This is a genomic window from Embleya sp. NPDC001921, assembly GCF_053594475.1.
In genome coordinates this window covers 1-57,671 of record NZ_JBSFEO010000049.1, presented here as the reverse complement: position 1 = coordinate 57,671, position 57,671 = coordinate 1, and the positions used below count along the sequence as shown (strand labels likewise).

General features: G+C 69.8%; 48 protein-coding genes and 1 pseudogene (1 of these 49 running past the window's edge). 32 read left to right on the top strand and 17 right to left on the bottom strand.

Annotated elements, in window-relative coordinates; translation table 11 throughout:
* A protein-coding gene (locus ACWCPW_RS40850) for a protein kinase domain-containing protein (protein ID WP_449766679.1) crosses the window boundary here: on the bottom strand, window positions 1–2,079 show its 5' portion. It extends 183 nt beyond the left edge of the window; only the first 2,079 of its 2,262 coding nucleotides appear in the window; it begins with the start codon at window positions 2,077–2,079; the stop codon falls past the left edge of the window.
* A 227-nt stretch (window positions 2,080–2,306) separates the two neighbouring features.
* On the opposite strand from ACWCPW_RS40850, the pseudogene ACWCPW_RS40845 reads away from it, so the two are divergent.
* The 3 genes and pseudogenes from ACWCPW_RS40845 (at window position 2,307) to ACWCPW_RS40835 (ending at window position 4,687) form a co-directional block, all read left to right on the top strand.
* Window positions 2,307–2,760 (top strand): annotated as a pseudogene (locus tag ACWCPW_RS40845) (NUDIX domain-containing protein).
* A 569-nt stretch (window positions 2,761–3,329) separates the two neighbouring features.
* Window positions 3,330–3,860, top strand: a complete 531-nt coding sequence (locus tag ACWCPW_RS40840) for a hypothetical protein (protein WP_449766678.1) — start codon at window positions 3,330–3,332, stop codon at window positions 3,858–3,860.
* A 422-nt stretch (window positions 3,861–4,282) separates the two neighbouring features.
* Window positions 4,283–4,687 carry an ATP/GTP-binding protein gene (locus ACWCPW_RS40835; RefSeq protein WP_449766677.1) on the top strand — a complete coding sequence of 135 codons (405 nt, stop codon included), beginning with the start codon at window positions 4,283–4,285 and terminating at the stop codon, window positions 4,685–4,687.
* Between the two features lie 393 nt (window positions 4,688–5,080).
* Here the strand turns inward: ACWCPW_RS40835 and ACWCPW_RS40830 are convergent, their stop codons facing one another.
* Window positions 5,081–6,307 (bottom strand): serine/threonine-protein kinase, encoded by a 1,227-nt coding sequence (locus tag ACWCPW_RS40830; RefSeq protein ID WP_449766706.1) that lies wholly within the window; start codon window positions 6,305–6,307, stop codon window positions 5,081–5,083.
* A gap of 515 nt (window positions 6,308–6,822) precedes the next feature.
* A complete protein-coding gene (locus tag ACWCPW_RS40825; protein WP_449766676.1) occupies window positions 6,823–7,197 on the bottom strand; it encodes a hypothetical protein in 375 nt (124 codons plus the stop codon).
* Between the two features lie 436 nt (window positions 7,198–7,633).
* On the opposite strand from ACWCPW_RS40825, the gene ACWCPW_RS40820 reads away from it, so the two are divergent.
* The gene (locus ACWCPW_RS40820) at window positions 7,634–8,341 is read left to right on the top strand and encodes a tectonin domain-containing protein (protein WP_449766675.1); all 708 of its coding nucleotides are present in this window, start codon (window positions 7,634–7,636) and stop codon (window positions 8,339–8,341) included.
* A 54-nt stretch (window positions 8,342–8,395) separates the two neighbouring features.
* Here the strand turns inward: ACWCPW_RS40820 and ACWCPW_RS40815 are convergent, their stop codons facing one another.
* Window positions 8,396–8,980 carry a hypothetical protein gene (locus tag ACWCPW_RS40815; protein ID WP_449766674.1) on the bottom strand — a complete coding sequence of 195 codons (585 nt, stop codon included), beginning with the start codon at window positions 8,978–8,980 and terminating at the stop codon, window positions 8,396–8,398.
* A gap of 1,132 nt (window positions 8,981–10,112) precedes the next feature.
* Between ACWCPW_RS40815 and ACWCPW_RS40810 the strand changes: the two genes are divergently transcribed.
* Entirely contained in the window at window positions 10,113–11,246 is a 1,134-nt protein-coding gene (locus tag ACWCPW_RS40810) for a methyltransferase (protein ID WP_449766673.1), read from the top strand.
* 1,196 nt (window positions 11,247–12,442) lie between these two features.
* Here ACWCPW_RS40810 and ACWCPW_RS40805 read toward each other — a convergent pair.
* Entirely contained in the window at window positions 12,443–12,916 is a 474-nt protein-coding gene (locus ACWCPW_RS40805) for a MarR family winged helix-turn-helix transcriptional regulator (RefSeq protein WP_449766672.1), read from the bottom strand.
* A gap of 306 nt (window positions 12,917–13,222) precedes the next feature.
* On the opposite strand from ACWCPW_RS40805, the gene ACWCPW_RS40800 reads away from it, so the two are divergent.
* From ACWCPW_RS40800 to ACWCPW_RS40725, 16 genes are all read left to right on the top strand, one after another.
* Window positions 13,223–13,972, top strand: coding sequence for a DODA-type extradiol aromatic ring-opening family dioxygenase (locus tag ACWCPW_RS40800; protein WP_449766705.1), 750 nt, complete (start codon window positions 13,223–13,225; stop codon window positions 13,970–13,972).
* Window positions 13,973–14,061: 89 nt separating this feature from the next.
* A complete protein-coding gene (locus ACWCPW_RS40795) occupies window positions 14,062–14,997 on the top strand; it encodes an NADP-dependent oxidoreductase (protein ID WP_449766671.1) in 936 nt (311 codons plus the stop codon).
* A gap of 559 nt (window positions 14,998–15,556) precedes the next feature.
* Window positions 15,557–15,988 (top strand): hypothetical protein, encoded by a 432-nt coding sequence (locus ACWCPW_RS40790; RefSeq protein ID WP_449766670.1) that lies wholly within the window; start codon window positions 15,557–15,559, stop codon window positions 15,986–15,988.
* Window positions 15,989–16,479: 491 nt separating this feature from the next.
* Window positions 16,480–17,502: a hypothetical protein gene (locus ACWCPW_RS40785; RefSeq protein ID WP_449766669.1), complete on the top strand. Its 1,023-nt coding sequence runs from the start codon at window positions 16,480–16,482 to the stop codon at window positions 17,500–17,502.
* 130 nt (window positions 17,503–17,632) lie between these two features.
* Window positions 17,633–18,088, top strand: coding sequence for a hypothetical protein (locus ACWCPW_RS40780; RefSeq protein ID WP_449766668.1), 456 nt, complete (start codon window positions 17,633–17,635; stop codon window positions 18,086–18,088).
* Window positions 18,085–19,152, top strand: a complete 1,068-nt coding sequence (locus ACWCPW_RS40775; protein WP_449766667.1) for a MinD/ParA family ATP-binding protein — start codon at window positions 18,085–18,087, stop codon at window positions 19,150–19,152. Before ACWCPW_RS40780 ends, ACWCPW_RS40775 begins: the two co-directional genes overlap by 4 nt.
* The gene (locus ACWCPW_RS40770; RefSeq protein ID WP_449766666.1) at window positions 19,149–19,535 is read left to right on the top strand and encodes a hypothetical protein; all 387 of its coding nucleotides are present in this window, start codon (window positions 19,149–19,151) and stop codon (window positions 19,533–19,535) included. Before ACWCPW_RS40775 ends, ACWCPW_RS40770 begins: the two co-directional genes overlap by 4 nt.
* Window positions 19,532–20,275, top strand: a complete 744-nt coding sequence (locus tag ACWCPW_RS40765) for a hypothetical protein (protein ID WP_449766665.1) — start codon at window positions 19,532–19,534, stop codon at window positions 20,273–20,275. The genes ACWCPW_RS40770 and ACWCPW_RS40765 overlap by 4 nt, the downstream gene beginning before the upstream one ends.
* Window positions 20,265–22,865, top strand: coding sequence for a hypothetical protein (locus tag ACWCPW_RS40760; RefSeq protein WP_449766664.1), 2,601 nt, complete (start codon window positions 20,265–20,267; stop codon window positions 22,863–22,865). The genes ACWCPW_RS40765 and ACWCPW_RS40760 overlap by 11 nt, the downstream gene beginning before the upstream one ends.
* Window positions 22,862–24,343, top strand: a complete 1,482-nt coding sequence (locus ACWCPW_RS40755; protein WP_449766663.1) for an SCO6880 family protein — start codon at window positions 22,862–22,864, stop codon at window positions 24,341–24,343. Before ACWCPW_RS40760 ends, ACWCPW_RS40755 begins: the two co-directional genes overlap by 4 nt.
* Complete coding sequence (locus ACWCPW_RS40750; protein ID WP_449766662.1) at window positions 24,344–25,948, top strand: hypothetical protein; 1,605 nt, start codon at window positions 24,344–24,346, stop codon at window positions 25,946–25,948. It abuts the gene before it with no gap.
* Entirely contained in the window at window positions 25,945–27,771 is a 1,827-nt protein-coding gene (locus ACWCPW_RS40745; RefSeq protein ID WP_449766661.1) for a type IV secretory system conjugative DNA transfer family protein, read from the top strand. The genes ACWCPW_RS40750 and ACWCPW_RS40745 overlap by 4 nt, the downstream gene beginning before the upstream one ends.
* Window positions 27,768–28,529: a hypothetical protein gene (locus ACWCPW_RS40740; RefSeq protein WP_449766660.1), complete on the top strand. Its 762-nt coding sequence runs from the start codon at window positions 27,768–27,770 to the stop codon at window positions 28,527–28,529. Before ACWCPW_RS40745 ends, ACWCPW_RS40740 begins: the two co-directional genes overlap by 4 nt.
* A 236-nt stretch (window positions 28,530–28,765) precedes the next feature.
* Entirely contained in the window at window positions 28,766–29,179 is a 414-nt protein-coding gene (locus tag ACWCPW_RS40735) for a hypothetical protein (protein ID WP_449766659.1), read from the top strand.
* A gap of 200 nt (window positions 29,180–29,379) precedes the next feature.
* Entirely contained in the window at window positions 29,380–30,801 is a 1,422-nt protein-coding gene (locus tag ACWCPW_RS40730) for a peptidoglycan DD-metalloendopeptidase family protein (protein WP_449766658.1), read from the top strand.
* Between the two features lie 26 nt (window positions 30,802–30,827).
* Window positions 30,828–31,079 (top strand): hypothetical protein, encoded by a 252-nt coding sequence (locus tag ACWCPW_RS40725; protein ID WP_449766657.1) that lies wholly within the window; start codon window positions 30,828–30,830, stop codon window positions 31,077–31,079.
* A gap of 73 nt (window positions 31,080–31,152) precedes the next feature.
* On the opposite strand, the gene ACWCPW_RS40720 is transcribed toward ACWCPW_RS40725, so the two are convergent.
* A complete protein-coding gene (locus ACWCPW_RS40720; RefSeq protein ID WP_449766656.1) occupies window positions 31,153–32,655 on the bottom strand; it encodes an MFS transporter in 1,503 nt (500 codons plus the stop codon).
* 128 nt (window positions 32,656–32,783) lie between these two features.
* On the opposite strand from ACWCPW_RS40720, the gene ACWCPW_RS40715 reads away from it, so the two are divergent.
* Complete coding sequence (locus ACWCPW_RS40715; RefSeq protein ID WP_449766655.1) at window positions 32,784–33,308, top strand: MarR family winged helix-turn-helix transcriptional regulator; 525 nt, start codon at window positions 32,784–32,786, stop codon at window positions 33,306–33,308.
* Between the two features lie 431 nt (window positions 33,309–33,739).
* On the opposite strand, the gene ACWCPW_RS40710 is transcribed toward ACWCPW_RS40715, so the two are convergent.
* A complete protein-coding gene (locus ACWCPW_RS40710; protein ID WP_449766654.1) occupies window positions 33,740–33,937 on the bottom strand; it encodes a hypothetical protein in 198 nt (65 codons plus the stop codon).
* A 605-nt stretch (window positions 33,938–34,542) separates the two neighbouring features.
* On the opposite strand from ACWCPW_RS40710, the gene ACWCPW_RS40705 reads away from it, so the two are divergent.
* Window positions 34,543–34,782, top strand: coding sequence for a hypothetical protein (locus ACWCPW_RS40705; RefSeq protein ID WP_449766653.1), 240 nt, complete (start codon window positions 34,543–34,545; stop codon window positions 34,780–34,782).
* A 379-nt stretch (window positions 34,783–35,161) separates the two neighbouring features.
* Window positions 35,162–35,425 (top strand): hypothetical protein, encoded by a 264-nt coding sequence (locus ACWCPW_RS40700; protein WP_449766652.1) that lies wholly within the window; start codon window positions 35,162–35,164, stop codon window positions 35,423–35,425.
* Between the two features lie 3 nt (window positions 35,426–35,428).
* Here the strand turns inward: ACWCPW_RS40700 and ACWCPW_RS40695 are convergent, their stop codons facing one another.
* Window positions 35,429–35,623: a hypothetical protein gene (locus tag ACWCPW_RS40695; RefSeq protein ID WP_449766651.1), complete on the bottom strand. Its 195-nt coding sequence runs from the start codon at window positions 35,621–35,623 to the stop codon at window positions 35,429–35,431.
* Here ACWCPW_RS40695 and ACWCPW_RS40690 point away from each other — a divergent pair.
* Window positions 35,622–36,029 (top strand): hypothetical protein, encoded by a 408-nt coding sequence (locus tag ACWCPW_RS40690; protein ID WP_449766650.1) that lies wholly within the window; start codon window positions 35,622–35,624, stop codon window positions 36,027–36,029. The two genes, ACWCPW_RS40695 and ACWCPW_RS40690, sit on opposite strands and share 2 nt — an antisense overlap.
* A gap of 292 nt (window positions 36,030–36,321) precedes the next feature.
* Here ACWCPW_RS40690 and ACWCPW_RS40685 read toward each other — a convergent pair whose 3' ends face one another.
* Window positions 36,322–37,797 carry an AAA family ATPase gene (locus ACWCPW_RS40685; RefSeq protein ID WP_449766649.1) on the bottom strand — a complete coding sequence of 492 codons (1,476 nt, stop codon included), beginning with the start codon at window positions 37,795–37,797 and terminating at the stop codon, window positions 36,322–36,324.
* Between the two features lie 1,638 nt (window positions 37,798–39,435).
* Between ACWCPW_RS40685 and ACWCPW_RS40680 the strand changes: the two genes are divergently transcribed.
* Window positions 39,436–40,986, top strand: a complete 1,551-nt coding sequence (locus ACWCPW_RS40680) for a DNA sulfur modification protein DndB (RefSeq protein WP_449766648.1) — start codon at window positions 39,436–39,438, stop codon at window positions 40,984–40,986.
* 269 nt (window positions 40,987–41,255) lie between these two features.
* Window positions 41,256–42,359 (top strand): MrcB family domain-containing protein, encoded by a 1,104-nt coding sequence (locus ACWCPW_RS40675; RefSeq protein WP_449766647.1) that lies wholly within the window; start codon window positions 41,256–41,258, stop codon window positions 42,357–42,359.
* Between the two features lie 1,397 nt (window positions 42,360–43,756).
* On the opposite strand, the gene ACWCPW_RS40670 is transcribed toward ACWCPW_RS40675, so the two are convergent.
* Entirely contained in the window at window positions 43,757–44,419 is a 663-nt protein-coding gene (locus tag ACWCPW_RS40670; RefSeq protein ID WP_449766646.1) for a hypothetical protein, read from the bottom strand.
* A 1,185-nt stretch (window positions 44,420–45,604) separates the two neighbouring features.
* Here ACWCPW_RS40670 and ACWCPW_RS40665 point away from each other — a divergent pair.
* Window positions 45,605–45,991 (top strand): hypothetical protein, encoded by a 387-nt coding sequence (locus tag ACWCPW_RS40665; protein WP_449766645.1) that lies wholly within the window; start codon window positions 45,605–45,607, stop codon window positions 45,989–45,991.
* A 132-nt stretch (window positions 45,992–46,123) separates the two neighbouring features.
* On the opposite strand, the gene ACWCPW_RS40660 is transcribed toward ACWCPW_RS40665, so the two are convergent.
* From ACWCPW_RS40660 to ACWCPW_RS40650, 3 genes are all read right to left on the bottom strand, one after another.
* Window positions 46,124–46,429, bottom strand: a complete 306-nt coding sequence (locus ACWCPW_RS40660; RefSeq protein ID WP_449766644.1) for a hypothetical protein — start codon at window positions 46,427–46,429, stop codon at window positions 46,124–46,126.
* The gene (locus tag ACWCPW_RS40655) at window positions 46,408–46,698 is read right to left on the bottom strand and encodes a hypothetical protein (RefSeq protein WP_449766643.1); all 291 of its coding nucleotides are present in this window, start codon (window positions 46,696–46,698) and stop codon (window positions 46,408–46,410) included. Before ACWCPW_RS40655 ends, ACWCPW_RS40660 begins: the two co-directional genes overlap by 22 nt.
* A gap of 288 nt (window positions 46,699–46,986) precedes the next feature.
* Window positions 46,987–48,108, bottom strand: coding sequence for a sulfite oxidase (locus ACWCPW_RS40650; protein ID WP_449766642.1), 1,122 nt, complete (start codon window positions 48,106–48,108; stop codon window positions 46,987–46,989).
* A gap of 358 nt (window positions 48,109–48,466) precedes the next feature.
* Here ACWCPW_RS40650 and ACWCPW_RS40645 point away from each other — a divergent pair, with 358 nt between their 5' ends.
* On the top strand, window positions 48,467–48,949 hold the full coding sequence (locus ACWCPW_RS40645; RefSeq protein ID WP_449766641.1) for a carboxymuconolactone decarboxylase family protein: 483 nt from the start codon (window positions 48,467–48,469) through the stop codon (window positions 48,947–48,949).
* Window positions 48,950–49,391: 442 nt separating this feature from the next.
* Here ACWCPW_RS40645 and argG read toward each other — a convergent pair whose 3' ends face one another.
* Window positions 49,392–50,843, bottom strand: a complete 1,452-nt coding sequence (gene argG / locus ACWCPW_RS40640; RefSeq protein ID WP_449766640.1) for an argininosuccinate synthase — start codon at window positions 50,841–50,843, stop codon at window positions 49,392–49,394.
* Window positions 50,844–51,286: 443 nt separating this feature from the next.
* Here argG and ACWCPW_RS40635 point away from each other — a divergent pair, with 443 nt between their 5' ends.
* Complete coding sequence (locus tag ACWCPW_RS40635; protein ID WP_449766639.1) at window positions 51,287–51,739, top strand: hypothetical protein; 453 nt, start codon at window positions 51,287–51,289, stop codon at window positions 51,737–51,739.
* 387 nt (window positions 51,740–52,126) lie between these two features.
* Here the strand turns inward: ACWCPW_RS40635 and ACWCPW_RS40630 are convergent, their stop codons facing one another.
* The 3 genes from ACWCPW_RS40630 to ACWCPW_RS40620 are packed head-to-tail and all read right to left on the bottom strand — an operon-like array spanning window position 52,127 to window position 55,021.
* Complete coding sequence (locus tag ACWCPW_RS40630) at window positions 52,127–53,302, bottom strand: DSD1 family PLP-dependent enzyme (RefSeq protein ID WP_449766638.1); 1,176 nt, start codon at window positions 53,300–53,302, stop codon at window positions 52,127–52,129.
* On the bottom strand, window positions 53,299–54,327 hold the full coding sequence (locus ACWCPW_RS40625; RefSeq protein ID WP_449766637.1) for an ornithine cyclodeaminase family protein: 1,029 nt from the start codon (window positions 54,325–54,327) through the stop codon (window positions 53,299–53,301). Before ACWCPW_RS40625 ends, ACWCPW_RS40630 begins: the two co-directional genes overlap by 4 nt.
* Before the next feature lie 10 nt (window positions 54,328–54,337).
* Complete coding sequence (locus ACWCPW_RS40620) at window positions 54,338–55,021, bottom strand: helix-turn-helix transcriptional regulator (RefSeq protein ID WP_449766636.1); 684 nt, start codon at window positions 55,019–55,021, stop codon at window positions 54,338–54,340.
* 69 nt (window positions 55,022–55,090) lie between these two features.
* Between ACWCPW_RS40620 and ACWCPW_RS40615 the strand changes: the two genes are divergently transcribed.
* Together ACWCPW_RS40615 and ACWCPW_RS40610 are read left to right on the top strand one after the other, a co-directional pair.
* Window positions 55,091–56,800, top strand: coding sequence for an RHS repeat domain-containing protein (locus tag ACWCPW_RS40615; protein WP_449766635.1), 1,710 nt, complete (start codon window positions 55,091–55,093; stop codon window positions 56,798–56,800).
* Window positions 56,801–57,186: 386 nt separating this feature from the next.
* Window positions 57,187–57,576, top strand: a complete 390-nt coding sequence (locus ACWCPW_RS40610) for a hypothetical protein (RefSeq protein WP_449766634.1) — start codon at window positions 57,187–57,189, stop codon at window positions 57,574–57,576.
* Window positions 57,577–57,671: the final 95 nt, after the last annotated feature.

The following is a 57,671-nucleotide window of genomic DNA, read 5'->3' as shown; positions in this document are numbered from 1 at the left end:
CGTGTCGTCGGCGATCCGAAGCGCGCCGGTACCGACCCCGGACAGGGAACCCGTCTCCGGCGTGGTGTTCCACTTCAGCGCCCCGGTTGCCGCGTCCAGGGCGTACAGGCCGGACATCCCGGTGACGTACACCGTGCCGCCGTCCGAACTCGCCACCGGCGAACCGAACTTCTCGGTCCGCGTGGCCGATTTGTAGACCCAGACCTCCTGCCCGGTTGCCGGGTCCGCCGCGGTGACCTGGTTTCCGGCGTACACGAACCTGCCGCCCGCGAAGCAGGCACTCTCCAGTCCCGAATACGTCTTGGAGAATGTCGCGCCCGGCACCGGATGCCGCCAACCGGCCTTCCCCGTCGCGGCATCGAGCACCGTCACCTGGCCGTCCCCGGTGCCCGGAATGATCGGAGAACTGCCGACCAGGAGTTGCTTGCCGGTCGCGGGCACGGCCAGCAGCATGCCCGCGTCCGCCCCGGCGTTCGCCCAGACGGGTTTGCGCGTACCGGTGTCGATGGCCCAGACGGCGTCCTCCGTGCTCGACATGCCGCCGGTGTTGCCGATGCGCGCGCCGCCGACGTACATCCGGTCGCCCAGCACACCGACGACGGCTCGCCCCGTCCAGGTGAGTGCCGGAGGGGGAGCGACCCACAGCACGTTCCCGGTACCGACGTCGATCGCGACGCAGCCGCTCTTGAGGTCCACCGTGCCGCAGACGTACAGCGTCCCCCCGACGACCAGGCCCGAGGCGATCAGCCCCTGACGCACCGGCGACAGCGAGACCGGTCCCCACCGCCGCGCCCCGTCCATGTCCAGTCCGGAGATCGATTGCGCGCTGAACGCCACGAGCACGCCGTCGCCGAGGACCAGGCCGATGATCGAATCCTCGACGACCGTGTCGAACCGGACGCTCGCGTCCGGCGCGGCGAGCGCCTTCGGCCCGCTCACCGCGCCGCCGGCTTCCTTCGATGGGCTGGGGCGTCGCGGGGATCCGTTGTCGTGGAGGAACACGGCCGCCGCCGTACCGATCCCGGCCGCGGCGACGGCACCGCCGGTGCCGAGGAGGAGATTGCGGCGACTGATCCCGCGATCCCGCCCGGTCGTCGATCCGGGCCCGAGTTCGGTGACCGGCTCGTCCAAGCGGGTCGTGTCGACTCCCGGGCCGACCCGGTCGCCGGACGACACCGGGGGCAGGGCCGACATCGCCGCGCGGGTGGCCGCGATGTCGGCGGTGAGCGCGTCGGGCAGCCAACCGCCCGCGGGCACCTCCAGGCCCAGCCGTTCGATCGCCTCGACCACCTGCGTCGGAGTCGGCCGGTGCGCCGGATCCTTGGCCAGGCAGCTCGCGATCAGGGGACGGAGCACATCCGGCACGGGGTGCAGATCCGGCTCGGTGCCGACCACCCGGTACAGCAGTGCGTGCCCCGGCCCCTCACCGAACGCCGGCCGACCGGTCGCCGCGTAATAGGCCGTCGCGCCCAGCGAGAAGATGTCGCTGACCGCGGTGAGCGGGTTCCCGAGCGCCTGTTCCGGCGACATGTATCCGGGCGACCCGATGATCGCCCCGGTCCGGGTGTACGAAGTCCCCTCCGCAGCCCAGGTGATGCCGAAGTCGATGACGTGCGGACCGTCCAGCGCGAGAAGCACATTGGACGGCTTGAGGTCGCGATGGATCAACGCGGCGGCGTGCACGCTCTTCAACGCCTCGGCGAGCCCGGCGACCAGCATGCACAGCGCGTCGTCGGGCAGCGGCCCATGTGTCGTGATGGCATCGCTCAGCGGTACGCCCGCCACGAACGCCGTTGCCATCCACGGCACTTCGGCATCCGGATCGGCGTCCACGACGGCCGCGGTGAACGCTCCGGACACATTTCGGGCCGCCGCCACTTCCTGGTGAAACCGGGCCCGAAAGCCCGCGTCGCCCGCAAACTCGGGCCGCACCACCTTGACCGCGACCGTGCGGCCGCCCACGGACCTGCCGAGATAGACCCTTCCCATTCCGCCGGCACCGAGCCGGCCGAGCAGAACGTACGGCCCGATCCGTCGCGGATCGGATGCGTCGAGCGCGTCCACGATTCCCCCGTTCATCGCGGTGACTGGGCAGCATACGACACCCGACACGCGAGCCGAGGACGGACAGCGCGGGGCCGGCCGACCGGTCGGCGCCAGGCCAACTGCCGTGGCAGCGCGGCTCCATCGCGGCGCGGGCCCGTGTGAGCCTGGTGCGCCTCCGATGAGGTACGCCGTCCGCCGACGAAGGGATAGTCGTGGCCCAATCCAACCGGACTTCCCACCTGGCGCCCGCCACCGACGCCATGACGCTCCTCGTGGCCGCCGTCATCGTCCACGACCGCGACAACGATCGCGCTCTCCTCCTACGGCGCGGCCCTCAGGCGAAGTTCGCGGCCGGATCGTGGGACCTACCCGTCGGCAAGAGCGAGCCCGGAGAACCCGTCACCGTCACCGCGGTTCGCGAACTCCGGGAGGAGACTGTTGTGATCGTCGACCCCGGAGATCTGAGGGTCGCACACGTCATCCACGGGGCATGGGGTGTGGAGAGCCGGGCGGCTTCATCACCGTCGTCTTCGCCACACACATGTGGACCGGCGAACCCGTCAACGCCGAACCCGCGAAACACGACCGGGTCTGCTGGGTCGATACGAGCGACACCCCCAGGACTTTGTCGCCACCACGGACAGTGCCCTCGACGGATACCTCCGGCACGGCTCCGGCACCACCCTCCACGGTTGGGACGAACGCGGCTGGTGATCTCCGGCTACAGGAATGCCCACCGTGGCGAGTGGGCGTCCGCCTGTCGGCGGGCGTCGTGGGGTCGGCGAGCGCGGCGGTCACGGGATGCGGACCTGGTGCGCCGTCATGAACCTCGGTTCGTGGGCAGGCCTCCCGGTAGTGCGTGTGAGCCGAGTGGACGGGCGAGCTCGATGGCTGAGCAACCACCGTGAAGTTGGTTGCGGCGTAGTCGAACTCGATGTTTCGCGCGCCTGCCAGAAACGCGGCCCGCTGGAAGTCCCCGCGTAGGTGGGGTGATCCGGTCGCTCGCCGCGAGGGGTCGGAGGCGGATTTGAAGTCCCCACGCGAGTGGGCGTCGTCCGGGCGCGCTCGTCGCGACGGTTGACGACGACCCGATCGATGTCCATCGGGGCTGCAGGGGAGGGGACTTCCTGGGCTTGCCCGATCCAGCCGTCCATTTCCAGAAGGTGAAGAATGATCCCGTGGCCGAGATGGTCACTGGTGTGGGCGGTGGGGCACCTCCTCGGTACGGTGTGTAGTCAGCCGATGGGGGAGGGCGTGTGAGGCGTAGTACGGGAGTGGCCGCGATGGCAGCGTTGGCCACCGCACTGGTCGTGAGTGGCTGTAGCGACGAGGAGAAGGACAAGCCCCGGGCGGGTCCGACGTCCGTTCCGCCGTCGAGCCAGGCACCCGCACCGCGTCCCGAGGACACCGCGCGTATCCAGGCCCTGGACGTCTACAAACAGTGGCGCGCTTATCAGTTGGAGATAGATGGGGGGACGCCCATCGACGAGGCCACTGTGACTCGCCTGGCGACGGGTCGGGCGGCCGACCTCCTGCGGCGTGCCGCGGAGCAGACGGCTGCCGAGGGGATCACCACGCATGGTCCGGACGGCCCGCTGAACCCCACCGTTACGGTCTCGTTGAGTGCGAGCACCCCTTCGGTGACGATCGTCGACTGTATGGACGTCAGCCGGCGATACGTCACCAATCGAGACGGCAGCCCCTTCACTGCTCCTCCACAGTCGCCGCGCTACGTCAAGACCTTCACGCTTACGACCACGAACGACGGGTGGAAGATCGCGGATATGCGGTCGGAGAGGGATCGAACATGTTGAAGGCCTTGGGCCTGAGCATCTGCCTTCTTCTCATCGGGACCGTGACTGCCGTCGCCGAGGAAACGCCGAAGCCGAACCCTCCGAGTGATACGGAGGTGGATACGGATGTTCGCGGCGTCTCCATACATGTACAGACTCCGGGCAACGCCGCAAAGCCCGGTGCGGGCTCAAGCGGAGGCGGTTCGACGGTGCCGGCGGGGACTGGTACCGGTACTGGTACCGGTACGGGTCCGGTGGAGGTGGATCCCAGGGATCCGGACGACACGCAGTGTCCGGGGGCTGCGCGCGTTTTGAATGCGGCCCAGTGCATGGGCAGTGTCGATCCCGATCCGGGGGGTGGTGGTGGTGTCGCGGCTCCGCCGCCTACTCCTGCGGAGCTGGGTGCCCGGGCCTCTGCCCTGATCCCTTTGGACGCGCCTGCGGTGCATCTCACTCCGGGGCCGGGGAAGACCGGGTTGGTCGGGCTGCCGACGTGGTTGTGGGTGGATGCGACTCCGGCGGCGTGGGGTCCGGCGACGGCGACCGCGGCGGTTCCCGGGTTGTCGGTGACCGCGACGGCCCGGGTCGACCACATCACCTGGACGATGGGCGACGGCGCCACGGTCACCTGCACCACCCCGGGAACGCCGTACAGTCCGGCGCGGGGTGGGCAACCGAGCCCGGACTGCGGACACACGTACGTTCGGCCCGGCATCCACACCGTCACCGCCACCACCCACTGGACCATCACTTGGACCGGCGGCGGACAGACCGGCACCCTGGCCGCCACCCGCACCACCACCGTCGGCGACATCCGCGCGGGCGAGATGCAGGCACTGACATCCTGACCCGCACTCCAACCACATCCCCGGCCCAGCGCGAGCTATTTGTCCGCCGGTGTCGTGCGCGCCTGTCGACCCGACACACTCATCCATACGACCGATGCCTCGAACAGGATGAACCATTCGATAATGCTGCCCTCTACGAGGAGTCGCTCGCCCGGAGCGAATTCAGGCAGGGATCTTGCCGCAATAGCCCGATTGACATCACGAATCGGCAAAGCCTCCAAGAACCCGCAGGTCAGGAAGTGAAGTCCCCACGCAGGTGGGGGTGAGCCCGGGACGCTGACGGCGGTCAGTGTCCTGCGGTAGAAGTCCCCACGCAGGTGGGGGTGGGCCGGAACTCTGTGACAGTGAGTCGTTCAGGTCGGTGAAGTCCCCACGCACGGCCGGACATGGGCTTCACGGTGCTTCCTCGTCGAGAATCGCCGGGGGCCCGGGGCGCACCTTGGTCGGGTCTCGCAGGTACACGGTCCGTCCGTGCGGCGTCCTCAGGCGCACCCCGCTGCGGCGCGAGCCGCCTCCCAAGTCGGTGTAGCCCAAGGCCAGATACCACTTTTGCGGGACCAGATGGATGCTGTTGTCAGCTTCGTAGGTGGATTTGATCCCCTGTCCCCGCCGTTTGAGAACGAGGATGTTCTGCGGTGCATCGACGGTGAACCAGAAGGGAAACGGTGGAAGTTCCCCCGCGGGCGCGTCGAGGGTCGTGTCCTCGACCAGCCCCAAGTACACCGCCAACCGGCGAGGCTGTCGCGGTGGCGTGGGAGGGGCCGGCAACTGGCCGCGTCGGAGCCCGCCGGCGGGGGCCGAGTCGTCACGTCGGCGCGGTGGTCGGCGGACGGACTGCGGCGGGCCGGAAAGGCATGTGCGAAGCCGCTCGTGGACGACGGCCGCGTTGGCCGGCCGGTGGTCGGGATCCTTGGCGAGGAGATCGACGACCAGATGTTCGAGACCCGGGGGAACGTCCGCGCGTACCAGGGCATCGCTCCCCGACCCGGGCGTCGGCCGCCGGCCGGTGAGGAGTTCGTGGAGGACGCACCCGAGGGAGTACAGGTCGCCGCGATGGTCGCCGACGCGGCCGTTCAATATCTCCGGCGCCATGTAGGCCAGAGTGCCGATGGCCCTGCTCACGGTGTCGGACGCCGAGTCGATGTAGCGGGCGATCCCGAAGTCGAGGACCTTCACCCGCCCGTCGGTGGTGAGGAACAGGTTCGCGGGCTTGAGGTCGCGGTGGACCATGCCTTCCGCGTGCGCGGCGTCCAGAGCGGCGCAGACCTGCTCCGCCCACTCGACGACCAGGTCGACGTCGAGGGAACGCCCGTTGTCCGACAGGACGGTGGCCAGGTCGCGACCATGGAGGCGCTCCATGACCAGGAACAGGGTGCCGTCCGCGTCCTGGCCGAGATCGTGCACGGTGACGATTCCGGGATGGTTGACCCCGCCTGCCGTACGGGCCTCCCGATGAAACATCGCCACCGCCGCCGCGTCGCCCGGATCACGCAGCAACTTGACCGCCACGGTACGCCCGATGACCCGGTCGCGCGCGGTCCACACTTCCCCAAAGCCACCCTTACCCAACAATTCCGACAACCGATATCGCCCGGCGAGAACCCACCCCTGGCGCCCCACGGATCCCCCGTCTTCCGCCACCTGGACTCCCGATGGTCCACCGGGCGGCGGGTAATCGCATCAGGGCTTTCCCTCCTTCGCCGCCAATACCAACCCGCGACGCCCGCCCGCCATCTCTGGATCGGCGGAACGCCATACCGACGACACGGGTTCGACGGGGAGGCGCGAACGACTCTTTGAGCCGCTGCGATGCAGAGGTGGCCTGTCTACTCCGACCGAAGTCCCATGGCGGTTGCCAGGTGCGGCGGTGATCACGGCAACACGACTGCGGCACGCACCAGTTCGCCGCAGGCTCCAGTGTCCAGTCAGGCCGGCCGCGAGCCCTGAGGAGGCTGCCCGGACAGCCGTGCTCGAGGTGTACGGGCGGTACGGGGATCTCCAGATCCGGGTCACCGGTGGGGCCGTGCTGGACATCGCTGAGCTGGATCGCATCACAACCGGCCGGGCGGCCGCGGCAATTCGGAGGCCCGCCTCGGCCACCTCCGACGCTGGGATCACGGTCCGGGGGCCATCGTTCACTCTTCGCGCGACGTGAGTGTCTCGCCGGCCGCGACGTACTCCCATTCGTGGGCCGCGCGTGCTGCCCAGCCGAGCGGGGCGCCGTCGAGGCTGCGGCGCCACACGTCGGCGAACGCCGCCGTACACGGATCCTGTTCGCGACCGGGTGAGGCCCGGGGTGTCCTGGACGAGGTCGACGAGGCTCTGGCAGGCGCGAGCCACGCGGGCAGGGTCCTGGCCCAGCGGGTCGTCGAACTGGTCGTCGAAGACGAAGAAGAACGCCATCGTGTCCGCGCACAGGTCCAGCGCGGCCCACTTGCGTGGGGGAAGCCCAACGCGGCCAACAACGGCATGTCCCAAGAGGCGTACCAGTCCAGGGCGGGGCCCGTCACCGACCAGGTCCAGGCGGCGCGCCCATTCCAGGTTGCGGCGCCTGGCGCCATCGAGGTCCGGGCTGATCCGGGTGGGGGCGGGAAAGTCGAACTCGACGTCCTGGGGCATGCGTTCCTCCGGGGGGATCGGCGGTCGGTCATCGCTGACCGAACCGTGCCCGGCCGGACGGCGATGGGGAAGCCCACGCAAGGTGTCGGCGGAAGCACGCCCGGGCCCGGGGTGTCCAGTCCCTCGTTCGTGCGACGAGGCTTTCGGACAGGCCGCACCCGGCCGGTGCCGCCGCCTTGGACCGCGTACCTGGGCGATCGGGAGCAATGGCCGCGGGGGCGAAGCCGATCGATCCGGCCATTAGACGATCCGTCCGTTTGGTCGAGGTGCGCGCGCCGTAGGTATCCGGTGCAACGTTTGTCGTCATGGGGATGGGGAGGATTCGGCATGGCCGATTGGAAGACGATCACGGGCAGCCTCACGGCGATCTCGGTGGGGTCGCGAACGATCGTGTGGGGCTTGGACTCGGCCGGGAGTGTCTACCGGTTCACGAACGACGACAACAATCCCTGGGTGAAGATCCCGGGCGTCCTCAGTGACATCGGCGCCGCCGCCGACGGCACGGTGTGGGGGGTCAACGCCGGGAACGAGATCTTCCGCTACATCGGCGACCGGGACTCGACGAACCACTGGGTCAAGATCCCCGGCAGCCTGGTGCGCATCTCCGCGGGATCGCGAACGATCGTGTGGGGCCTGGACTCCGCCGGAAGCATCTACCGCTACACCAACGACGACAAGAACCCCTGGGTGAAGATCCCCGGGGTCCTCAGCGACATCGGCGTCGCCGCCGACGGCACCGTGTGGGGGGTCAACAAGGGCAACGAGATCTTCCGCTACATCGGCGACCAGGACGCCTCGGCGAACCACTGGGTCAAGATCACCGGAAGCCTGGTGCGGATCTCCGCCGGATCCCGCAGCAACGTGTGGGGCCTGGACTCCGCCGGGAGTGTCTACCGGTTCACCAACCACGATGCCAACCCCTGGGTCAAGATCCCCGGCACCCTGAGCGACATCGGCGCAGGCATCGACGGGAACGTCTGGGGAGTCGACGCCGGCAACGTGATCTTCCGCTACACCGGCGACCAACTCGGCTGAACCCTGTTCCGCGGATTACGTGCTGAGCCGGACGTGGGGGCCGCAAAGGCACGACTACGTCGCCGCGTCGGCTGCCGTACGGGAAGCGGGTCGGGGTCGCGGTGACCCGATGCCGTGTCGGAGGATCCGGCCCGGGAAGGCGAGCGGCCCGCCCGGTGGGCGGGCCGCGTCCGTCAGGCTTGGGTGTTCGTCGCCCACAAAGGCTTGCCGAAGAGCGTGTATCACGATGTTGCCGTCGGTCTGGACGGCGGGGTAGTTGTGCTGCCCCTGGGTGGCCGAGGGCCACAGCGGTGTGCCGTTCCAGGCGTAGACGACGAGGTTTCCGTCGGTCTGAGGTCGGGCGTAACTGTGGCCGGTGGTGTGTGTCGCCCAGATCGCGGTGGGGCCGAACTTCTCGTACAGGACGAGGTTTCCGTCGTCCTGTGTGATCAGCTCGACGGTGTTCTCGAGATCCGGTATCACCGTGCCCGGCCAGAACCAGCAGTCGCCGGTGAGGATTTCGTCATGATTCGAATTCGACGTGCGTCTGCAGTCGTCCGCGGACGCCCGGGCGGGCGCGATGGGCGAGAATCCGAAGGCAAGACTGGCGGCCAGGGCCAGGGCCAGGACGGCGCCGCGCATGGACTTTCGACGAACCACGAGATTCCCCCGGTGCGATCGACGTCGTGGCCCCACCGATCGTTGCGCAAGGCAACTCCCGGGCCAACAGTGTGAGTACGCTTCGGAAATCCCCTCGGCCCGTCGACATCGATGGGTGGTCTCGTCACGAATGGGCGGCCGGGCGTATCGTCTCCCCAGCGATAGGGCGCGGCCGAACACGCCGCAGGAGTAGGGGGCGGCGCATGTACTGGTTGTTCTGAACATATGGGGCATCGGCTTTCATATCTCCTCCGGCGTTGCCCGGCAAAGCCGACACGAAGGCTCGGAAGGGTGCATCGCAGACGCTTCCCGAGGAGCGCATGCGGTTGGAGGTTCGCGCTACGGTCCGGAATTCGCGATGCATTTCTGCCTTGTTGTTTCTCATGCTGCTGCTCCCGGCAGCTTGGTCCATGGGATGCGGAAACAGGAATTCCGGAAGAGCGAGGCGGCGGGTGTTGCCCGTGCGGCTGCGCTCGACATCGGCGCGTTGCAGCACTACCCGGCCCGGTACGCCAGCCGGCTGAACGAGGGCGACGCATCGAAACCGGCCAAATATCTCGGGGAATCCGAACAGCAGGAAAGACGCCGAGTATCGAATCGAGAAGTACGGCCGTCGTGCGTGGCACGACGCCTCGTTCGCCTGTGAGAGCGACGGCATTTCGTCGGAACATCCGCGTCGTTCGCATCACGGCCACCATCGGGATGACTGCGGTTCCGATTCGAATCGACGAACAGGCCCATCGGTTCGGAGACGGAGAGATGGCTCCTGATCGGCTCGACCGGAACCGACCCCGACGTACGGACGCGGCCCGGCCTGCCCGGTGGGCCTCGCCTGCTGCGTGACAAGGATCGCCGCCGGCGAGTGACGAGTCGGTGGGGCTGGGGAAGGCCCGCCCCACCCGGGCCGGTTGCCTGCGGCGAGAGGACTGTGCGAGCCTCGTACGTCATCTCGGAAAGGGCTGGTCATGACGCTCGGCATGGTTCTCGGCGACTCCTCCTCTCGCGCTTCGACGCGGGAGCGGTAGCCCGACCGCCCTGACATGCGCACCCGTGCTGCGGCACGGGCCGTTTGCCCTGCTCCTCGTCGAAGTGCTCTTTGTGCCCCCGCACGTTCGATTACGAGGAGTACGTGATGTCCACCATCCACTGGACCGAGACGAACACCGCCCGTTCCGCCAACTGGCATTCCGAGAGCGCGACATCGGCTCCCGGCCGGGTGGTCGGCGCGGACGATCGTATGACGGCCGACGCCGCCTACCGACTGGCCTGCGAAGGAACCGCCCTGCTGTGGCGGGGCGACTTCCACAACGCACGTCGACTCCTGCAGGCGATGAGCCGCCGCGTCGACCGGAAACCCTCCCGGCAAGGCGACAGTCCAGCGGAGTCCTTCCGGCTGCATCGCAGGGCCCGCGGCCACCGTGCCCGCGTGCTGGGCAGACTCCTCGTCCTGCTGGACGACGGCCACCGCCTGAACCTGCGCAGAGCCCCCGACGTGCGTCAAGCATGCGCGGAGGCGTACGGTCCGCCGTCCGAGCCGACGGCCGTCTCCCTCACGGAACTGCTGGGCGTGATCGGAGCGCACCAGTGGCGCACGCAGGGAGTGGAGGTATCCGCCCTCGACGCCCGCATCCACCCGCACTACGGAGTGTTCTCACCGGTCAGGGGCGAATACGTCGACCTTGTTGCCCATGCGCCACTTCCCACACCGGCGGACCGTGGCGCGGGTCGCCGTACCGCCTTCGACCTCGGCACGGGCACGGGAGTGCTCGCCGCCGTCCTGGCCCACCGGGGGATCGACCACGTCGTGGCCACCGACATCAGCCCGCGTGCCCTGGCCTGCGCACGCGAGAACATCCGCCGACTGCACTTCACCGGGCGAATCGACGTCGTCGGCCCCGGCCTCTTCCCGGACGGGAGTGCGGACCTCGTGGTGTGTAACCCGCCCTGGATTCCGGCCCGGCCCACCTCCGAAGTGGAGCGGGGTGTCTACGACCCGGACGGCAGCATGCTCCGCACCTTCCTGGACGGACTCACCGCACATCTCGAACCGGGCGGCGAAGGATGGCTCGTCCTGTCGGACCTGGCCGAGCATCTCGGACTCAGGACGCGCGGCGAACTCCTGGCCGACATCAAGGCGGCGGGCCTGCACGTGGTGGACAGGATCGACACCCGGCCCCGGCACCCACGCGCGAGGGACACCGCCGATCCCCTTCACGCCGCCCGCGCCGCGGAAGTCACTTCGCTGTGGCGTCTCGCCGGCGATTGACGTTCGGCGGTGGACGTCCCCGGGGGCGAGCGGATCGGTGATTTCGGCGATCGCCTCCGGGGAGGGTGGAAGTAGTTCCGCCGGTTCTTCGGCTTCTTGTGCCGCGACTTGGTCATCAGCATGAGCATGCTTGCCCTGGCCTCGCCGAGGTGGGTCGGGCTCGAATGCTGCTGCTGCTCGGGTCCGGGCGAGGTCACCCGCTCGGTGCCGGGCGTGCCGCCGATGGTGGTGTGTTCGTCCGGCGGGGCGCGGGCCTGCCCGTACGAGAGCCGCGCGGACCCGGTGGCCGGACAAGTATCACGCGGGCTGGCGACCTTGCCTGGACCGGGGCGGCGGTGGGTGGCGAACGTCGGTCCTGCGTACGGCCCTTGAGTAGCCGGGGTGCAGGACGGGCGGTGCCGGTGTCCCGGTACGCGGGGATCAACACGGAGATCGGCGCGGAGTCCTCGCGGGCCCGGGCCGGGCCGCAGTGCGGCGGCGGGTGCGGGGCGGGCGCTGTTGGTCTTGACCGAGCAGCGGCGGCCGGCGAGGTGCAACTCCTTGCGGTCGGCGCCGAGGATCTTCTCCGCCCGCGCGCAGGTTTGGTGCGTACGGCATGCGCCACAGTGTTCTCTCTTGCGAGTGCACATCCCGCCGCGTGATCAGCCGGTCCGTCTCCGTCTCCGAACGGGGTTGGGTCTCCGAGTCCGGCGCAGTCATCCGCTTTGCCCAAGTCGTGACCGAGACCGGGACGGGGGCCGTGTGGCCGACGGGCCGTCGTACCCGCGCTCACCGCACCAGCCGAGTCGGGACAGGACAGAGGCCCGGCAGGCATTCCAGGTGTCGACCGTGGCCTCGCCCGGAACAGTTCGCGGGTTTCGCCGATCTCGTCGGCAGCGGCGGCCGCCGGCGGCCGGCCCTCGCCGGTCCGCTTGACGGTCTTGCCCACCCGATTCCGTGGTTGCGGATCGTATTCGCGTTGCCGAGCGAGCCTGGAGGAACGCGTCGGCCGCCGCGCGGACGGTGGGCGCTTTCCCGATGGGCGGTCTCGCAACGGCGGGCACCGCTTCCCCCTTGCCACACAGGTGACCGGGGCCGCTTTACGGCGCGGTTTCGTTACGGCGTACGGCAAAACCGCAGACGAGGTCTGCACCTTCTCCGCGCACCGCACCACCGGCGTCGCGGCGCCGATGGAAGGCCCCGCCCGAGGACGGTGCTCAGCCTCCTTCGAGTTCCCGGCGCACGGTGGCGGCGATGCGGGTGAGTGCGGTCTCGAGGTGGCGGCGCTGCGCGGCGCTGAGCGGGTCGAATACGAGCCGCTTCACCTGGGCGACGTGTTCCGGTGCGCTCTCGACGAGTTTTTGCCGGCCGGCGTCGGTCAGGGTGGCGAGGGTGTAGCGGCCGTCGCCGGGGTCGGGGCGCCGGGCGACCCAGTCGCGGGCCTCGAAGCGGTCCATCGCCTTCGACAGGCGGGGCTGGGTGCTGTCGCAGACGCGGGCCAGGTCGCTGAGCCGCATCGTGGCCTCGTCGGCCGTGGACAGTCGGGCCAGGACCCCGTACTCGAAGTTGGAGATGCCCGCGTCTCGCTGCAGTTGGCGGTCGAGGGCCGCAGGGAGGGCGATGACGACCGTGAGGAGCGCCTGCCACAGGTCCTGCTGGTCGTCGTCGAGCCAGGGCGACTGAGTGTCCATGGGCCTCATCATACTTGCCCGGGCAACTCGCATCACTTGCCTGGGCAACCTTTGGTGAGTTAGCTTTCAACTTGCCCAGGCAAGTCAAAATACTTGCCGAGGCAAGTGAAGGAGCTGAGTCCGATGACCTCCACGAGCAGCCTGACCACCACGAGCAGCCTGACCTCCCCGAACGGCCCGACTTCCCCGAACGGCCTGACTTCCGCCTTCCCGTCGCGCACACCGGCCGCGGCGTACGACGACCTCCTTGCCCGGGTTTTGCCACAGGCGCGCGAGCAGCGGGTGTGGAATCCCTCCGACGGGCCCATGCCCAGCCTCTTCGTCGGCCACGGCGCCCCGTTCACTCTCGACGATCCGCAGTGGCTCGGTGACCTCTTCGACTGGGCCCGGTCGATGCCCAAACCCCGGGCCATCGTCGTCGTCTCGGCCCACTGGGAACGGGCACCGGTCGCGATATCCGGAGCCGCGGCCGGTACCCCGCTCCACTACGACTTCAGCGGCTTCCACCCCCGCTACAAGACCCTTCCCTACGCGACTCCGGACGCCACCGACCTGGCTCGGCGGCTCACCGGCCTGCTGGGCCGGACGCCGGTGCACGAGTTCGCCGACCGCGGCCTCGACCACGGCGCCTTCATCCCGCTCATGGCCATGTACCCGGCGGCCGACGTCCCGGTCGTGCAGCTGTCGATGCCCAGCCTCGACCCCGTCGCCCTGCTCGAACTCGGGCTACACCTGCGGCCGTTGCGCGAGGAAGGCATCCTCGTTCTCGGCTCGGGCTTCATGACGCACAGCTTCGCCGTCTTCCACCGCCCGGAACTCGCCGCCGATACCGCGGCCTTCGACGAATGGGCCGTCGACGCCCTTGCCCGGGGCGACGCCGACGCCCTCACCGACTACCGCAACAAGGCCCCCGGCGCCGCGGTTGCCCATCCGACGGCCGACCACTTCGTACCGCTGCTGCTCACCGTCGGCGCCGCCGACGACCCCGGCAGCGCCGTGAGCGCCATCGACCGCATGGTGATGGGCAACTCCACCCGGTCGGTCCAGCTGACCTGAGCGCCTCGACGCGCTCCACCTTCCCGCCGATCGCCTCATCCGTCCGGCGACGACGACAGACACATCGATACATCCTGGAGGAAAGTGCCATGAAGGCAATACGTTTCCACGAGTTCGGCAGCAGCCAAGTCCTGCGCTACGAGGACGTCGACCGTCCGGTTCCCGGCAGCGGGCAGGTGCTGGTGCGCGTGGCGGCCACGTCGTTCAACCCGGTCGACGATCACATCCGCGCCGGTGTCCTGGCCGAGATGATCCCGATCACTCTCCCGTACGTGCCGGGGATCGACCTGGCGGGCACCGTCGCTGAACTCGGCGCGGACGTGACCGGCCTGGAAGTCGGCGACCGGGTCGTGGCGATGCTGCCCCTCGACTCCGCCGGCGCCGCCGCCGAGTACGTGCTCACTCCGGCCGAATCCCTGGCCCCGGCACCCCGGACCATCGAGCTGGTCGACGCCGCGGCGCTCCCGCTGACCGGCCTGGCGGCCTGGCAGACGGCGTTCGAGCTCGCCGAACTCAAGCCCGGCCACACCGTCCTGATCAACGGGGCGGGCGGCGCGGTGGGCAGCCTCGTGGTGCAACTCGCCGTCGACGCCGGAGCGCACGTGACCGCGGTGGACGCACCGCAACACGCCGACCGCCTCCGGGGCTACGGCGCGGACCGGGTCGTCGGCCCCCTCGCCCTCGCCTCGGGCCCGGCCGCCGTGGGCGGTCCGTTCCAGGTCGTGGTCAACCATGTGCGCGTCTCCCCGGAGGAACTCGCGCAGCTGACGAACTACGTCGCCGACGGCGGGGTCGCCGCCAGCACGGCCGGCCCTATCCCCGAGGACCCCGCCCGGGGAGTGCGCAGCGCGAGCCTGTGGGTCCGCAGCGACGGAGCCCAACTCGCCGAGCTGGTCACCAAGTTGGACGCGGGCAAGCTCCGACTCCACGTCACCGCCCACCGCCCGGCGGCCGACTTGGCCGCCGTGCACGAGGACGCCGGCACCGGACGGCTGCCCGGCAAGACGGTCGTACTCGCCCCCTGATCACACCCCGACCGCACCCGATCGGGCCGCCCGCCGTTCGCTCTCGCGCGAGGTGGGCGGCCCGAAGTCGGCGACTCCCCAGGCCCGGGAACAACCAAAGCGGCGTCGACGACAAGGAGTTGCCTCGCCCCAAAGTCGAACATCGGTGTGAGTAAAGTAAATTGGGCTCTCACGCCAGAGAAATGCTTTCACTTCGACCACCCCGACCACATCGCCCCGGTCGGGGTTTCGGCTTTCCCGAAGGGGGTTCTTGCCGTGGTCGACACGTCCGGGGCCGGCGGAGGGCGCTCGGCAGGTGTCCGTGGCCAACAGAATCCGGCGCTGATCCGGGCGATGGTGCCGCCCCCGACCTCGTCATGCGTGGACCGAGGGGGACATCAGATCGACGAGTACGCGGGTGGCGACGGCGGTCTTGCCGGCGCAGGGGCTTCCCGTGACCACGATGACCGAGCCGTTCGGTCGGAGCGGGTCGTGGTCAGACAGACGTATGATGCTTCGTCGCGTGACATCCTGATTGTCGACGAGTCGGAAATGGTCGTGCTTGTCGATCGAGCCGCATATGCGGTTCAGGAGCGTGTGGGTGGGCTGGTGCCGCCGCTACATAAACCGCGTCAGCAGGGCCTCGGATATCGGAAGTGTCGCGCAGGGGAGCCGGGCGGGGCGGATCTGCTGCGGCCAGGTCGCTGCTGCCCAGCAGCGAAAAATCGGCGCTGGGGCCGTCGGCGACGAGGCGGCGAAGCCTGTCGACGAGGTCGTCGGGCTGTCGTGGGCCATCCGGGAAAGGGAAGGCGAGGGCTGGCCATTGGCGTCGGGCCGGCTCATCGCGATGAAGGGAAACAAGGCGGAAGACAGAGGCGTGACTGATCAGGCAAGGCATTGCCTGATTACCTCGATATTTGATCACGAAACAGTAACGCTGCTGCTAGTGTGCAGGTCAGGAACGGGAGTCCCCACGCAGGTGGGGGTGAACCGGACAACGTGGTACACCTGATCACCCAAAAATGGGAGTCCCCACGCAGGCGGGGGTGAGTCGTAGGGCCTTCGCGCGGTCGCTGGTGGCGATGCGAAGTCCCCACGCAGGGGTGGGTCGGATCCGAAGTTCATTCGAGGTCGGCGCGGATGTGCCCACGCGAGTAGGTGCGCCGTTTTACACGTGGCCGTCATCGGTTGGGCTCTCGAGGCACCACCTCTCGTAACAGCGCCGCATGGTGGCTTTCGAAGGCAAGGCCGATCGTTCCGGCCGCCGATCTGCCCGTGGTCTTTACCCACCTCGCGCCCGCGATTGTCCGGCGCGCGAATCGGTCCCCTCCGCTGCGACTCGCGCCCGTCTGGGATGCCCTCGCCCGTCCCTCGCCTCGGCGTTGCCTGCGCGTTGCCCGGCGGCCTTTCCCTTTTCTGACCTGGGTTGATGCCGGGTCGGGCCAGACAACGGGCAAGGGGGCGCGGCGAACCTTCTCGGCATCGGCTACGGGAGGAGCAGCGGTGATCGAGACGCGGAGCCAGGTGGGAAGTCGGGCCCAGGACCAGGCCAAGGATCGAGCGCAGGGCCGGGTGCGGTACCGGGTGTGGCCTCAGGCGCAGGGGCGTGCCGAGGGCCCGGTGCGGAGCGGGATCCGGGGTGTGTCGGCGGAGTCCGGTGGCAGGTTGCGCACCGGGGTGATTGGGCGGCTGAACGACGAGTGGGACGAGATCGCGGACGGGCTTCGGGGTGGGGACGCGTTGGCGTCGTGGTCGCGGGACTTCGCGGAGTTGGGGGCGTACGGCACGCTCGCGGAGTTGCAGCGGGGGATCAGTGCGGCGGCGCCGGCCGAGCAGGACGCGTTGTTGATCGCGTTGTTGACGCTGGCGGACTCCGGAGTGGAGTTGGCGGGGCGGGTGTTGTTGCAGCAGATGTTGCCGCACGCGGTGCGTTTGGCGTCGGCGCGGCGGGGGCTTGGGCAGAGTTTCGACGATGCGGCCGGGCACGTACTGGGGTGTCTGTACGAGGTGATTCGCGCCTATCCGTATCGGCGGCGTACGGGGCGGGTCGCGGCGAATCTGGCCTGCGACACGTTGCACCGGGTCGTGTACGGGACGGGGGCGGGCCGTCGGCGGGGGCGCGTGACGCTCGTGTTGACGCCTGATCCGGTCGGCGACACCGGGGTGTCGGCTCCGTTTCCGGCGTTGGAGAGGCGTCTGGACACCGGGGCGGCGCTGGTGCGCGGGGTGCGCTTGGGGGTGATCGACGCCTCGGATCCGGCGTTGTGCGACTGGCGGGTGGTGGGGGCGCACACCGTCGACTCCGCGCGGGGGGATCTGATCGCGTTGTTGGTGGGCGCGGTGGAGGAAGGGGTCCTCACCGTGGAGCAGGCGCGGATGTTGGCGCAGGACTATCGCGAGTCGGCGCCGCCGGCGGCGGAGATCGCCGCGTCGCGGGGGATTTCGTACGCGTCGTTGCGGCAGCGGCACAGTCGCGCGGTGCGGCGGTTGCGGGAGGCCGGGCATGGCGCGCTGCGTGCCGCCTGAGGTTGGCGGCCGCGGGTCGCCCGAGGTTGGCGGGCGCGTGCCGCCTGAGGTTGGCGGCCGCATGTCGGTCACAGCGTGGCGGGTGGGCGCACCTTCGTCGGTGTCCGTCCAGCGCAGCGGGGGAGTGGTGATGACCGAGCCGACGTGGTCGGTGTCCGGGGGGTTCGAACCGGATGGGTTCGAACCGGGCCGGTTCGAGCCGGACTTCGGGATTGCCGGGGCGGCCGCGGAGGGCCTGGACCCGGACGAGCTGTGTCTGGCGCGGGCCCGGCAGCAGGCGTACCGGGTCGCGTATCGCCTGGTCACCGATCCGTTCGCGCCGGAGACGTTGAACGTGATGGAGGACTTCCTCGACGACGCGGCCGAGGTTCAGGTCGCGTACATGACGGTCGCGGCCCGCGACGAACGCCAGTTGCGGGCGCGGCTGGACGACCTGACCGCGAGCCGGCGGGCCCGGCGACAGGAACAGGGACCGGGACAGGAACAGGGACTGGGGCCGGAACAGAGACCGGGACCGGAACAGGGACCCGGACGCGATGAGGGACTGGGAGAGGGACCCGAAGAGGGAGAAGGGGAGGAGTCGTGAGCGAGACGGTGTCCCTGGCGGGGCGGCGGACCGCGCCCTCCGCCACCGGGGCCGCGGGGACGAGTCCGGGAGCCCTCGAAGCCCCGGAAGCCCTCCACGCGCCCGGAGCGCCAGGAGCGCCCGGCGCACCCGAATCCCCCATGGCGATGGCGACTTCGCCGCCGCCGCAGACCACGCAAGGCGCCCGTCAGGTCCCCAAGGGACTGCCGATGTCGGAGCACACCCGCGCGGTGTGGACCGCGATGGCGCGCCTGCCCACCCGCTCCCCGGTGGTGGCCGTGACGGCGCCGGGCGGAGGTGTCGGGGCGTCGACGGTCACCGCGGCGCTGGGGTCCCTGCTGGCGCTGGCCGCGCCCGAGGGCGCCCCGCCGTTGGCGATCGACGCCGGTACCCGGGCGTGGAGCGGGCTGCCCGCGCGGGTGGGTTCGCCGTGCGAGGCGACGTTCAACGATCTGCTCGCGTTCCAGGGCCCGGAGGCGATGTCGCGTCGGGACGCGCATGCCTGCATGCATGTGGGCCCCACGGGCCTGGAGATGCTCGCCGGCGAGTCCCGGCCGGGGCGCGACACGGTCAGGCCGCCGATGACGGCCGGGGCGCTGTACCGGGTGCTGGCCCGGCTGCGCGGCGCGTATCCGCTGGTGCTGGTGGACGCCCCGGCCGCGGGCGACGCGGTGTGTGAGCAGGCGCTGCGCCGGTCGACGACTGCGGTGTTGGTGGTGCGGGCCAGCAGTGACGGCCCGGAGTACGCGTTGGCGTGCCTGGCGTGGTGGCGCTCGCTGGGCCACGAACGGCTGGTGGACGGCGCGGTGGTGGTGGTCAACGAGGTCGCGCCGAACCCGCCGCGCGAGGTGCGGGCGGGGGAGCGCACGCTCGCGCGGCAGGTCCGCGCGGTGGTGCGGCTGCCCTACGACCGCGAGTTGGCCAAGCCGGAGCCGGTGCGTCCGATGGCGCTGGGCAAGGCCGCCCGCGGCGCCCTGTTGGAGATCGCCGCCGCGGTGGCGGCGGGTTGGGACTCGACCGCGTCCGCCCAGGCGGACTCCACGACTTCGAAGGACATGACATGAGTTCTCTCACGCACGCGTTGGTCCGGGCCCACGCCCGGGTGATGTTCCCGGCCGACACCCCGGTGTCCAGCCCGCCCCCCAGCGGCGGCACGGGCACCGGCTCGACCTTCAACTACGAAAGGTTCAAGCCCGACCCGGGCGCCGTCCCGCAGGGCGGGGTGCTGGACACCATCGGCAACGGCATGTTGTGGATCGGATTCTCGATGGCCATCGCGGCCCTGGCGGGCGGCGCGATCATGTGGATGGTCGGGCCGATCTTCGGCAGCCACCACGTGTCCGCGCAGGGCAAGACGTTCATGTGGAAGGCGCTGGGCGGCGTCGCGATCCTGGGGTCCTCCGGCGCGATCCTCAAGTTCTTCATCGACAAGGTGATCGCGGGATGAGTGCGCGTCGGGTGGGTGTGGGCTACACGTCCGCGCACGCGGGACGGCCGCGCGCCCTGGTGGTGCTGTTGGTCCTGGCGATTCTCGCGGGGGCGGCGGGCGGGGCCTGGTACTGGGGGCGCAGTTCGGCGCCCGCGAGCGCGGCCTCGGACACCGCCGCGCGGTCGGGCACGGGCGGAGTCGGCGGCGGGGCCGCGAGTGGTCCCGCCGGAACGCCGTGGGTGCCGGTGCGTACGAGTCAGGCGCCGTCGTATCCGAACACGACGGAGGGCGCGGGGCAGGCCCTGGCCGCGTACCTGCGCAACGTCTTCGCGCTGAGTACGGGGCCGCGTGCGGCCGGGCTGGAGTACGCGCGACGGATCGTGTTGGCGGGCACTCCGCAGGAGCAGATCGACCGGCTCGCGGGGTCGACGTTCTCCGCCGATCGCCCGGGCGCGGTCAACCAGTTCGTGCCGATGCGGGTGATCACCCAGTCCGAGCCGGACGGGCAGGTCAGGGCATTGGTGTGGGCGATCAACCTGATCGGGATGAAGACCGACGGCCGCACGCCGGAGGCCACGCCGACGCTGTCGTGGGTGACGATGGGTGCCCGGCTTCGGTGGGTGGACGACGGGTGGCGGATCGTCCTGTTGAACGAGCCGCAGCCCGGACCGATACCGGCGACGCTGGGACAGTCGGACACCCCGGATCGGTTCACGGTGGTGTTGGCGGCGCCGGGGGCGGCGGCCGATGGCCCGTGACGGTGTGTGGCGGCGCGCGGGTCTGCTCGTGGTGTTCGCCCTCGTGGCCTGTCTGCTGGGGACGGGGAGTTCATCCGCCGACAATGCGCCGCCGCAGCCCAACCCCCTTGAACACCCCAACCGGGGATCCGCGTGGCCGGACGTGGGCTGGCTGCAGTTCGATCCCATCGACTGCTCTCTGATGGCGGACAAGAAGACGCGGCAGCAGTGCGAGAAGTACGGCGAGAAGACGAAAGGGACCAATTTCATCGGCCTGGACGGCAAGATCCACTGCGATGCGAAAAACCCGAATACCGGCAAGCCGTTCTTCGAGAAATGCGACGAGAAAGAGATCCGCAAGGAGATCACCGGAGGCCGCGATTTCGACCCGCCGCCGCCGGCCCCGCCCAAGCCCCCGCCGGACCCCAACGCCCCGGTCACCGCCGGGCAGCTCAAGACGGCCTGGCCGGACGTGCCGTGGATCAAGGACAACAGCATCGACTGCGCGGGTTCCTCGCCCGAGGTCTACAACCTGTGCCGCACGTACGGCCTGCTCACGCCCGCGGGCTTCCTGGGCTGGGACGGCAAGGTCCACTGCGAGAAGCTGCCCGAGGGCCACGCGTTGTCGGGCAACTGTGATCCGGCGGCGATCAGGGCGCGGATCACCGGCGGGCGCACGACCGACCTCAACGTGCTGGCGCCGAGCACGCAGCCCAGGCTGCGGAAGGTCTTCGAGGGGCTGAGCAAGGCGTGGCCGACGGTCACCTGGATCAAGAACGACTCCGTGATGGAGTGCGGCGAGCGCATGCCGGTGCCGACGCCGGACTGGACCACGTGCACGTACTTCGGCACGTTCCCGGGGCTCCTGGGGGCCGACGGGGAGATCCACTGCGACATGATCCCCAAGGGCGATCCCATGTCGCGGACGTGCGATCCGGTCAAGATCAAGGAAGCGCTGCTCGACAGGAGCGGCAAGGCGGTCAACCTCTTCGGCCTCGACGACATCGTCCCGGCGGTTGTGGACGGCTTCAATACGATCGTCTCGGGTGTCAAGACGGTGTTGAAGTTCCCCGCGACGCTCATGGGGTGGGTGGCGAAGAAGGGCCTGGAGCAACTGGTCAAGGCGGCCGCGGAGAGCGCCACGACGCTGTTCGCGAAGGCGGCCGAGTTCATCTTCGAGAAGACCGCCCCGGATCTGCACGGCACCGCTTTCACCTCGGTGTACGACGCGGTGGCGACGGTGATGCTGGCGTTGGTGTTCATCTTCTTCGTCGCGGCGATCCTCTTGAACATCGTCTCCGACAAGTTCGGGCACGTGCCCGCGTCGGTGGGCGGCCTGATCCGGGCGGTGCTGGGGATCTGCCTCGCGGCCAAGGTCGCCGACCTGATGGTCAAGCTCTCCGATCAGTGCACGACAAAACTCCTGGAGTCCAACGAGGCCAAACCCCAGTGGAGTGCCCAGGCGTTCGCCGACCAGATGGGCAGCCTGATGGGCGACAGCGGCATGGTCATCGTGGTGCTGCTGGCCGCGATCTTCGCGATCATCGGGCTGATCGCCCTGATGGTGATCATGTTCGTCCGGGGCATCGAGCTGTACGCGGCCGCCCTGTTCGGGGCGATCGCGATGGTGGGTCAGGCGCATCCGCACACCCGTACCTGGGCGCGCAAGTGGTTCTGGAACTTCACGGCGTTGGCGTGGAGCAAGTTCGTGATCGCGGCCCTGTGGCTGCTGGCGGGGAGCCTGATCGGCGAGGGCGACTCGTTGGTGGCGGTCCTCAGCGGCCTCGGGATGATCTGGATGATGGTCTACGCGCCGTTCGCGTTGATGAAGATGTTCTCCTTCCTCGACGCGCAGGCCACCGGCATCGGCAACGACCTCGGCGCCAAGATGCTGAACAAGGCCAAGGACGCCGCGATGCCCGGCGGCGGGTCCGATGACGACGCCGACGCCGAGAGCGGCTCCGACTCGGGTGGCCAAAACTCCCCGGGCGGTTCGCCCGCGTCGCAGATGGACGCCAACGTCGCGGACGTGGAGTCGGGCATGGCAGACGAGACCGGCGGCGACGACGCGACCGACATGGACGCGGACGACATGGACGCGGACGACGGGGATTCGGCGCCGGGCGGCGGACCCGCCGACAACACCGCCGACGGGGCGGACGACCCGACGGGCACCGCGCCCGACGCGGGCGAGGACGGCCCCGACGACGGCGGCACGGCCGGCGTGCCCGAGGACGGGGGCGATCCCGGTGCCCTGAACCCGGGAGGCGCGCCGGCGGGCGAGACCACGGGTTCGCCCACCGGCGGCTCGGGCCCGGGCTCGCCCGGTTCCCCCTCGGGCGACGAGCAGATCGCCGCCGAGGTAGCGCTGGCCGGAGCCGGAGCCGGAGCCGGCAGCGGAGCAGGGTCGGTCGGCTCACGGAGTTCGGGTGGGTCGGCCGCTTCGCCCGGCGCCGCCTTCTCCGGTGGATCCGCTCCCACCTCCATGGTGGGCCCGCCGTCCACGTCCGCCCCCTCGGACACGTCCGGTGCGGACGGACCCGTGGAGACGGACCTGGGCGTCGGCCACAACATTCACAGCGGCGAAGAGGCGTGGGGGGGAGTGCGATGAGGTTCAAGTTCTCGCCGTTGGAGTCGCGTGGTGTCCTGATGGGCTTCACACTCGGGCGGCTCGGCGCGCTGGTCGCGGCGCTGCTGTGCGGGGTCGCGATGCTCAGGGCCGACGTCTGGCCTGTGAGAATCGTCTGGATCGTCGTCATGGCGCTGTTACTGGTGATCGCCCTGGCGCGTTGGAGCGGCCGTGCGTTGACCGCCTGGGTGCCGGTGATCTGGGCGTACGCAGCCCAGCGCGGCATGCGCCAAAACCTGTACCGGGGCGGCCCGTTCGCCCGCAACGCCGTCCAGGAGCACATGGAGCTGCCCGGTGCCCTGGCCGGGTGCGTGTGGCTGCCGGCCCGCGCCCCCGACGGGCAGCGCGAGGTCGGGCTGATCCACGACCGGCACGCCCGCCAGGTGGTGGCCGTGCTGCGCTGCCAGGGGACCAACACCATCCTGGAGGACTCCTCGCTGCAGGAGCGCCGGGTGGTGGACTGGGGCTCGGTGATGCGCTCGTTCGGCGACGACGAGTCGTTGGCGTCGTGGTCGGTGATGGAACGCACCGTCCCCGACGGCGCCAACCGCGCGCAGCGCTTCATCCGCACCCGGATGGTGCGCCCGGACACCCTGGCCGCGCAGTCGCTCAAGCAACTCGTCGCGGCCTCGGCCCCCTCGACGCTGCGGCACGAGGTGTACCTGGCCGTGCGGTTCGACCTGTCGCGGTTGTCCGCCCAGGTCAAGGAGGCCGGCGGGACGGACGCGGCGATCGCGGCGGTGGTGGTGGACGCGCTGGGCGCGCTCGAACAGGGCGTGCTGGACGCGGGCGTGGGCACCGAGGGCTGGTTGTCCCCGCGCGGCCTGGCCGGTGTGCTGCGCACCCAGTTCGACCCCGCGGACCTGACCACGCTGGAAGCGCGCGGCGTGGACGGCGAGGGCGCCGCCGAGGGGGTGGACCCGCGGCTGGCGGGGCCGGCGGCGACCGAGTCGCACTGGGCGTACTACCGGCACGACTCGGGCTGGTCCCAGACGGTGTGGGTGCACCAGTTGCCGGTGCGCGAGGTGGGCCGGAACTGGCTGACGCCGGTGCTGAACCAGACCTCGTGCCGGCGGTCGGTGACGCTGGTCGCGCAACCCCTGTCGACGGCCAAGGCCGAGGCGATGTCCAGGCGGCAGATGGTCGCGCACGAGGGCGACCGGCGTACCCGGCAGAAGCTCAAGCTGGTCGAGGGCGCCCGGCAGCGCCAGGAGGCGCGGGCCGCCTCGCGCGAGGACGAGGAGGTCGCCGCGGGGTTCACCCGGGTCCGGTACTCGATGTTCGTCACGGTCACCGCGGTCGACATCGCCGCGCTGGAGAAGGAGATGCGGGTGGTGCGACGCAAGTTGTCCCAGTCGGGCTGCGAGTCGGTCGTGCTGTACGGCGAACAGGACCAGGCGTTCCTGGCGGGCGCGTTGCCGCTGGCGTACGGACTGGCCCCGATGCGAGGGGTGATCTGAGTGGCACGTCGTGACGACGGTCTGGTCCGCGAGGGCAACCGGGGCGAGGAACTGCGCCGTCTGGCCGAGACCCGGGACGAGGAACGCGCGCGCAGACGGCTGGAACGGCGGCGCTCGCGCGCCGAGTCGGCCTGGGGGAAGCTGACCGGCCCGCCGCCGGCCGACGGCCGGGGCACCCACGGCCGGGCCGCGGGCCGGGTGGCCCGAAGGATGCGGGTCCAGCCGCACACCACCACCACGGCGCACCTGCGCTCGTGGTTCCCGTTCACCAACGACGCCGGGCTGGCGGTGGACGGACCCCTGATCGGGTTCGATGTGTTCTCCCGGACCGCGTTCACCTTCTCGGTCCACGAGCTGTACCGGGCCGGGCTGTTGACCGCCCCCAACGTGGTGGTCATCGGCGAGATCGGCTCGGGCAAGTCGTCGCTGCTCAAGTGCCTGGTGTTCCGCAACGTGCCGTTCGGGGTGAAGTTCTCGATCAGCGCCGACATCAAGGGCGAGTACGGGCCGCTGGCCGAGGCGACCGGGGTCACCCCGCTGCGGGTGGGCCCCGGACTGGCCGCGCGGATGAACCCGCTCCAGGGGGTACGGCGCGCGCCGGGCCAGACCGAGGAGGCGTGGCTGGCCCACCAGCGCACCCGCCGACTGCTGCTGGTCGAGGGCCTGTTGGAGATCGAGAAGGGCCAACGCCTCACCGACGCCGAACGCACCGCGGTCACCTTCGGGATGGACGCGCTCACCCGCGAACACGACGGCACCAGCGCCGACCGACGCGGCGAACCGACCCTCGGCCAACTCCTGGAGGGCATGAGCGACCCGCACCGCTGGCGCACCGACGCGGCCCGCATCAGCGTCGACCCGCAGCGGCTCCTGGAGAGCGCCTCCAACGCGCGCATGGCGCTGTACCGGATCGTGCACGGCCCCCTGTCGGGGATCTTCGACGGCGCGTCCACCTCCAACCTGGACTTCACCGCCGACGGCACCGTGCTGGACCTGTCGGCGATGCGCTCCTCCGACGAGATGACCGCGATGGCGATGACCTGCGCGCAGTCCTGGCTGGAGGCGGAGCTGTCGCGGCCCGACGGGGAGCAACGCATCGTCGTCTACGACGAGTTCGCGCTGATCGCGCGCTACCTGCCGTTGGTGCGACGGCTGCGCGAACAGTTCAAGATCGCCCGGGCGTACGGGATGTCGAACGTGATCGGGTTCCACCGCTTCTCCGACCTGGCGGCCGTCGGCGACGGCGACAGCGAGATCGTGCGAATGGCGCGCGGACTGATCGAGGACACCGGCGTGCGGATCTCCTACCGCCAGTCCGAGGGCAGCCTGGCCCAGGCACGCGAGTTCCTGGGCACCTCCGACGTGGTCACCGACCTGCTCAAGCGGCTCAAGCAGGGCGTCGCGGTGTGGAACATCGGCACGCAATACCACGTGGTCAAGCACCGGTTGAGCCGGATCGAGAAGGAGATGGTGCAGACGGACAGCCGGATGAACCACGTCGGCGACACCCCGGACGCGCCCGAAGCGTCACCGCCTTCCCCCGCGCCGGCGCCGACCGCCATGAGGACCGACGCCGTCTCGACGGCCTCGGGGGTGGGCGTGTGAACCGCGACGGCGGTCGGAACCGCGACAAGGGCAAGATCACCGCCGGCGAACCCGAGGAGGTCCGCGCCCGCGTCCTGCTGGGCCTGTGCACGCTCACGCTCTTCGCGCTGGTGGTGTGGACGGCGTGGCTGGCCGGACAACTGGCGGGCGTCCTCAGCCAAGGGAGTTGGCCGGACGCGGGCCCCGGGGACGCCCCCGGGGTCGCCGTGCGCTGGATCGCGCACGGCGGCGACCCCGCCGGGGCCTGGCCGGAGCCGGCCCGCGCCGACGTCGGCGGCCCGGTGGCGGTGTACGCGGTCCTGACCGTCCTGCTCGGCGCGCTCGTGGGCATGCTGGGCTGGGGCGTGTGGCGACTGCGGGGTCGAACGCGCGGACGACGCCCGGGATTCGCGAGCCCCGCCGACATCGAGGGCCTGCTGTCGGAGGAGGCCGTGCTGGCCAAGGCCGCCGTGGTGCGACCGTCCCTGGCGGGCCGCAAGGGCGTCGAGCCGGGGCAGGTGGCCTATTCGCTGGGCCGCGAGGCGGGCACCCGGCGCCGGTTGTGGGGACTGTACGAGTGGTCCGGGCTGCTGGTGGCCGCCGAACGCATGGGCAAGACGATGTTCTACATCGTCGACCGCATCCTGGGCGCCCCCGGCGCGGTGATCACCACCAGCACCCGCCTGGACACCCTGCCGGTCACCTACGCCGCCCGCGCCCGCCTGGGCCCGGTGTACGTCTTCGACCCGCAGCACATCACCTCCGGGATGGACCGACTGCGCTGGTCCCCGGTGGCCGGCTGCGCCGACCCCCTGGTCGCGATCCAGCGCTCCGCCGGGTTCGTCGCCGGCTCCGGCGTCGGCGGCAAGAACGTCGAGAACGGCGAGTTCTTCGCCGGCATGGCCACCGCCGTGCTCCGCGCCTACCTGCACGCCGCCGACCTGGGCGGCTACACCGTACGCACGGTGCTGGAGTGGTCGATGAACCCCGACGACCGCACCCCGGTGGGCATCCTGCGCTCGCACCCGGACGCGGCGCCGATGTGGGCCGACCAACTCGCCGAACTCCAGGCCGCGGACCCGCGCCTGCGCGGCAGCGTGTGGGCGGTGGTGCAACGCGCCTTCGACGCGTTCGCCGACCCGCGCGTACTGGCCGGCTGCGACGTCGAATCCAACGACGCGTTCGACGCCGCCGACTTCCTGACACGCAAGGGCACCCTGTACATCCTGGGCTCGCGCAGTTCGCAGATCTCGGTCGCGCCGCTGATCTGCGCGTTCATCGAGGACATCGTGCGCGTCGCCCAGGACCTGGCCCAACGCTCGGTCGGCTCGCGCCTGGACCCGCCGCTGTCGCTGGTCCTGGACGAGTGCACGAACATCGCGCCGATCCCCTCGCTGCCGAACCTGATGTCCGACGGCGGCGGCAAGGGCATCACCACCATCGCCGCGATGCAGTCGCGCTGGCAGGCCAGGGCCCGCTGGGACGAGGCGGGCGCCGCGGCGATGTGGGAGACCTGCTCGGTCAAACTGATCCTGGGCGGCCTCTCCGACCCCGCCGACCTCGGCAACCTGGCGGACATGTCCGGCCAGGTGGACGAGTACACCCCCGGGGACAGCTACAGCGAGGGCCGGATGACGTTCAGCCGCTCGGTCCGCCGGATCCCGGTGCTGGAGAAGTCCGACATCCGCCAACTCCCGGTCGGGCACGCGCTCTTGTTCACCCGCAACCTGCCGCCGATCGAAACCGTGCTCACGCCTTGGTGGGAGCGCGAGGACGCGAAGGAGCTGGCGGAGTCGCGGGACGCGCTGTACGCCCGGATGGGGATCGAGGGTGGTGCGGGATGAGCGGGGTGGTGGTCGATCGGGGTGACGGGAACCGGGGCGATGCGAACCGAGGTAGCGAGAAGCGGGGTGGTGAGAGCTGGGGTAGCGAGAACCGGGGCAACGGGAACCGGGGCGATGCGAACCGGGGTGGCGAGAACCGGGGTGACGAGGAGTACCTGGCGGAACTCGAGGAGCTGTTGCTGCGGTTGGCGGAGCAACAGCAGAGCGTAGTGGCCCGCCTGCAGGCACTGGAGGCGGGTGGTGGGCGGGGAGGTACGGGTGCATCGAGGGAGGAGGAGGGGCCGGCCACCGCGGACTACGACTGGCGGGTGCTGGACGCGGACGCGACGCGGGCGGCGTGGGAACGCCTGATCGGGTGGGTGGAGTGGCTGGTCTCGGTCTTCCCGGTGGCCGACGTGCTTCCCGGGTGCTGGTTCGAACATCCGGTGCTGGTGTGGGAGTTGGCCGCGTTGCACCTCGCCTTCGCGGAGGCCTACGAGGTCCCGGACGCGCCGCGCGGCGGAGCGTTGGGGTGGATGGAGGCGCTCCAGCGGGCGCACGGGCGCTGGCGGATGTGGGACCAGCACAAGTGCGCGGGGGCGGGCCGCCACAAGTCCGGGCACGCGCAGGCGGTCTGGTCGGCGGGGTGGGCGGAGAACGCGCGGGCGTGGGGGGTTGCGGACGCGGACGAGCGGCCGGCGTCGACACCGGCGTCGGCGTCGTTGCCGGGCATGGACGTCGACGAGGAGGGTGGCCGGCCGGTGGGGGTGGGCGCGTGAGGGGCGCGAGGGGCCTGCGCGCTGCGGCGGCGATCGTGGTGGCGGGGGTGTGCGTGACGGCGGCCGGGTGTGCGTTCCCGGGTGGGCCGCCGGGCGCCGGCTCCGCGGCTGCGCCCACGGGGGCGACGCGGACGGCCGCTTCCGGGGTGTCCCGGCCGCCGACCCTCGCCGGGACGGGTGCGCCGTCGGCGTCGGTCCCGTTCGAGCGCCCGCCCGCGCGTACGGTGGCGCCCCCGGTGGCGGCGCGGTCCGGGGTGGACTTCGCGGACCCGGCGGCGGTGGCGGCGGCGTTCGCCGAGGTGTACCTGTCCTATCGCTGGGACCAGGACCAGGCCTGGTGGCGCCGGGAGTTGGCGCGGTTCGCCACCGAGGCGTGGATCCGAGACCTGCCGGCGCCGGGCGCGGCCCGGGAGAGCGCGAGTTGGCGCATGTTCGTCGCCCAGCGCGGCACGGTCACCGCCCGCATCGAGCACGCCGCGGTGGTCACCGCCGCACCGGGCGGCCCCGGAGTGGCCTTCGTCCAGGTCAGCGCGTGGCAGCTGACGGGACGCGACGGCGAGGTGGACCGCGCGGACGCGGCCCCGATCAGCGTCGAACTACACCGTGGGAACGACGGGGTGTGGCGGGTCGTACGGGCCTGGTCGCTCTGAGCTGTTGCGCTGAACCGTCGTGGTGATCTGTCGTGCCGACAGGTCCTGCTAACCCGTGTCGCTGACCTGTCGTGCCGACAGGTCCTGCCGACCCACCCCGCTGACCTGTAGTGCCGAGTGGTCGCGCGGAGCGCGGTCGCGGGCTCACCCATGGGTTCTTCGTCTTCACTTTCATGATTTGGGGGTTCGGAGTGCGTTTCATGGTGTCAGTGCTCGCCGGGACGCTGCTCTTCATGGTGCTGGTCCCGGCGTTGCTGCTCGGTGACAGCGACGGCGGTGGTGTCACACTCGCGGGTTCGGGGGGCGCGCTGCGCGAGGACGCGAAGATCCCCGCCGAGTACCGGCCGCACATCGAGCAGGCGGCGACCAAGTGCCCGGAATTGACCCCGTCGCTCCTCGCGGCCCAACTCAAGCAGGAGAGCGCGTGGGACCCGCGCGCCGTGAGCAACGTCGGCGCGCAGGGCCTGGCCCAGTTCATGCCGGGCACATGGACCACCTACGGCGTCGACGGCAACAACGACGGCCGCAAGGACCCGTTCGACCCGATCGACGCCATCTACTCGATGGCCAACTACGACTGCGTGGTCCTCAAGGAGGTCGCCGGCATACCGGGAGACCCGATCGAACTGATGCTGGCCGCCTACAACGCCGGCCCGGGCGCGGTCAGGAAATACCAGGGCATCCCGCCGTACGCCCAGACCCAGGAGTACGTGCGCACCATCAAGGCCACTGCGGCAGAGCTGGCCGCGGCGGCAGAGTCGGCCGAGACCGGCGAGGGCATGACGGCCATCATCGCCTGGGCCCAGAAGCAATTGGGGACGTCGTACTCCTACGGCGGCGACTGCACCGACGCGCACGGCCCGAACATGGCGCGACACTGCGACTGCAGCAGCCTGATGCAGATGGCATACCTGCGCGGCGCCGGGCTCAAGCTGCCCCGGGACACCTACGGCCAGATCGACGCCGGCCCCAAAGTGACCGGACAGCCGCTGCTCCCGGGCGACTTGGTCTTCCCGAACGAAGGCCACGTGGGCATGTACGTGGGCTCGATCCCCGGATTCGGCGAGGACACGATCATCGAGGCGCCCAAGACCGGCTTCAACGTGCGCTACGCGCACTACCGGGACTCCGGCTACTGGTCGAACGGCACGGTCGTCCGCCCCTCGGTCCTGGCGCAACTGGCCACCGTCACCCCGCTCGCGAAAACCGGAGGAGACGAGGGACGAGGCGGCTGGACCCTGCCCCTGGCGTCGTACACGCTGACCGCCCGCTTCGGGCAGTCCGGCGACCGCTGGGCCCGCAACCACACCGGCCTGGACTTCGCGGCCGACGAGGGAAGCAACGTACGGGCCGTGGGCGGCGGCGAGATCGTCGAGGCGGCCTGGGCCGGCGCGTACGGCAACCGCATCGTCCTGCGCCACGGCGACGGCACGGTGACCTGGTACTGCCACCTGTCCTCGTTCGTCCGCTCCCAGGGCAGCGTCGCCACCGGCGAGGTGATCGCCAAGGTCGGCTCGACCGGCAACGTCACCGGCCCCCACCTGCACTTGGAGGTCCGCCCCGGCGGCGGCGCCCCGATCGACCCACACGCATGGCTGCAAGGCAAGGGCCTGAAACCGTGAACAGCCCACCACAGGGGGAGAGTCCCATGACCGATTCCAATCACGTGGCCCGTCGGCGAGCGGAAGCCGCCCGCATCCTGACCATCCTCGAATCCTGGTCCCGCGCCCACTTATCCGACGTCGAGACCCGCGGCGACCGCACCGCAATCGCCCACTGGACCCGCGAAGCGGACATGTACACCCACGCCCTCCGCTCCCTGCCCACCTCCGACGCCGAACGCGTCGAGGAACTCATCACCACCCACGGCCCCTTGGCGAGGGAGATCGCACGGTCGTGAACAGCCCCCGAACACAGGTGCACTTTGCCCACGCAGCCGGGGACGCCTCCTGTGAGTGGTCCCCGGCCGGGTTTCACACGGTGAGCTGCTGCTGGGTGCCGGAGTCGCCGCCGGCGGCTTGGGGAGTGATGCGGTGTTGCTCGTCCTCGGGGCGGCCCTGCTTGGGCAGCAGGAAGGTGATGGCGAGGAAGGTCATCAGCAGACACGCCTGGACGATCAGCGCGCGGTGGAAACCGCCGGTGAAGTCTCCGGCCTTGGCCTGGGCGAAGAACACCGATCCGAAGATCGCGACGCCGATGGAACCACCCACCGCCTGGACCGCCGACAGGACGCCGGAGGCGGAACCGATCTCGTCGTCGTCGACCGCGGCCAGGATGAAGCCGAACAGGGCCGCGATCACCATGCCGGCGCCGACGCCCGCCACCGCCACGCCGGGAGCGATGTCCCAGATCGAGAACGAGGCGGTGTCGAGACCGTCGAGTTCGAACCACAGCAGGGCGGCGCCGAGCAGTTGGACCAGCGGAGCGATCTGCAGCACCTTGCGGCCGATCCGGTCCGCGAGGAAGGCGCCGCTGACGGCTCCGCCGATCGCGGTGCCTACCGCGAGCGGCAGGTTGCCGAGTCCCGCGTCACCGGCGGTGAAGTTCCGGCCGATCTGGAGGTAGAGGGTCAGCACGAGCTGGGTGCCGATCAGACCGCCGAAGAACAGGGCGATGCCGGCGAGCCCGACCGTGAAGGCGGGCTTGCGCAGCAGGCCCGGAGTCACCAACGGCTGCCGGCCTGCGGCGGTCGTACGGCGCTGCTGTACGGCGAACAGGGCGAACCCGGTCACCGAGGCGGCCATGCACAGCCACGTCCACAGCGGCCAGCCGTCTTCCTGTCCCTGGTTGAGCGGGAGGACCAGCAGGGCGCAGGACGCCACGATCAGGGCCGCGCCGACCGCGTCGACCCGCACCGCGCGATCGCCCGCCTTCTCGGGCACGAACCTCGCGGCGGTGATCAACGCCGCCAGGCCGACGGGCAGGTTGATCAGGAACACCGACCGCCAGCCCAGGCCGAAGAAGTCGCCCTCGATGAGGAAGCCGCCCAGGACCGGGCCGATGATGCCGCCCAGGCCGAGGACGGGGCCGAAGATCGCGAAGACTTTGGTGAGTTCCGGGCCGGAGAAGTTCTCCCGCAGCAGGCCCAGGCCCTGCGGGAGCAGTATCGCCCCGGCCGTGCCCTGCAGCAGGCGAAAAGCGATCAGCGATTCGATGTTCGGTGCGATCGCGCACAGCAGCGAGCCGAGCGTGAAGGCGGTCAGGCCGATCAGGAACATCCGGCGCCGCCCGTAGCGGTCCCCGAGGCGACCGCCGAGCACGAGTCCGGCACCCAAGGTGAGGGCGTAGCCACCGATCACCCATTGCAGGCCGACGGAGGAGGCATCCAGGGATCTCTCCAGATCGGGACCGGCGACGTTGACGATCGAGGCGTCCAGGAGATCCATGGTCTCCGCGACGAGCATCACCACCAGGATCAACCACCGCCACCGGTAGGGCTCGGAGGTCTGGTCGGTGGTGGGGGACGGGTCACGCACGCTTGATACCTCCATGGTGAAGTAATTCCATCATGAAGGTAAATTGATGACGGTAGGTTGTCAAAGCCGACCGCCGGGACGGACCGGACGGACGGCGCGGCAGGCAAGGGAAAGGCGGAGGGACCTCCATGGAGGACGCGGAGCGCGACGACGTCGCGGCGCAACGTGAGCGGCTGATGGAATCGCTGAGGATCTACGGCAGCCACTACGCCGAGCTCAGTCGGCGCTTCGCCGCCTGGCTGGGCCTGCACTCCACGGACGCGACCGCGGTACTGGAGATCGCCGCCGCCGAAGAGCGCGGCACCCCCCTGTCACCGGCACGGCTGAGCGAGCGCATCTCCCTGTCCACCGGGGCCACCACCGCACTCCTGAACCGGCTCGAAGCGGCCGGGCACATCACCCGCGCCCGCGAACACTCCGACCGGCGCATCGTCACCCTGCGCAGCGGCGGGCACATCCAGGAACGAGCGGACGAGTTCTTCGGCCCACTCGCCCACCGCCTCGACGCCACGATGGCGCACTACCCACCCCAACTCCTGGAACGGCTCGAAGCGTTCATGGCCGATCTGAACACCACCATGGACACCCACCTCACGGACCAGGGCACGGCGACACCGCACTCTCCCCGCCCTCCCGGCGGCCGGACTCCCTGACCGGTGGGGTGTCGACCACGACGGTCCTCGGCTCCCGAACGTGTCCCCGTCGCCGGGTAGTACTTGTAGGCGGCTTCCGGGCGGCCGCGCCGCACCTGTTCCTGCGCGGGGCGAAGGATCGCGAGGTACAGAGGCAGGTTGCTGTGTTGGACCCGGTAGAGCGCGGGTTGCCCGGCTGGATGGAGAGGGGCTCGTCCATCGCGAGGACGCCATGCGCCGGGTGCCCTCGGCGACACCGGCCTCCCACACCTGACGCACCTTGGCCTCGGCGGCGGCCTGGTCCAGGCGGTCGACCGCATCACGCGGTCGGCCGGCGTCACGATCGGATGCTCGTGTCCATGTCTCCAGGACGCCCGCCTGCTCGCATTCCGCATGGCGGGCGCCGGCCCGCCCGGCGTTCCGAGGAGGACACGAGGCGGGCCGGCTTTGAACTACTTGGTGATGCTCGCGACGGTGGAGGCGGTGTCGGTCACCAGATGGCGTCCGGCCTCCTCACCCGCGCCCACCAGGACGGCCAGCACGAGGGTGCCGAGCGCGGTGAACGCACGCCGTCGCCACCGCGAGCGCGGGGCCGTAGCGGCCGGTGCCGGGTCGGCGTGACAACATGGAGGTGGTTCGTCGGTGGGCATGTATGGGCCTTCCTGTCGGACCGATGCGAGATGGCGGCTCCCGGGTGCAACCGGGGGCCGTCGCCGTTTCCGGCGGCGGCCCGTCGAGCCGGCGCCATCAGACTAGCCACGGATTCCGGGACTGAAAGCGCGTGGCAGGGCTCTGATCTGCGACGACCACCGCATGCGTGGACAGCGAACAGTCCGCCAACAGTCACCGGCAAGGTGTTCGCGCGTGTTCGGACGTCGTTGCCCGCCGTGGTCGGACCTGCGCGGACCGGTGTTTGCCCTGTTCGCGCGCCCTGTTCGTGCTGTTCGGTGCTCACCATCGGGGTGTCCACGAAAACGACCGGAAAGATCTTCAAAGAATCCGAAGCATGCACCACTCCTCCTCGACCTGGAGCCTGACGTCTTCGGTGGCGTGCCCTTCCATGTCGCCGTCGGAGGCGATCACACAGACCGTGTGGTCGAACAGCGAGGCGCTGGGGCAGGCTCGGGGCCCAAAAGGTCGCGCTCGGCGGGTCGCCGTCGCCGTGCCGATCGGCCGGGCGGTGTCGGCCCGGCCGTTCGAGTGCTCCGGACCGCCGCCAGGTGTGCTCGGCCACGGGGGCGACGGCCTTTCCCGCATGGTCACGCTGCCCCGGATCACCTCCATGCTCGCCATGCTCGGCGCCCTGCCGCCCTGCCGGCCCTCGTCGGAGGACGACCGGTGGGCGCACGAGACCAAGCTGGACGAGCCGCGCGCGATCTTTTGCCTCCCCGGGATGGGACGGTGTGGTCGCGCTCCGCTCGGGCGCGGACACCTCACGGGCGCGTACCCCGAGTTGCGGGCGATCGGCGAGCGTCGGGCGGCGTCGCGGTGGTGATCGTCGGCGGATGGCTGCCCGGCCGCGGCCGCCTCTCCGGCCTGCCCGGATCACTGCCCGGTGGGCCGCCTCGGCCCCGACGGGCTGCGCAACGCGGGCGCCGTCGGCACCGGCTGGAGCGACCGCAACGCACCACCCGGCAGAACTGCTGCACATGGCCGCCACCGACGACTGCCTCTCCCACCCGAGGCCCTCGGTCCCCAAAGCCCGTTGGGTGCTGCCGCGTCTGGTCGGCGAGGTCGCGTACGCCACCATCACCCGCGCGGAACTGCTCCGACACCCTCGTGGCATTGCCTGCGTCCCGACCTCGTCCCGGACGACGTCGCCCGACCGGCGGCCCGGGCGAGCCGTTCCCCGCAGATCGGGCCACACTCGAAAGATGGAGATCATCGAGGCGCACGGCTACCTCGCCGTGCCGGGTCTGGGTGACGTGGAGGTCGACGTCGACCTGTACGACTGGCCACCGGCCGAGCATGTCGGTCCGGTCGCGTGGAGCGCGGTGATCGCCGAGGGCCCGGAGCTCGCGGTCGGCACCAAGGGCGAACTGCACGTCGACGGCGAGAACACCGAGATCGGCCACCCGTTCACGGTCATCATGAACGCCGGCCGCGTCACCCAGATCCGCGGCCGCGAGAACACCTGAGGCTCAGTGGAGGCCCGCTTCGGCGCGCAGCTCGGTGATCTCACGGTGCGCGGCCGCGAGATCGGCGGCCATCCGTCGCGTGCCCTCGGCGACACCCGTCTCCCACACCCGACGCACGAGCTGCTCGGCGGCGGTCTGGTCCAGGCCGGTCGCCACCATCACGCGGTAGGTCAGGGGAACGATCGGACGCTCGTCCATGTCTCCAGGACATCCCGCCGGCTCGTACCCCGCACGCCGAGGACGCTCGTCACGCCGCAGCCTTGACGACAACCGGGGTGCGGCGCCGGAACAGGGCTTCACCATCACCACGGCAGGCGAACGCCGCCGCGTCTCCATCGACTTCGACTTCGACGACCTGAGTGCGACCGGACCCGGCGTCCCCGAGTACGCGGTCCGGTCGCACCCCTGGTCAGCGCGTCGCACCCTGGCGACGTTCGTTCACTTCGTCGCCCGACGGGTCCGCGAGTACCGCGACGCTCCCCCGACGTGGAACGCGAAACGCCCCAAGAGTCCCGAGGCTCCCGAGTGGGACGGCCTGATCTCCATCCACCCGGACGGCTCCGTCCTGGCCATGCGCCTGCTTCCGGAGGCGCCCCGACGCTGAACACGCCTGGGTGGGGTGCCGCAGAGCGCATTCGTTCGCGCCGGGCCGTTCGTGGTCGCGGTCGAACATCTCGTCCGGCCCGAGGAGTGTCGACGGCGGGCTCCACGTGCACAACTCCAGTTCTCATCACTGGAGTTATGACGGGTGCCGGGGTTCCCGTCTGCGGTGGAGGTTCGGTCCGTCCGCCGGAGGAGGACAGCGGCCGAATCCCTATCCTGCGGGCGCGACACGACACCGCCTCTTTGCGGGCTTGCGAGCATCGAGGGCGCTGGGGAGACCGGCCGGGCGGGTGTCAGGATCCGTTGTAGAGGCGGTCCAGGTCGACGAGTTGGAGGTCGGGGTTGTCGGTGGCGGCGGTGTGCAGGTCGTCGGTGAAGCCGTCGCCGCTGAAGCAGAGCAGGCGGGTGTGGGTGGCGTCGACGCCGTCGCGGGCGGCGAGGAGTTCGCGGATGCGTTCGAGGCGGGCCAGGTGGGCTCGGCCCATCCGCGCCTTCCACTTGGCCTCGCCGATGGCCAGGAGGGTTTCGCGGCCGTGGTCGTCGCGGCCGAAGACGGCGACGTCGACCTCGAGGCCGTTCTTGGCGGCGGGGTCGGGGATGGTGCCGGACTGCACGCGGACGCGGTGGCCGCCGAGGGTGTCGGGCGAGGCGTACCAGCGGGTCCAGGCGCGGCACACCTGTTCGAAATGGGGGCCGACGACCTTGCTGAGGAAGGTGGCCTGGGAGCGGTCCCACACCTCCGCGGCGTGACCGGGACGCTCCAGGTCGCTCCACTCGGGGCGCATGACCGCGTGGTGGAAGGACACGATGGGCTCGGCGATGCGGTACGCGGAGCGTTTGCCGTGGAAGGCGTCGGGGTCGCGGATGATCATCCCGGTGTCCTCCAGGACCGCGAGGGCGTGACCCAGGTCGGTGGACTTGCGGGCGAGGTAGCTCGCGATGCCGCCTCGGGTGTGGTTGCCGTCGGCGATCGCCGACAGGACGCCGTGGTAGAGGGCGGTGTCGCGCAGGTCGGGTTCCTCGGCGAGGAGGAAGCGGGCCTCACGGAAGAGCGGGCGTCCGGGGTTGAGGACGTTGCGCTGTACCCAGGGGCCGAAGTCCTCGAGGTCGGCGGGTGCGTCGCCGAGGGTGAACTCGCGGGCGTAGGCGGGGGTTCCACCGACGACGGAGTTGACCAGGAGCGCCAGGGTGGGGTCGGGGATGTCCCAGAACCGTGCGGCGAGCCGGTAGTCGAGGGTGGGCACGATCAATTCGAGGCTCGCGCGGCCGCGCAACGGGGCGGTCCCGGTGAGCAGGTTGCCCATGAACGAGAGTGCCGAGCCGCACAGCAGCAGCCGGATCGGGGCGCCGCCGCGGCGCGCGTTGGGCCCGAGCGCGCGTTGCAGGAGCGAGGGCAGTTCGGGTGATGCCTTCGCGAGGAAGGGGAATTCGTCGATGACCACGGGCATGGGCCTGCCGTCGGGGACGGGGATGGCCATCAGGGTCTCGACGGCCTCCTCCCAGTGCGCGAACCGGTACGGGATCGGCTGGCCGGTGTGGCGCGCGAGGGCCGATCCGAACTGGCGCAGCGACTCGGCCTCGGTGGCCTCGGTGGCGGAGAAGTAGAAGCCGCCCGTCTCGCGGCACAGCGCGTCCAGAAGGAACGTCTTGCCCTGGCGGCGCCGCCCGGAGACCACGCCGAGCGTGGCCTCGCGTCCGGGATAGGCGGCGAAGCGCACGAGCTCGGACCACTCGAAGTCCCGGTCGAACATGTCGGACGGCTTGTGCACGATCCCACCCGGACGTCGGCAATGATGAACGTATCTATTATAACTGTGGTTATCAATGACTTGGCGACCGACCGTGCGTGCGTGTCGTGCGTGTAAAAAGCGGGGGCGGTCGCGGCGGCCCGGTCCGGCGGGTGTGGCTCGGGAGCGATGTCGTCGAGCCGCTCCCTGTTCGTCCCGGGCGACGGCTCAAGCGCCCCGACCGCGACGACGCACAACCGCCGACGCGCGACCACCATCGATCGCGGGCGGGGATCGCCGTCGTGAATGCCGCTCAACGGGTCCGCACCGGATAGACGTGGACGATCATCCCTACGGCCACCAGCGCCCAGCGGTCGCCGATCGCGGCGATCGGTGATCCCGTCGGTGGACCATCGTCGGGCGCCGGTCGCGAGGTCGTAGGCCGTCACCTTTCCCGGGGCGTCGGCCTGGGGGCCGCTCTGGTCGGCGACCAGCACCGTGTCGCCGAGCAGGAAGGGCGCTCCGCTGCAGGCGTCGGTGGGATGGCAGCGGCCGATGGCGCACGTCAACGTCACGCCCGCGCCGGTGCCCCCGAGGCCGCCACGCGGACGGCGCTGCGTCCGCTGTCGCGGGTGGGGGGTGACCAGCCACCCGTCCACGACCGCGCTGTCGGGCGAGGCGCCGCCGACCGGGGGCAGGTCCACTCCGCCGATCCGCGCGCCCTGTTCGCCGTAGGCGTCCACACGCCAGTCACGCTTCCCCCGCATCAGCCCCTCGGCCGGGGTGACGCGTCGGCCCCGCACCACGATCGCCGGACGTCCCCGCCAGGTCTCGGCCGTCACCGCGCCGTGGACCCGAAAGCCCTTGCGCACCACACCGGTCGCCGGATCCCGCAACTCGACCTGCTGCGGCCGCGTAGCCCGCGCCGGGAGGCCGAACTCGTAGCCGCCCGAGGACGGCCCGGTCGGCGTGGCCACCACGACGGTCGCGCCCACGACGCCCACCTGCGGGGCGTCGTCGTCGGACCCCGTGTGCGGCATCGCGATCGACCAGGCCGGCTCCCTGCCGAGACCGGGCAGGACCGGAGCCGCGGCGGCGGATTTCGACGCGGGGCTCGTGGGGCCGCCTCACGCGAGACCGCGCCGCACGAGGCCGATTCGACGGGCGCGCCGCCTCGCCCGGCCCGGGAAGGCCACCGCCGGAATCACATTCCGCCACCAGCCCTCCGACCAAGTACGACTGTCGACATCGTCTCTGCCCAGATTCACCGCACGCGAGCCCCCGGTGCATGTGTCGATGGCCATCGAGATCGTCGAGATCCTCCTGGAATCGGTCGTCTGTCCCACGATGTGTTGCAAGTGCGGCTCTGCATGCCCAGAACAGCGACATGGCTGCAGTTCTCGGATCTGGAACCTCGGCGCGATCCGCCCCGTTCGGCGGTGCCGCGACCGGCCCGTCCGACCGGGGGAGGTTCCGGCGCTGAGCGCTTCGGCACGGTCCCCCGCCGTTGATGTACATCCCAGGAGGTGTCACCACTCACGTCCATGTGACCAACGAGGCGTGATTTCCGTACTCCCGCCGCCGCCACGATGCGATCGGCACCCGCGCCGCGGGCTCGGAACTTGCACCGACCGAAGTCGACGGTCATGGGAGGTCGACCAAGCATCGGTGGTCCATGGCGTGGGACAGATCGGCTTCGATACCGCTTGCGTGGCCGAGGCGCCGTCAACGGTCCCGTTCGAGTTGTCGACGTCACCGTGGAGTGTGCCGCGCGGACACACGGAACCGAAGGCAGGTGGCGTCCGCGCCATTGCAGCGGCCGTTTTCGTCGAGCGAACCCCTTCACCAGATCTGCACAAGAGAGTCGACTCGGGTCACGATTTTCTCGCGGATCCCAAACGCCCGGGTGCTAGCTTCGGCGCACGAGAACCTGATTCAGGTCAACTATCGTTCTACTGCCAGGAGTTCACCATCAGCATCACCGTCGACCCTCTGCGTCTCTCGAAGCCCCAGGACCCCAGCACCTATCTGGCGATCCGGACCGTCCAGGGCGGTCGCATCGTGTACACCACCCGTGTGCCGCTGCTCGAGCTGCCCACGATCCTGCCCGTGCCCGACCCGGGCCAACGTGGACAAGGACAACCGCAAGGTCGACCGCCTGCACGCCAGGCACTTCGGCGAGTACCTCGACAACAAGCAGGACTGGATCGCCCCGGCCCTGTTGGCCCACGACAGCGGCGGCTGCCTGTTCGAGAAGGTCGACGAGCAGGGCACCGTGGGCTACCTCACCGTTCCCTGGGCGGGATCTCCCCACTGCGGACCATCGACGGTCAGCACCGGGTGCTCGGCGTCTCGATCGAGAAGCTGCGCATCACCGAAGCCATCGCCGGACTCGATCGGGAACTCGCGCGCAGGGTCAGTCCGGAGAAGGGCCTCAAGATCGAGGCGGACCGGAAGAGGTTCGTCGGCCGCATGGAGCGTCTCAAGGCCGAGTACGTCGGACTCGACATCTACGTCGAACCAGACCCGATCAAGGCCCAGCAGATGTTCGTGGACGTCGCCGACAACGCCAAGGGCATCAGCAGCGCCGCCGGCGCCCGGTTCGACAGCAACAAGGTCGCCAACCGTACGCTGTCCGACGTCATCGACCACCCGCTGCTCAAGGGACGCGTGGACCCCGAGCGGGATCGCATGACGCTCAAGAACCCCAACCTCATGGGCGCCAAGCATGTCGCGGACATCACCCGCGCCGTCATCGCCGGTCCCAGCGGCCAGATCGGCAAGAAGGCCGAGCAGACGCTGACCGACGGCGAAGTGATCGAGAAGGTCGAGGACTTCCTCGACGTCATCTCCGACGCGTTCGCCGACCTCGCGGCTCTCACCGAGGACGACCTCGACGAAGAGCCCAAGGTTGGCGACCTGACCATGTCCCAGCGGTCGCGGCGCACCTCGTTGCTGGGTTCGGTGGGCATGCCTCGTGTCCTGGGGGGTGTCTTCCGGGAACTGCGTTCGGGTGACAACCCGGCGTTGCTCGACGATATCGCCGCGTTCTTCAAGCGTCTGGACCCCCACATGGGGGCGCCGATCGCCGACAGCAGTATCTGGCGTACCAGTGCCACCGGCGTCGACTTCGAGCCGAACGCGTCCGCGCCGATCATGAGGACGCAGAACATCATCCACCTGGTGGGCGTCATCAGCGGTTGGTACACCAGGCCTCCGGCCGCGTTGTGACCCGGCTCGGCGGAGGGCGTGCCCGGCGCGGTCCGCCGAGGCGCCGGTGCCGGCCGCAGCCGGCTCAGCTCCCGGGCTCGAAGGCGGCGGGGAGCGTCGGGCCGAGTGTCACGCCGCAGCCGTCCGACCGTGGAAGGCGCCGTTTCGTCGGCGCCGTTGTTCCCGGCCCCGCGGCGTCCCGAATCGATTGTCCGATATCGGCCGCGCGACGGAATCAGCAATTCTCCGTGCGCGGACGAGAACACCCCCTTTCCTTGTGAGTTGGTCGCGTGGATGAATTTCTGAGGCAAATTAGTGATCTGCAGCCGTTCTGGGACTCCGAGACGACGGACGAAATGCAACGGCGTGGCGCCTTGCTTTCCGGGAAACTGGAGCCATGCGTCAGAGGGTGGAGCGGCGACCTCGCGCAGGCGATCGGCATTCCCTTGGACGATCTCGGCGTAAAGGCGAGCAATGGCATTACCAAGAACGCGAGAATACCCTGGCTCCGGGTCTTCTCGGAGAAGGCGTCCCCGAGTGCCACGAAGGGATGGTATGTGGTGTATCTGTTCGACGTCCCGGGGCATCGCATACATCTCTCGCTCAATCAGGGAACGACCAGCTGGGACGGTCCCTCCCTGCGGCGACGAAGCCATGCGGAACTGAGGGCGCGGGTCGCCTGGGCCCGCCCCCTGGTCGCGGCCGTCGCGGCCCGACCGGACCTCGTCGACACCATCGACCTCCAGGCCGGTCACCGGGGATTGGCGGGAGGCTACGAACGGGGGAACGTCCTTGCCGTGTCGTACGAGCGCGCCCACGTCCCGCCGCCCGACGTCCTGGCTCGGGACCTCCTCTTCATGGTCGGGTTGTTGGGTCTCGTCTATCGGGCCGAGAAAGCAGTTCCATTCATTCCCGGCGACGTGGGGCCCGAAATTCTCGAAGCCGAGATGGAGGCGGCGAAGACCACCGACAGAAAAACCGTGAAGACGGCTGGTCAGGGATTCGGCGTCCTGACCTCCGGGGAAAGAAAGGCACTCGAAGAGCACGCCGTCGCGATGGCCAAGCGACACTTCGAGGACCTCGGCTGGGATGTCCAGGACGTTGGTTTGCAGGAGCCTTTCGACCTCTTGATGACCCGCGACGGGGAAATATTGCGGGCGGAGGTCAAGGGAACGACTTCTCACGGAGGCCAGGTCGTCCTGACAAGACGCGAAGTCGAGAAACAACGCGAATTCGCCCCTGCGAACGCACTCGTGGTCGTGCACTCGATCGAATTGGTTCGCGGCGCCGGCCGGCCGGTCACCCGGGGCGGGATCCTTGCCTGCGTCTCCCCGTGGGAAATAGCGGAGAAGGATCTGACCGTCGTGTCGTACACGTACAAGACGGGTCTGTAACCGGGCGAACAGGGCCGAACCGTGTCCAGTCTCCATGAACTCGGCCAGGCTCATGTGCTCTGAGCCGCATGGGCCTGGTTGAGTGGGACGGCCCATGCCGTCGGCGTCCCATCCAAGTGGGCCCGAAGAAGCGTTCTTTCGCCGCTGTGTCACACGATCCAGGCCCGAAGGCGTGCCTTCCGGCCCATGATTGCGGGTTCGGGCCGGCTTGCTGCTTCCGGGGCGTCTCGTCCTTGGCGTCGAGCAGGCTGACCCGATCCCGAAGTTCCGTGCGAAGTCGGCTTGAGCAGAGGCGGGTTGCCGTCATCGGAGATCGCTTGGCAGAGAGGTGCCCCGTGGCGGGAGGTAAACAGTCCTGCCAGTGCCACTACTTCGGGGTCATAGCAGGTGGAACAGCCCGCGCGAGTGGTTGGGATCGGCGGGTCTCAAGCCGAGGCGTCGAGCCCGCTGTTCCCATTGCTGTCAGTTGTGCCCCTTCACAACCGGAAAGGGTGGCACCGGGGTCGCCTGTTCGGCCCTGTTGGGCTCACGTAAGAGCCTGCCGCCTTCGCCTCGCCGCGTCGTTGACGTTCTTCGCACACTTGTTGACGTTTCGTGCGCGGCGTGGGCGCCTTACGGAATGTGCTTCCGCCAGGACGACCTTGCCGGTCGAGGCCGGGTCGAGCTCGGTGTCGAGTTGGGAAGTCGGTCCCGTACACGTGCCGAGTCCACGTCGCCCATCAGGAGGAGGGCGCTCGCTTGGTGGTCTCCTCGGCTTTGTCGCGACCCGGACACCCGGAACGCTTGCGGGAACAGTTGGAGGGTGTGGTGTGGCGGGTTCGCACGGGCAGCCAGTAGCGGGAGATGCCGCCGGAGTTCGGGCCCGGTCGACGGTGTACGTCCGTTTCCGCGCCACCGCCGTTCCCGACCATGTCCGATCGGTCGGCTGCGGCTGCGATGCCGGCCGCATACAGGGGGAGCGCGCCGGGTGCGGGCGCGGGGCTGCACGAGCAGCGGCGGGAACGGCAGCCGCAACCAGTGGTTTTACCGAGGCTACGTCGCGGGATCCGGCCGATACCGGCTCCGGCACGGCGCCGACGGGCGTTTCGCGTTCGTGGCACTTCGGCTCCGGTCCCGATCCTGGCTTCGGATTCCATGGCCGACCTCGTCCCGGCCGGCGCGTGTCTCATCGCACCGGCGCGCCGCCGGTCGGATGCGCCGAACGCGGCGAGACGGGTCACTCGACCCGGGTTCTCCACGTACGTCTGCACGAAGTACGTTCCGCCGCGGCTCCAACGCGCGCGGCCGTGGCGTCGGATCGGGCTCCGCGGCTGTTCCCAGGAGCGTCGGCGAGGACGGATGATGGAGGCGCCGTGCGGACCGTCTGCAATGCGAGTCTCGGGCCGTCTCGACGGAACTCATCCCCCGCACGGAGCCGGACCGCCGGAAAGAGGAACCGCGGTGATGCTCGTTGGGCTGCTGCCGTTGTTTCCCGAGACCTGGACCGTGCAACTGCCCGGGATCTTCAGTGGGGAGACGACGTCGGACTTGGAGTTCGGGTTTCCGCCGTCGGTCAGGAACGTGACGAAGGATGCCGGCCGGTCGAGAGCGGCGATGATCGCGGGGGCCTCGCTCTCGGGGACGCCGGGGATCGTCTGCTTGAATCCGAGCGCACCGGTTTCCACGAGGTCCCTGCGGTTGCCGGCGGGGATCGTGGTGTCCATGTTGGACAGGCTGGGGCTGAGCAGGACGGCGCAGTAGCGGGGGTCGCCGGCCGGGCCGACGAAGGTCCGTTGTCCGCCGCGCATGTCGTGGGAGGGGGTCTGCTCGGTCTTGCAGACCGGACTGGCCTGGGGATAGAGACCCCACACGTCGAATCTGATGTTCTTGCCGGGCGCGCTGCGCCCGGGGGTGGTGTTGGTGACGGTGGCCTTGGCGGAGGCCGCGACGACCAGGTCGGTCCGGCCCGGTTTGGCGTTGGTCGGATCGGCCCGGAACCCGCCGTCGGACTTCGCGGCGTAGGAGAGGACGTAGGTGTAGCCGTCCGCGTCCGTGATGTTCAGGCTGCCGTCGAAGCCCACGACGCCGACCGGGGCACGGGGACCGGACGAAGAAGGCACCGCAGCGGACGAAGGAGCAGTCGACACGGAGGTGTTCGAAGGCGACACGGATGTGTTGGTCGTGGTGGTCGACCCCGAATCACCGCACCCCGCCCCGCCGAGCAGCACCGATACGACGACAGCGACACGTCCGGCGGACAGGCCCATACGATCCCCTGCGGTTCGACGACCGCAGCGGCGAGACGCCAAGCGGGCGCAGCGAATGAGTACCGCTTCCGGAAAGGGGAGCGTGGAACCAGCCAAGCAGACGCCGTGCCGTCGGGTGCGCATTACCGCGGAACCGGGAGAGGAAATCGACGGCGCTCGTCCCGCACTTCTTCGCCGCGGCCCGTGCTTCGTTCGACCATGCAGGGGAGAGGTGTCGTCCGGCGCCGGGGCCTGGATCAGCTTGACCTCGGTGGCCGGGACGTGATCCGCAGTGGCCTCGCTCGAGGTCGGCCGGGAGCCCGAGGCAGATCAGGCCCGCCGGCACGGCGACGGTCCCGTTGCGGGCCCCGCGGCTTGGATGTCGCGCAAGTCGGCAGTCCTGGACACGGCCGAACCCGGGGCCCTCCGCCGGCGCGCCCGGGCCACGTCGAGGGACCTTCGACAGTGAACCGCAGTCGCAGCGCGAGTACTTCGGCCTCGGCGCGTGCGGCGAGAAATCGGCGTGCGCTCCCCTGCGCGCGCGGTGCTCTTGTCACGGCCGTCGTCGACGGCGTCCCCGTACGCGGTGATGGCGGCCTGCGGCCCAACGGCGAGCGTGTCCTCCTCGAACCGGGACTGCCCGCGACCCGACCCGCCCGACCCGCGCGATCTGCCCGACCCGCGCGATCCGCAGCCCTGGCGGGCCGAGTTCGAGGTGCTGTGCCTGGCGGCCAAGGCCGTTACGGGCGAGGCCGGTGACACGGTCGAGTTCACCTACGGCAAGCCCGTCACCGAGGCCAGGCTGTGGATCACCAACCCGAAGGAGATCGCCCACGCCGCCGACGGCACGATCACCGCGGACTACACGATCGAATACGGCGACCGCACGGACAAGGAGTCCGACGCGACGATCACCGTCACCGCCGTCAAGGGCCTCGCCTTCGCCAATGCCCCCAGGGCTGCGCCATCGACACCGGCAAGACCACGATCACCTGCCACAAGACGGAGAAGATCGGCAGCATGCCCAGGGCCCTGCGGCTGCGCGGCACGCTGTCCGGGAACGAGCAGATCGTCGAAAGCGGTGTCACCGGTAAGCTCCCCGAGACCACCCCGGAGGACAACACCGACCGCACGGTGTACACCTACCGGATCGGCACCGCCACCACCGCGCCCGCCACCCCCGCGTCCGGCGGCACGCTAGCAACCCCGGCACCGCCGGCCAAGGGCCGCGAACTCGCCGACACCGGCGCCGACGACACCACACCACCGCGATCGCCGCCGGAGCCGGTGTCCTGGTCGTCGCCGGAGCCGGAGGCGTCCTCTTCGCCCGCAACCGCCGCCGCGCCCACCAGTCGTAACCACACTCCGCCCGAAGGCTCCCACGGCACCGACCCGCTCGCGCAGTGAGGGCCCCGGTCGTGGGGCCTTCCCCGTCCGACGTCCGCGTCCGATCCGAGAGCCTCGCCTCGCGAGGGCGACCGCAACCCGCGACCGCAACCCGCGATCGCGGACGGGCGAATCGCATGTGGGGCGCGAATGTCAGTGGTTCGTGTGGGTGGGTTCGCCGAGAGCCGCGCGCACCCAGTCGTGGGCGCTTCCGGGATCGAGGCTTGCGAGAAAGTCTGTGAGCGAGCCTTCCCAACTGCGTCGTGCACGGTCGGCGGCGGCTGCTGCGACGGTCTGCCGCGTGTCCGGGTCTGTGCAACGAATCAGGGTGACGGCCGCGTGCGGGCCGGCTTCGGCGAGGATCTCGCGGGCCTTTCCTTGCGCTCCGATGTGTCTTTGACGCACATGGGCGGTGTGGACGACGTCCTTGGCGCCGGTCAACATCGAGAGCAGCCCCATGAGTCCGATCGTCTCGTCCACGCGAGGGAGACGGACATCAGGGCGTGCGTAAGACCGCCGGCCGTCAGCACGCGGGACCGGGTCAGCTTCAGCGACCCGTCGGTGTTGCCTGTGATCACGACGGCGGTTGCTCCGTCCTTGCGTGCCTTCCTGCGGAAGTCCCGCCCGAGCGATGCCAGCATGTGTTCGGCGCGTCGGTGGTCGTCGAAGCCGGCGAGGACCACCGATTCCTGCCCGGATTCCGTGGCCGAGTCGGGGGCGGAGGTCATGTGCACATCCTTGGCGGCCGAGTGACCCAATCAAGACCTGACCACAGGGCACTGCCGGGCCTACGGGGAGTGGGCTTACCACTCCATACCAGCACGTATTGCTCGACGGTGCAGCCGTAGAGCGCGGGGGGCGGGCGGGCGCGGGCGGGCGCGGGCGGGTCGCCGGGGCGCCTCGCGCGTGGGCCGAAATGTGTTCGAGCGCGGTGGCTTCCTCGGCGAAGTCCGTCTCCCCTGCGGCGAGGGACGGACCCGGCCGTCACATCCACCAGGCTCTGTGTGCTCCTCGGGTCAGAGTGGGACGCACGAGACGGCAATCCGTTGCACCGCGTTGTTGCCGAAACCGCCGCGATTCCAGGACTGGGTGAGCGGCTGTGTGTTGCCCAGCGCATCCGTCGCGCGCGCACTCAGTACGTGGGAGCCGACCGTGGCCGGCCACTTCGCGCTCCATGCCCGCCAGGCCCATCGATGGGCGTCTTCCGGGGCGAGGTCCGCCGTTGTCCAGGTGCGTCCGTCGTCCGTGCTGACCTCGACCCGGGCGACCGCTCCGAATCCGGACCATGCCCTGCCCTCCAAGAGCACCGGGCCGGGCCGTACCACCCGCGCCCTCGACATGAAGTCCGGGAATCCGGGCGGAATCATCAACGCCCGTGGGGCGATTCGCGTCACCGGTTCACCCGGTTCGTCACGACTCTGTCGATACCGGTAGGCCACCGCCTGTTGGAAGCCCGCGAAGGGCGCGGTGACCAGCGTGATCTCCCGCAGCCATTTCACGTGCGCCATCCCGTACCAGCCCGGCACCACCAGGCGCAGCGGAAAGCCGTGTTGCGGGGGCAGCGGCATGCCGTTCATGTCGTACGCCACCAACACCTCCGGCTCCGGATCGCTTCCGGTGCACACCGCCGTCGGCAGGCTGCGCCGGTAGTCCTGCTCGACGCCGCGCTCCACGCCGTGGTCGGCCCCGCCGAAGACCGCCTCGACGGCATCGGGCTCCATTCCGGCTTCGGCGAGCAGCAGGCGCAGCGGTACCCCGGTCCATTCGGCGGTGCCGACCGCCTCGACCAGCCACGGCTGACTGACCGGTCGGGGCGTCAGCCGTGCCCGGCCGTTGCCCGCGCACTCCATCGTCACGCGATGGGTGACGGCCGGGAGGGACCGCAGCGTGCGCACGTCCAGGGTCAGCGGTGTCCGCACCCGGCCGCCCACCACGAGCCGCCAGTCGTCGGCGCGGGCTTCGGGGATGTCGTAGTGGGTGAGCAGGTAGTGCAATCCGGGTGGCGTCACGTCGTGGCGCAGCGCCTCCAGAGGCAGGCCGTGGTTGCGTGCCGCGAGTGCCAGTTCGTCCGGGCCGATTCCCTCGTCAGGACCGGCGATTCGCGCCGGGGGGCTGATGTCGTCCATGCGGTGGTTCATTGATTCCATGGTGCGCTTCGGCCGGAGTCCGGGCATCCGCTGCGGATGGAGGGTGATGGCTGGGCGGGTTCGGTGTGCTGAGGCCCGGTCCGCGTCATCGCGATCATCCCGACCGGCTCGCGGAGGTCATGTGTCGGATCGGGCTCGACCCCGGCTACGCGCTCGTTGTCCGCCCTGTGGCCTGCTCGCCTGTGGCCTGCTCGGTCTTCGGTCGTGCCGCGCGCACGTGACGCCGCTTCGCGTCGCCGTGTGACACCGGTGACCGGTGGTGTAGGTCTCATCGCCTTGCCGTCACAGGAAGGGGGCCGCCGGCATCTCATGCTCGACCGACCACTACAACTACAACGAGGAGCGCACGATGACCGCTCGGTTGAGCCTTTTCAGCAACCCGACCACGACTGCCGCCAAGGCTGCGGGGCACTTCGGTCTGGCCAGCAAGACGATCCTTCAGGAGTCGACGCTGCCGGCCGTGACCCAGAAGTTGGTGGTGCTGCGCGCGAGCCAGATCAACGGCGACGGTTACGCCACCGACGTGTGGAGCAAGAACGCCGCACACGCCGGGGAGACCTCCACCCGCATCAACCTGGTCGCGGCCTGGCGGGAGTCCACCGTGTTCACCGACGCCGAGCGCGCCGCCCTGGAACTGGCCGAGCAAGGCACCCGCATCGCCGACGCGGCCGGTGGTGTCACCGACGAGGTGTGGGCGAATGCCGCCAAGCACTACGACGAGGACCAGCTCTGCGACCTCGTGATGCTCATCGCCCTCATCAACGCCACCAATCGCATGAGCGTCGTCATCAGGCAGCGCGGTGGCGACTACCAGGCCGGCTCACTCGGGTAGCCGGAAGCAGCCGATGTCGCCGGCCCGAAGGGAACGCCGTGCCGACATCGGCTACACGATCCTCGGCCGGGCGTGGACGTACCGGTGCCACCGCCCCGGCGATGGTCCGTCGGGCCGCGCCGGGGGAGGACCCGTCCGGCGGTCGGCGTCTTGAGACCGGGACAAGACGCCGACCCGGCCATCAGAGGCCGGGCCGGCGGTCGGCGTTGTGCCTTGATCGTTCACGATCGACGTGTTCGGCTGGGCGGACTGGCCTTGTGCGACCACCCGGGCGTTTCTTGTGCGACCACCCGGGCGCCGCTCGAAGCCGGTGGGCGCGTCGTTCCGTGCCGTGAGGCCGTGAGGCCGTGAGGCCGGGGGCCGTGGGTCCGTGAGGCCGTGGGTCCGTGAGGCCGTGGGCGAGTGCACCGGCGCCCGGGTGGTGTGTCGACTGTCGCGTCGGTCAGTCGGTGCCCGACTCCATGGCGGCGCGGTCGAGCATGAGGTCGCCGTCGCTCTCGACCCTGCCGCGGGAGGCGATGACCTCGGCGCCGCCCTCGGGCATCGCGCCGATCAGTTCGGTGGAGGTGTCCTGGGCGGCGCTGATGAGGGCCGCGTGGGCGTGACCGACGATGCCGAGCAGGGCGTACTGCTCCAGCTTGGCCCGGGAGTCGGCGATGTCGAGGTTGCGCATGGTGAGTTGGCCGATCCGGTCCACCGGGCCGAACGCCGAGTCCTCGGTGCGCTCCATGGACAGCTTGTCCGGGTGGTAGCTGAACGTCGGGCCGGAGGTGTCCATGACCGAGTAGTCCTCGCCGCGCCGCAGCCGCAGCGTCACTTCACCGGTGACCGCCGTACCCACCCAGCGCTGCAGGGACTCCCGGATCATCAGTGCCTGGGGGTCCAGCCAGCGGCCTTCGTACATGAGGCGACCGAGGCGCCGACCCTCGTTGTGGTACTGCGCGAGGGTGTCCTCGTTGTGGATCGCGTTGACCAGGCGCTCGTACGCGGCGTGCAGCAGCGCCATGCCCGGGGCCTCGTAGACGCCGCGGCTCTTGGCCTCGATGATCCGGTTCTCGATCTGGTCGGACATGCCCATGCCGTGGCGTCCACCGATGGTGTTCGCCTCCATCACCAGGTCGACGGCAGTGGCGAACTCCTTGCCGTTGATCGCCACCGGGCGACCTTGGGCGAAGGCGATCGTCACGTCCTCGGTGTCGATCTCGACCTCGGGGTCCCAGAACCGCACGCCCATGATCGGGTCGACGGTCTCGACGCCGGTGTCGAGACGTTCCAGGGTCTTGGCCTCGTGGGTGGCGCCCCAGATGTTGGCGTCGGTGGAATAGGCCTTCTCGGTGCTGTCGCGGTAGGGGAGGCCGTGGGCGAGCAGCCACTCCGACATCTCCTTGCGCCCGCCGAGTTCGGAGACGAAGTCCGCGTCGAGCCATGGCTTGTAGATGCGCAGGTTCGGGTTCGTGAGCAGACCGTAACGGTAGAACCGCTCGATGTCGTTGCCCTTGAACGTCGAGCCGTCGCCCCAGATCTGCACGTCGTCGGCGAGCATCGCCCGGACCAGCAGGGTGCCGGTGACGGCGCGGCCGAGCGGCGTCGTGTTGAAGTAGGCCCGCCCGCCCGAGCGGATGTGGAACGCGCCGCACGCGAGTGCGGCCAAGCCCTCCTCGACCAGCGCCGCACGGCAGTCGACCAGGCGCGCGATCTCGGCGCCGTACGCCGACGCACGGCTGGGCACCGAGGCGATGTCCGGCTCGTCGTACTGGCCGATGTCAGCGGTGTAGGTGCACGGGACGGCCCCCTTGTCGCGCATCCACGCGACCGCGACGGAGGTGTCGAGCCCACCGGAGAAGGCGATGCCGACACGTTCGCCGATGGGCAGAGAGGTAAGAACCTTGGACATGGAAAGAGTATGCCGGACTCTGCATGAATATGCAACGAGGGCTGTGTGGCCGGAACTGATGGCTCAGGCCGCCGACTTGGCTCGCGGAAAGAGCCCGGCGTTCCAGGCCCGCCCGGCGCTCTCGTGGCCGGACCGACCGGCGGCAGGCCGTACGGCGTGGGGTCGACGTTCGTGAGAATGCTGCCGCGTCGGGTGGAGGCGGATGCGGTACCACGGACGAAGGCGATCACGCTCGCGGCGTCGCTACCTTGACGTGCACGGAGCCCCGGTCGACTCGCGTCGTCGGCGAGCGCGCCCGGCCGGACGTCGCGGGCGGCGGCGGGTTCTCGGCCAGGCGCGGCGCTCCACGCTTCATGCTCCACGGCCGTGAACGCGCGTGGCGACATCGACGTCCCGAAGCTCGAAGTACGCGCAAGTCATCCGATCCCCTGAAGGAGAAGCTCATGCATCGCATTGCCTTACGCCTCGGTGTGGCGGCGGCCACCATGACGGCCCTGGCGGCTGTCGCGGCGGGACCGGTGACGGCAGCTCCCCATACCTCCGATCACTCGGACGCGGCGACGTGCACCTCCGTCGCCGTCACGCGGTTCAATCACACCGGGTACAAGCGCTGCGATACCCGCACGATGGATGCCGACTGGAACAAGGACGGGAAGGTGGACGAGTCGTTCGTGGTCGCGCCCGACCGAACGATTTGGCACGTCAATCCGTCCTCCGGCGGCTGGAAGGAGATGCCCTACGGCTTCCACGCCGACGACATGTTCGGCGCCAGGGCGGAGTACGGGATGCTGTGCGTCAAGGTATGGCTGAAGCCGGGGATATTCAACGAAACCCTGATCTACGCCTCGTGCTTCAGCGACGGCTCCTGGCACCCGTGGTGGCGCTTCTACGTGTGAGCGAGGGCGCGTCGACCCGGTCCGCTCCGGGCGACCCGCCTGTCGGCGCGCGAGGCGGGGGTCCGGTGGTGGAGCGGCCTTTGGTCGTTCCGCCACCGGACCCGGCTTGCGCGGTCGTTAGAAGTGCGTGCGCGGGAGGGAGTCGTGCCCGTGGGGGTTGTCTTGGACGAACTGTTGTCCCTGGTAAGGCGATTGTTGTCCGAGCCAGAGCCAGAGCCTGAGCCCCAGCCCCAGCCCCAGAGTCAGAGCCCCCGAGCCCGAGCCCGAGTCAGAGGCGGAGCCCGGGCCCGGGCCGGGGGTCTGGGCCCATGTGCGTCGACGTACTCGACAAGACCGCGCCCCCGCAGGTGCCGACCGGATGGCCGGTTCCTTGGTCGCCCAGGTCGGCTACCAGCCGGAGACGCGTTCCCAGAAGGTCTGAATCGGCGGTGCCGTGTTCGTGGTCGATGCGCCGTCGACCACGTGGTAACCGCGGTGTTGGGCGGCGGTGGCGCAGGCGTGGTTGGGCAGGATGCGCAGTCGAGTGCCGACGGGCAGGTCGGGCAGGTGGGCGCCGTCGCGGGCGGTGAGGGTGCCGTGTTCCTGGCTTGCGGCCGTCATGAGCAGGTCCGGTATGAGGTTGCCGTCCAGGTCGGTGACCAGGCCGTAACCCTGGTCCTGCGCCTGGACGGCGGTGCCTCGGTCGCGGGACATGGCCATCCAGCCGCCGTCGGTGACGATCCACCCGTGCTCGCGGCGGTGGCCGATGACGGTGACGACGACCGACAGGGCGAGATCCTCGATGCGGCAGACGCCGATGCCGGCCATCACCAGGTCGAAGAAGACGTAGTTTCCCGCGCGCAGTTCGGTGACTCCGTCGAGGTTCTCGGCCGCGTGGGCCGTGGGGGTGGAGCCGACACTGACGGTGGTCACGGGCAGGCCGGCCGCGCGCAGCCGCTCGGCCGCGGCGACGGCGGTGTCGCGTTCGTTCTTCGCCGCCAGGCGCCGTTCCTCGGCGGTGTAGGCGTAGTAGGACTCGCCCGCGTGGGTCAGCACGCCGTCCAGGCATCCCGCGTCGTGCAGGACGCGGCCGATCTCGGTGAGTACGGGGGCGTCGGGCTTGACGCCGCCCCGGTGGCCGTCGCAGTCGATCTCGATCTGCGTGGGGATGGGAACGCCGGCCCGGCGAGAGGCTCCGGCGACGGCTGCCGCCTGCTCGACGCTGTCCAGCAGGATCCGCAGGGTGACGCCGCGGCGCAGCAGCGCGAGGACGCGCGTGAGTTTGTGGGGGTCGATGCCGACGGCGTAGGTGATGTCGAGGTAGCCGCCGTCGGCGAACGCCTCGGCCTCGGCCAGGGTGGAGACGGTGACCGGGCAGGGCGTGTCGCGCGTGAGGCCGGCGACGTCGAGGCTCTTGGCCGTCTTCACGTGGGGGCGCAGGGCGACCCCGAGCCGGTCGGCCCGAGCCGCGAGTCGTTCGATGTTGCGCCGGGCCTTGTGGACGTCGACGACGGCGAACGGGGTGTCGGGGTCGGCCAGGGTCCGGGTGGTGTCGGGGCCGGTGACGCCGGCGGGGCTGCTCACAGGGAGATGTCCATCTTCTTCAGGAGGGCCAGGCCCAGATACAGGTCCTGCACTCCGATTCCGGAGCTGTCGAAGACCGTGATGTCGTTGTCGTCGGTGCGTCCGGTGGCGTGGCCGGTGAGTACCTCGCCGAGCGGGGTGAGGGCCGTCCGCGCGGGGGCGTGCCGGCTTTCGCCCATGCGGCGGGCCTGCTCGGGCAGGTCGCAGAAGACGCGGGCGCGCCCGAACAGTTCGGGTGGGAGTTCCCGTTTGCCGGGGCCGTCCGCGCCCATGCAGGAGATGTGCGTGCCGGGGCGGACCCAGGCGGCCTCGAACAGCGGCGGGTCGTCGGTGGTGGCGGTGGTGACGGTGACGATCACATCGGCCCGGGAGCAGGCTTCCTCGGCGTCGACGCCGCGGGCGTGGTGTCCGTTCGCGGTCAACGCCGCGGTCGTCCGCTCGGCGCGCTCGGCGCTGCGTCCCACGACCAGGACCTCGGTGATGGGCCGCGTGCGGCTGACGGCCTCGACCTCGTAGGCCGCCTGGTGGCCGGTGCCGAAGACCGCCAGGGTGGTGGCGTCGGTACGGGCCAGCAGGTCGACGGCGAGGGCATCGGCGGCGGCGGTGCGGTAGGCGTTCGCGCTGCCGACCTCCAGGACGGCCGCGACCCTGCCGTTCGTCTGGTCGAAGAGCAGGAGGGTGGAGTGGTGGCGCGGCAGCCCGTGTTCCGGATTGTCCGGCCAGTAGGTGCCGATCTTCACCCCGGCGTGCGTCGCGGACGCGGACGGCTTGAGGGTGAACCGGTTGCGCGGGTCGGATCCGTGCACGGCGAGGCTGGGAAAGGACGTACCGTCCACCGTCGCGGCGAACGCCGCGCGGGCCGCCTCCATGGCCAGGTCCGTGTCGACGAACGCGGCGGTCTGTTCTTCCGTGATGTACAGCAGGTGGCGCGTGGTCGGTGGCCGGCCGGGTTCGGACGCGGGAGCGGGTACGGGCACAGGAGCGGCCGCGGGTACGGGGCGGGTGGTCGAGCCGGCGGCGGTCACGAGGCGCCTTTCACTTGGTGTAGTTGTAGACGGTCGCGCGGGACACGCCGAGCAGGTCCGCGATGGTCTGCGCGGCATCGCGCGAGTCGAAGTGGCCCTCCTGGTGCAGTTGCCGCACGAGTGCCCTCTTGCTCTCCCTGCTCAGCGAGCGGGGGGCCGCCGCGCGCTCCGCGGCCAGTTCCTCCACCACCCGGCGCAGCTCGCGGGCGTTGCGGTCGCGGAGGGTCTCCAGCGACTGGTCGCGGTGCTCGGTGTCCGTGGCCACGAGGTTCGACAACGCGAGGGTCACCGGCGACAGCACCGACACGTCCAGGTTCAGGCAGAGGGCGGCGACGTACTCGCCGGCGGCGTTCCTGATCCCGATGGACGTGCTCTTGACCGGGCGGCCGTCGGGGAATTGGTTGGGATAGTTCTGGATGACGCTGGGATAGTTCGGGTCCTCGATGCGGGCCAGGCCCAGCTCTGTGACCGAATCCCCGACCTGGCGGCCGGAGAGGTTGTTCTCGATCGCCCGGATCGCGTGCTGCGGATTCCGCAGATCGTGCAGAACCACTTCGCACAGACCGGGAAACATGCGGCCCAGTGCGACGGCGATCCTTTCGACCTCACGGATGAGATGCTCGTCCGCCTCGGTGGAGGCCGCGGCAGCCGTGCCCGTGCGGTCCTCCGCTTCCGGGCCGTCGATGCGTTCCATGAGGTCCTCCCGGCCTTTTGTATTTACTGTCTATGGTTAGACAATCAGTCTAAGAAGATCGTTCGCTGGTTGTCCAGCGGGCCTGTCGGCCGGCGAAGCGACCCGTGTGGGCTGGGGTGCCCGTCCGGTCCCGGGTCGACGCCTGGGAACACCACCGACACCCAGTGCTTCGCCTACGACGGCAACCGCCGCCTCAAGGAGACCTGGACCGACACCGCCGGCACCACCACCCTCCCGGCGCCCAGTGTCCCCGGCGTCGGCGGCTGCGTCACCCAGACCCCGACCAAGAACACCGTCGGCGGCCCGGACCCGTACTGGCAGTCCTTCGACTACGACGTGGTCGGCAACCGCACCAAACTCGTCGACCACGACGTGATCGACGATCCGGCCAAGAACGTCACGACCGAGTACGGCTACCGCCCCGGCGCCCAGGCCGGCGACCGCACCCACCGCCTGGACGCCGTCACCGTCAAGAACGGCACCGCCGCCCCGGTCACCACCAACGTGACCTACGACCAGGCCGGCAACACCAAAACCCGACCCGGCACAGGCGCCAACCCCCAGGCCCTCACCTGGGACGAAGAAGACAAGCTCACCACCGTTGCCTCCGCAACCGGTACCAGCGAGTACGTCTACGACGCCGACGGCAACCGCATCATCCGCCGCCAGAACGGCAAGAGCACCCTCTACCTCGAAACCGACGAACTCACCACCAATACCGACGGATCCGGCCCCGTCGTCGGCACCCGCTACTACCCCACAGCCGGTGGTGCCACCGTCGTTCGCAACGGCTCGGGCGCAATCACCTTCATGGCGACCGACCACCACGGCACTCCCAACAGCATCCTCGACGCCGCCGGCCTCACCGCCACCCGCCGCCAGTCCAAGCCCTTCGGCGAACCCCGCGGCACCCAGCCCACCCAGGCCAACGGCCAATGGCCCGACGACAAGGGCTTCCTCGGCAAGCCGATGGACACCACCGGCCTCACCCACGTCGGCGCCCGCGAATACGACCCGGGCCTGGGCCGCTTCATCAGCGTCGACCCGATCATGGACCTCGCCGACGCCCAACAGATGCACGGCTACACCTACAGCAGCAACAACCCCACCACGGTCAGCGACCCGACCGGCCTCGCCGAGTACGACCCCTACACCCCCTACAAGGGGGGAAGCGGTGGCGCCGGGGTGACGAACCCGCCGACTTCGAACCGGCCCCCGGTCTATTGCGGCAACGTCATGTCGTGCGGAGACTCCGGCGTAGACCAGACCACTACTTCGCCCACGGCTCCGGGAGGCACAGCCGGCTGCGTCAACTACTGCATGCGGCCTCCGACCAAGCCGGGTACCGGGAACAAGGGAAACGGAGTTCCTGGAGGTGGAAAGAACTCGCAGTTCACTGGCCCACGAACCGTGCCTCAGACTCCTCAGCAGGTCAGTTGGTGCGGGATCTGCCTGGTTAGTAAGCCGGCTCCAGCGATGACTCCGGCTGAAAACCGTGGACCGGACCCCTTGATACTCGAGTGGACCCCGGACTGCGGGATCGACTCCCCGTTGCTCAATGCGGGATGCTCGTCGTCCGGCGCGCTGATGACTGGCGGTGGAATGGCGGTTTCTATCCCCAAGGGAATGATCCAAGATGTTTACACCGTGGCTCCTGATGGGACTCGAGTGCGTGCCCCCGGATTGCCATGGCTCGTCAAGACGGGAAAGATCACGTTGTGGGGCGGAGTGGCTACGTCGGGCGTTTCGAACTTCGTGGCCAACATAGGGATGGGGTGACGGCACGAGGTGTTGCGGCGACGGTGGCGGAGACGGGTTTTGACGGGGCTTATGTAGGTGCTGTCACATTGGCAGGTGGTGCGGCAGGGGCCAAAGCAGGCCTAGCAGTAGCTCCTTTCCTTGGACCGTGGACAGTTCCCGCTGGTGCGGCCGGAGGAGCCCTGCTCTTCGGGGGTGCTGCGACGATCACGTCGCCTTCGATCAAGAATGCCTTCAAGGATGGCTATCACAAGCTGTTTGGCTGACGTTCGTGGGAATGGGCGGGTACATCGTGGTGATACGATGTATCCGCCTCCTGATGGTGTAGGCGCAAACGATGAGCTCTTCGTCGCTCTTGGGCATCTTTGTTGGATTCGCGGGTTGTTCGAACGACTGAAGGGTTCATTGTGGTAGCCCTGGTGCCTCTGGCAATTCTTTCCCTGCTTTCCATGTGGAGTTTGTGTTCGATTTGGCGTAATCCCAAGGAGGTGGAGGCGCCTGATGCCGCGTATCGGATTTTTTGCTTTGGGGCGGGAATTCGCAGAGGAATTATCAGAGCGCAAGTGGCAATCTGTGGCATTTTGTGGTCTATTTTGATAGGATTCGGAGCCTCTCTTTCGGGGGGTGATGAGCTCTCGAATGTCTTGGCAGTCATTACTGTGATGGGAATCGGTGGCGGTGCGTTTGTATTTGCTGTCATCGGCGTTTTGATTGTCGTGATCAATCGCCCGAGGTGTCTGGTGCCGCCGCATATGCGTCAGGATTCAGGACTGCTCAAAAAGCGTCCCCATGCCTAAGAGTGTGTCTCACATGGGTGCCGTTTGATCTGCGGCATGATGGTTGCTCATGGGGGTCGATGATCTTTCGCGGCGGTTGGTGCCGGACGGGTTGT

Coding starts and splice junctions, on each gene's coding strand:
- ACWCPW_RS40840 (WP_449766678.1), top strand. CDS start 3,330: ATGGCAGCGTTGGCCACCGCACTGGTCGTGAGTGGCTGTAGCGACGAG.
- ACWCPW_RS40820 (WP_449766675.1), top strand. CDS start 7,634: ATGGCCGATTGGAAGACGATCACGGGCAGCCTCACGGCGATCTCGGTG.
- ACWCPW_RS40810 (WP_449766673.1), top strand. CDS start 10,113: ATGTCCACCATCCACTGGACCGAGACGAACACCGCCCGTTCCGCCAAC.
- ACWCPW_RS40805 (WP_449766672.1), bottom strand. CDS start 12,916: ATGGACACTCAGTCGCCCTGGCTCGACGACGACCAGCAGGACCTGTGG.
- ACWCPW_RS40800 (WP_449766705.1), top strand. CDS start 13,223: ATGCCCAGCCTCTTCGTCGGCCACGGCGCCCCGTTCACTCTCGACGAT.
- ACWCPW_RS40795 (WP_449766671.1), top strand. CDS start 14,062: ATGAAGGCAATACGTTTCCACGAGTTCGGCAGCAGCCAAGTCCTGCGC.
- ACWCPW_RS40790 (WP_449766670.1), top strand. CDS start 15,557: ATGCGGTTCAGGAGCGTGTGGGTGGGCTGGTGCCGCCGCTACATAAAC.
- ACWCPW_RS40780 (WP_449766668.1), top strand. CDS start 17,633: ATGACCGAGCCGACGTGGTCGGTGTCCGGGGGGTTCGAACCGGATGGG.
- ACWCPW_RS40770 (WP_449766666.1), top strand. CDS start 19,149: ATGAGTTCTCTCACGCACGCGTTGGTCCGGGCCCACGCCCGGGTGATG.
- ACWCPW_RS40765 (WP_449766665.1), top strand. CDS start 19,532: ATGAGTGCGCGTCGGGTGGGTGTGGGCTACACGTCCGCGCACGCGGGA.
- ACWCPW_RS40760 (WP_449766664.1), top strand. CDS start 20,265: ATGGCCCGTGACGGTGTGTGGCGGCGCGCGGGTCTGCTCGTGGTGTTC.
- ACWCPW_RS40755 (WP_449766663.1), top strand. CDS start 22,862: ATGAGGTTCAAGTTCTCGCCGTTGGAGTCGCGTGGTGTCCTGATGGGC.
- ACWCPW_RS40740 (WP_449766660.1), top strand. CDS start 27,768: ATGAGCGGGGTGGTGGTCGATCGGGGTGACGGGAACCGGGGCGATGCG.
- ACWCPW_RS40730 (WP_449766658.1), top strand. CDS start 29,380: ATGGTGTCAGTGCTCGCCGGGACGCTGCTCTTCATGGTGCTGGTCCCG.
- ACWCPW_RS40725 (WP_449766657.1), top strand. CDS start 30,828: ATGACCGATTCCAATCACGTGGCCCGTCGGCGAGCGGAAGCCGCCCGC.
- ACWCPW_RS40715 (WP_449766655.1), top strand. CDS start 32,784: ATGGAGGACGCGGAGCGCGACGACGTCGCGGCGCAACGTGAGCGGCTG.
- ACWCPW_RS40710 (WP_449766654.1), bottom strand. CDS start 33,937: ATGCCCACCGACGAACCACCTCCATGTTGTCACGCCGACCCGGCACCG.
- ACWCPW_RS40705 (WP_449766653.1), top strand. CDS start 34,543: ATGGTCACGCTGCCCCGGATCACCTCCATGCTCGCCATGCTCGGCGCC.
- ACWCPW_RS40700 (WP_449766652.1), top strand. CDS start 35,162: ATGGAGATCATCGAGGCGCACGGCTACCTCGCCGTGCCGGGTCTGGGT.
- ACWCPW_RS40690 (WP_449766650.1), top strand. CDS start 35,622: ATGTCTCCAGGACATCCCGCCGGCTCGTACCCCGCACGCCGAGGACGC.
- ACWCPW_RS40695 (WP_449766651.1), bottom strand. CDS start 35,623: ATGGACGAGCGTCCGATCGTTCCCCTGACCTACCGCGTGATGGTGGCG.
- ACWCPW_RS40665 (WP_449766645.1), top strand. CDS start 45,605: ATGCCCAGGGCCCTGCGGCTGCGCGGCACGCTGTCCGGGAACGAGCAG.
- ACWCPW_RS40660 (WP_449766644.1), bottom strand. CDS start 46,429: ATGGGGCTGCTCTCGATGTTGACCGGCGCCAAGGACGTCGTCCACACC.
- ACWCPW_RS40655 (WP_449766643.1), bottom strand. CDS start 46,698: ATGACCTCCGCCCCCGACTCGGCCACGGAATCCGGGCAGGAATCGGTG.
- ACWCPW_RS40650 (WP_449766642.1), bottom strand. CDS start 48,108: ATGAACCACCGCATGGACGACATCAGCCCCCCGGCGCGAATCGCCGGT.
- ACWCPW_RS40645 (WP_449766641.1), top strand. CDS start 48,467: ATGACCGCTCGGTTGAGCCTTTTCAGCAACCCGACCACGACTGCCGCC.
- argG (WP_449766640.1), bottom strand. CDS start 50,843: ATGTCCAAGGTTCTTACCTCTCTGCCCATCGGCGAACGTGTCGGCATC.
- ACWCPW_RS40635 (WP_449766639.1), top strand. CDS start 51,287: ATGCATCGCATTGCCTTACGCCTCGGTGTGGCGGCGGCCACCATGACG.
- ACWCPW_RS40620 (WP_449766636.1), bottom strand. CDS start 55,021: ATGGAACGCATCGACGGCCCGGAAGCGGAGGACCGCACGGGCACGGCT.